This window comes from Idiomarina aminovorans, assembly GCF_023155095.1.
Taxonomy (GTDB): domain Bacteria; phylum Pseudomonadota; class Gammaproteobacteria; order Enterobacterales; family Alteromonadaceae; genus Idiomarina; species Idiomarina aminovorans.
Genome location: NZ_JAKNDA010000001.1, coordinates 572,391 through 630,061, shown reverse-complemented (window position 1 = coordinate 630,061; position 57,671 = coordinate 572,391). Strand labels below are relative to the sequence as shown.

General features: G+C 44.8%; 48 protein-coding genes, 1 tRNA gene and 1 pseudogene (2 of these 50 cut by a window edge). 32 read left to right on the top strand and 18 right to left on the bottom strand.

Features of this window, described 5'->3' with window-relative positions:
* From L8G48_RS03135 to L8G48_RS03105, 7 genes are all read left to right on the top strand, one after another.
* A protein-coding gene (locus tag L8G48_RS03135; protein ID WP_248263153.1) for a sodium-dependent transporter crosses the window boundary here: on the top strand, positions 1-1,014 show its 3' portion. The gene continues 372 nt to the left of window position 1, outside the view; the window shows 1,014 of its 1,386 coding nt (coding positions 373-1,386); its start codon lies off the left edge, out of view; it ends in the stop codon at positions 1,012-1,014.
* Between the two features lie 12 nt (positions 1,015-1,026).
* A complete protein-coding gene (gene nhaC, locus L8G48_RS03130; RefSeq protein ID WP_248263152.1) occupies positions 1,027-2,481 on the top strand; it encodes a Na+/H+ antiporter NhaC in 1,455 nt (484 codons plus the stop codon).
* Positions 2,482-2,511: 30 nt separating this feature from the next.
* Positions 2,512-5,103 (top strand): aminopeptidase N, encoded by a 2,592-nt coding sequence (pepN, locus tag L8G48_RS03125; RefSeq protein WP_248263151.1) that lies wholly within the window; start codon positions 2,512-2,514, stop codon positions 5,101-5,103.
* Between the two features lie 23 nt (positions 5,104-5,126).
* A complete protein-coding gene (locus tag L8G48_RS03120) occupies positions 5,127-5,369 on the top strand; it encodes a DUF2835 domain-containing protein (protein WP_248263150.1) in 243 nt (80 codons plus the stop codon).
* A gap of 181 nt (positions 5,370-5,550) precedes the next feature.
* On the top strand, positions 5,551-10,398 hold the full coding sequence (locus L8G48_RS03115) for an NAD-glutamate dehydrogenase (RefSeq protein WP_248263149.1): 4,848 nt from the start codon (positions 5,551-5,553) through the stop codon (positions 10,396-10,398).
* Complete coding sequence (pyrD, locus tag L8G48_RS03110; protein ID WP_248263148.1) at positions 10,398-11,402, top strand: quinone-dependent dihydroorotate dehydrogenase; 1,005 nt, start codon at positions 10,398-10,400, stop codon at positions 11,400-11,402. The genes L8G48_RS03115 and pyrD overlap by 1 nt, the downstream gene beginning before the upstream one ends.
* 64 nt (positions 11,403-11,466) lie before the next feature.
* Positions 11,467-12,021 carry a cell division protein ZapC domain-containing protein gene (locus tag L8G48_RS03105; protein WP_248263147.1) on the top strand — a complete coding sequence of 185 codons (555 nt, stop codon included), beginning with the start codon at positions 11,467-11,469 and terminating at the stop codon, positions 12,019-12,021.
* Between the two features lie 98 nt (positions 12,022-12,119).
* Here L8G48_RS03105 and L8G48_RS03100 read toward each other — a convergent pair.
* Positions 12,120-12,196, bottom strand: a tRNA-Met gene (locus L8G48_RS03100).
* 202 nt (positions 12,197-12,398) lie between these two features.
* On the opposite strand from L8G48_RS03100, the gene rlmKL reads away from it, so the two are divergent.
* From rlmKL to rmf, 5 genes are all read left to right on the top strand, one after another.
* On the top strand, positions 12,399-14,513 hold the full coding sequence (gene rlmKL / locus L8G48_RS03095; protein WP_248263146.1) for a bifunctional 23S rRNA (guanine(2069)-N(7))-methyltransferase RlmK/23S rRNA (guanine(2445)-N(2))-methyltransferase RlmL: 2,115 nt from the start codon (positions 12,399-12,401) through the stop codon (positions 14,511-14,513).
* 3 nt (positions 14,514-14,516) lie between these two features.
* On the top strand, positions 14,517-14,756 hold the full coding sequence (locus L8G48_RS03090; RefSeq protein WP_248263145.1) for a glutaredoxin family protein: 240 nt from the start codon (positions 14,517-14,519) through the stop codon (positions 14,754-14,756).
* Positions 14,753-16,699, top strand: coding sequence for an ATP-binding cassette ATPase Uup (uup, locus tag L8G48_RS03085; RefSeq protein WP_248263144.1), 1,947 nt, complete (start codon positions 14,753-14,755; stop codon positions 16,697-16,699). Before L8G48_RS03090 ends, uup begins: the two co-directional genes overlap by 4 nt.
* Positions 16,700-16,702: 3 nt before the next feature.
* Positions 16,703-18,448 (top strand): DUF3466 family protein, encoded by a 1,746-nt coding sequence (locus L8G48_RS03080; RefSeq protein WP_248263143.1) that lies wholly within the window; start codon positions 16,703-16,705, stop codon positions 18,446-18,448.
* A 176-nt stretch (positions 18,449-18,624) separates the two neighbouring features.
* On the top strand, positions 18,625-18,801 hold the full coding sequence (gene rmf, locus L8G48_RS03075; RefSeq protein WP_011234532.1) for a ribosome modulation factor: 177 nt from the start codon (positions 18,625-18,627) through the stop codon (positions 18,799-18,801).
* 67 nt (positions 18,802-18,868) lie between these two features.
* On the opposite strand, the gene fabA is transcribed toward rmf, so the two are convergent.
* The 5 genes from fabA to L8G48_RS03050 all read right to left on the bottom strand — a co-directional run bounded on the left by fabA (position 18,869) and on the right by L8G48_RS03050 (position 22,910).
* Positions 18,869-19,381: a 3-hydroxyacyl-[acyl-carrier-protein] dehydratase FabA gene (fabA, locus tag L8G48_RS03070; protein WP_248263142.1), complete on the bottom strand. Its 513-nt coding sequence runs from the start codon at positions 19,379-19,381 to the stop codon at positions 18,869-18,871.
* Between the two features lie 81 nt (positions 19,382-19,462).
* Entirely contained in the window at positions 19,463-21,379 is a 1,917-nt protein-coding gene (locus L8G48_RS03065; RefSeq protein WP_248263141.1) for an AAA family ATPase, read from the bottom strand.
* Between the two features lie 111 nt (positions 21,380-21,490).
* A complete protein-coding gene (locus L8G48_RS13580; RefSeq protein ID WP_443986704.1) occupies positions 21,491-21,712 on the bottom strand; it encodes a type II toxin-antitoxin system RelE/ParE family toxin in 222 nt (73 codons plus the stop codon).
* A 164-nt stretch (positions 21,713-21,876) separates the two neighbouring features.
* Positions 21,877-21,942 (bottom strand): hypothetical protein, encoded by a 66-nt coding sequence (locus L8G48_RS13575; RefSeq protein WP_443986707.1) that lies wholly within the window; start codon positions 21,940-21,942, stop codon positions 21,877-21,879.
* Between the two features lie 800 nt (positions 21,943-22,742).
* Entirely contained in the window at positions 22,743-22,910 is a 168-nt protein-coding gene (locus tag L8G48_RS03050; RefSeq protein ID WP_248263140.1) for a hypothetical protein, read from the bottom strand.
* A 975-nt stretch (positions 22,911-23,885) separates the two neighbouring features.
* Here L8G48_RS03050 and L8G48_RS03045 point away from each other — a divergent pair.
* Positions 23,886-24,043, top strand: a pseudogene (locus tag L8G48_RS03045) (FMN-dependent NADH-azoreductase); the annotation flags it as partial.
* A 14-nt stretch (positions 24,044-24,057) separates the two neighbouring features.
* Here L8G48_RS03045 and L8G48_RS03040 read toward each other — a convergent pair.
* Positions 24,058-24,249, bottom strand: coding sequence for a zinc ribbon domain-containing protein (locus tag L8G48_RS03040; RefSeq protein ID WP_248263139.1), 192 nt, complete (start codon positions 24,247-24,249; stop codon positions 24,058-24,060).
* A gap of 367 nt (positions 24,250-24,616) precedes the next feature.
* On the opposite strand from L8G48_RS03040, the gene L8G48_RS03035 reads away from it, so the two are divergent.
* The 11 genes from L8G48_RS03035 to ttcA all read left to right on the top strand — a co-directional run bounded on the left by L8G48_RS03035 (position 24,617) and on the right by ttcA (position 35,299).
* Positions 24,617-26,257: a methyl-accepting chemotaxis protein gene (locus L8G48_RS03035; protein ID WP_248263138.1), complete on the top strand. Its 1,641-nt coding sequence runs from the start codon at positions 24,617-24,619 to the stop codon at positions 26,255-26,257.
* 136 nt (positions 26,258-26,393) lie between these two features.
* Positions 26,394-27,830, top strand: a complete 1,437-nt coding sequence (gene ccoN / locus L8G48_RS03030) for a cytochrome-c oxidase, cbb3-type subunit I (RefSeq protein WP_248263137.1) — start codon at positions 26,394-26,396, stop codon at positions 27,828-27,830.
* A gap of 11 nt (positions 27,831-27,841) precedes the next feature.
* Complete coding sequence (ccoO, locus tag L8G48_RS03025) at positions 27,842-28,462, top strand: cytochrome-c oxidase, cbb3-type subunit II (protein ID WP_248263136.1); 621 nt, start codon at positions 27,842-27,844, stop codon at positions 28,460-28,462.
* Positions 28,462-28,647 carry a cbb3-type cytochrome oxidase subunit 3 gene (locus L8G48_RS03020; protein ID WP_248263135.1) on the top strand — a complete coding sequence of 62 codons (186 nt, stop codon included), beginning with the start codon at positions 28,462-28,464 and terminating at the stop codon, positions 28,645-28,647. Before ccoO ends, L8G48_RS03020 begins: the two co-directional genes overlap by 1 nt.
* On the top strand, positions 28,640-29,593 hold the full coding sequence (gene ccoP / locus L8G48_RS03015; protein ID WP_248263134.1) for a cytochrome-c oxidase, cbb3-type subunit III: 954 nt from the start codon (positions 28,640-28,642) through the stop codon (positions 29,591-29,593). The genes L8G48_RS03020 and ccoP overlap by 8 nt, the downstream gene beginning before the upstream one ends.
* A 51-nt stretch (positions 29,594-29,644) precedes the next feature.
* On the top strand, positions 29,645-30,142 hold the full coding sequence (locus tag L8G48_RS03010; RefSeq protein ID WP_248263133.1) for a FixH family protein: 498 nt from the start codon (positions 29,645-29,647) through the stop codon (positions 30,140-30,142).
* Between the two features lie 4 nt (positions 30,143-30,146).
* Entirely contained in the window at positions 30,147-32,525 is a 2,379-nt protein-coding gene (locus L8G48_RS03005) for a heavy metal translocating P-type ATPase (protein WP_248263132.1), read from the top strand.
* The gene (gene ccoS, locus L8G48_RS03000) at positions 32,522-32,698 is read left to right on the top strand and encodes a cbb3-type cytochrome oxidase assembly protein CcoS (protein WP_248263131.1); all 177 of its coding nucleotides are present in this window, start codon (positions 32,522-32,524) and stop codon (positions 32,696-32,698) included. Before L8G48_RS03005 ends, ccoS begins: the two co-directional genes overlap by 4 nt.
* A complete protein-coding gene (locus L8G48_RS02995) occupies positions 32,670-33,341 on the top strand; it encodes a sulfite exporter TauE/SafE family protein (protein WP_248263130.1) in 672 nt (223 codons plus the stop codon). Before ccoS ends, L8G48_RS02995 begins: the two co-directional genes overlap by 29 nt.
* A 65-nt stretch (positions 33,342-33,406) precedes the next feature.
* The gene (gene uspE / locus L8G48_RS02990; RefSeq protein ID WP_248263129.1) at positions 33,407-34,333 is read left to right on the top strand and encodes a universal stress protein UspE; all 927 of its coding nucleotides are present in this window, start codon (positions 33,407-33,409) and stop codon (positions 34,331-34,333) included.
* A gap of 66 nt (positions 34,334-34,399) precedes the next feature.
* The gene (ttcA, locus tag L8G48_RS02985) at positions 34,400-35,299 is read left to right on the top strand and encodes a tRNA 2-thiocytidine(32) synthetase TtcA (protein WP_248263128.1); all 900 of its coding nucleotides are present in this window, start codon (positions 34,400-34,402) and stop codon (positions 35,297-35,299) included.
* Positions 35,300-35,369: 70 nt separating this feature from the next.
* Here ttcA and L8G48_RS02980 read toward each other — a convergent pair whose 3' ends face one another.
* A complete protein-coding gene (locus tag L8G48_RS02980) occupies positions 35,370-36,215 on the bottom strand; it encodes a glucosaminidase domain-containing protein (RefSeq protein WP_248263127.1) in 846 nt (281 codons plus the stop codon).
* Positions 36,216-36,222: 7 nt separating this feature from the next.
* Positions 36,223-37,038: a DUF2189 domain-containing protein gene (locus L8G48_RS02975; RefSeq protein ID WP_248263126.1), complete on the bottom strand. Its 816-nt coding sequence runs from the start codon at positions 37,036-37,038 to the stop codon at positions 36,223-36,225.
* A 43-nt stretch (positions 37,039-37,081) separates the two neighbouring features.
* Between L8G48_RS02975 and L8G48_RS02970 the strand changes: the two genes are divergently transcribed.
* The 6 genes from L8G48_RS02970 to L8G48_RS02945 all read left to right on the top strand — a co-directional run bounded on the left by L8G48_RS02970 (position 37,082) and on the right by L8G48_RS02945 (position 43,190).
* Positions 37,082-37,657, top strand: a complete 576-nt coding sequence (locus L8G48_RS02970; RefSeq protein ID WP_248263125.1) for a pseudouridine synthase — start codon at positions 37,082-37,084, stop codon at positions 37,655-37,657.
* Between the two features lie 81 nt (positions 37,658-37,738).
* On the top strand, positions 37,739-38,854 hold the full coding sequence (gene mnmA / locus L8G48_RS02965) for a tRNA 2-thiouridine(34) synthase MnmA (RefSeq protein WP_248263124.1): 1,116 nt from the start codon (positions 37,739-37,741) through the stop codon (positions 38,852-38,854).
* Entirely contained in the window at positions 38,851-39,471 is a 621-nt protein-coding gene (gene hflD / locus L8G48_RS02960) for a high frequency lysogenization protein HflD (RefSeq protein ID WP_248263123.1), read from the top strand. Before mnmA ends, hflD begins: the two co-directional genes overlap by 4 nt.
* Before the next feature lie 39 nt (positions 39,472-39,510).
* Positions 39,511-40,881, top strand: a complete 1,371-nt coding sequence (purB, locus tag L8G48_RS02955; RefSeq protein WP_248263330.1) for an adenylosuccinate lyase — start codon at positions 39,511-39,513, stop codon at positions 40,879-40,881.
* Entirely contained in the window at positions 40,878-42,020 is a 1,143-nt protein-coding gene (locus L8G48_RS02950) for a cupin domain-containing protein (RefSeq protein WP_248263122.1), read from the top strand. Before purB ends, L8G48_RS02950 begins: the two co-directional genes overlap by 4 nt.
* 132 nt (positions 42,021-42,152) lie before the next feature.
* The gene (locus L8G48_RS02945; RefSeq protein WP_248263121.1) at positions 42,153-43,190 is read left to right on the top strand and encodes a Glu/Leu/Phe/Val dehydrogenase dimerization domain-containing protein; all 1,038 of its coding nucleotides are present in this window, start codon (positions 42,153-42,155) and stop codon (positions 43,188-43,190) included.
* A gap of 14 nt (positions 43,191-43,204) precedes the next feature.
* Here L8G48_RS02945 and ydiJ read toward each other — a convergent pair whose 3' ends face one another.
* Positions 43,205-46,234 carry a D-2-hydroxyglutarate dehydrogenase YdiJ gene (ydiJ, locus tag L8G48_RS02940; protein ID WP_248263120.1) on the bottom strand — a complete coding sequence of 1,010 codons (3,030 nt, stop codon included), beginning with the start codon at positions 46,232-46,234 and terminating at the stop codon, positions 43,205-43,207.
* Position 46,235: 1 nt separating this feature from the next.
* Positions 46,236-48,602 (bottom strand): phosphoenolpyruvate synthase, encoded by a 2,367-nt coding sequence (ppsA, locus tag L8G48_RS02935; RefSeq protein ID WP_248263119.1) that lies wholly within the window; start codon positions 48,600-48,602, stop codon positions 46,236-46,238.
* 107 nt (positions 48,603-48,709) lie between these two features.
* On the opposite strand from ppsA, the gene ppsR reads away from it, so the two are divergent.
* Positions 48,710-49,519, top strand: coding sequence for a posphoenolpyruvate synthetase regulatory kinase/phosphorylase PpsR (ppsR, locus tag L8G48_RS02930; protein ID WP_248263118.1), 810 nt, complete (start codon positions 48,710-48,712; stop codon positions 49,517-49,519).
* A 30-nt stretch (positions 49,520-49,549) separates the two neighbouring features.
* Here ppsR and L8G48_RS02925 read toward each other — a convergent pair whose 3' ends face one another.
* The 7 genes from L8G48_RS02925 to bioB form a co-directional block, all read right to left on the bottom strand.
* Positions 49,550-50,347, bottom strand: a complete 798-nt coding sequence (locus L8G48_RS02925) for a DUF1338 domain-containing protein (protein ID WP_248263117.1) — start codon at positions 50,345-50,347, stop codon at positions 49,550-49,552.
* Positions 50,348-50,387: 40 nt separating this feature from the next.
* Positions 50,388-51,746 (bottom strand): class II 3-deoxy-7-phosphoheptulonate synthase, encoded by a 1,359-nt coding sequence (locus tag L8G48_RS02920; RefSeq protein WP_248263116.1) that lies wholly within the window; start codon positions 51,744-51,746, stop codon positions 50,388-50,390.
* A 72-nt stretch (positions 51,747-51,818) separates the two neighbouring features.
* Positions 51,819-52,682 (bottom strand): protease HtpX, encoded by an 864-nt coding sequence (gene htpX, locus L8G48_RS02915; protein WP_248263115.1) that lies wholly within the window; start codon positions 52,680-52,682, stop codon positions 51,819-51,821.
* Positions 52,683-52,741: 59 nt separating this feature from the next.
* Positions 52,742-53,416 carry a dethiobiotin synthase gene (bioD, locus tag L8G48_RS02910; RefSeq protein ID WP_248263114.1) on the bottom strand — a complete coding sequence of 225 codons (675 nt, stop codon included), beginning with the start codon at positions 53,414-53,416 and terminating at the stop codon, positions 52,742-52,744.
* Positions 53,417-53,434: 18 nt separating this feature from the next.
* Positions 53,435-54,202, bottom strand: a complete 768-nt coding sequence (locus L8G48_RS02905) for a methyltransferase domain-containing protein (protein ID WP_248263113.1) — start codon at positions 54,200-54,202, stop codon at positions 53,435-53,437.
* Positions 54,202-55,263: an aminotransferase class I/II-fold pyridoxal phosphate-dependent enzyme gene (locus tag L8G48_RS02900; RefSeq protein ID WP_248263112.1), complete on the bottom strand. Its 1,062-nt coding sequence runs from the start codon at positions 55,261-55,263 to the stop codon at positions 54,202-54,204. The genes L8G48_RS02905 and L8G48_RS02900 overlap by 1 nt, the downstream gene beginning before the upstream one ends.
* A gap of 65 nt (positions 55,264-55,328) precedes the next feature.
* Complete coding sequence (gene bioB / locus L8G48_RS02895; RefSeq protein ID WP_248263111.1) at positions 55,329-56,366, bottom strand: biotin synthase BioB; 1,038 nt, start codon at positions 56,364-56,366, stop codon at positions 55,329-55,331.
* Between the two features lie 101 nt (positions 56,367-56,467).
* Here bioB and bioA point away from each other — a divergent pair, with 101 nt between their 5' ends.
* On the top strand, positions 56,468-57,671 hold the 5' portion of the coding sequence (gene bioA, locus L8G48_RS02890) for an adenosylmethionine--8-amino-7-oxononanoate transaminase (RefSeq protein ID WP_248263110.1). Its footprint extends 92 nt past the window's final position; only the first 1,204 of its 1,296 coding nucleotides appear in the window; its start codon is at positions 56,468-56,470; the stop codon falls past the right edge of the window.

The window sequence follows — 57,671 nt, the reverse complement described above, 5'->3', positions numbered from 1 at the left end:
AAGGCGGCGCAGGGAATCTTTACCCAGGCTTCAGCTGAGCAGATAGGGGAAACGTTTGGAGGGCTACTAGCATCCCCGGGCGAGCTGATGCTTTGGCACAGTTTGGTTATCGTTGCCACAGTGTTAGTTGTTGGTAATGGTGTAAAAAATGGCCTGGAAAGGTCGGTTCGGTTATTACTGCCTTGTATGATCGTTCTGTTGGTTGTTATTGCAATTTACTCCGGCAGTATCGGCGACTTCTCCGCTGCAATTGGTTTTATGTTTGAGCCCGATTTTAGCAAACTCACTGTTAACGGTGTGATGATAGCGTTAGGGCATTCATTTTTTACTTTAGGCCTGGCCTCCGGTGTCGTCATTATGTACGGCGCTTATTTGCCACGTGAAACATCAATAGTGCAAACTAGCTTGTGGATAGCCGTCATTGATACTTTTGTGGCTTTGCTTGCAGGGCTTGCGATATTCCCGTTAGTTTTTGGTTATGGGTTAACACCCAGTGAAGGCCCCGGGCTTATCTTTACTACGCTCCCCTTAGCCTTTAGCGAAATGCCAGCGGGTGGTTTTGTCGGAACCGTATTTTTCATTATGCTGGTTATTGCTGCCTTTACATCGGCCATTGCAATGATTGAATCATCAGTCGCTTTCGTGGCTGAGAAGTTTTCTTTAAGCCGCTGGCCGGCAACCATTATTTCCGCTGGCGTGTTATGGCTGTTAGGACAGTTAACGATTCATTCGTTTGCGGGATCTGGCTGGGCGCAGTTAGACGAGCAGTGGCTGGGTAAGCCAATTAACTCATTGTTTGATATTATAGATGTTTTAACATCAAGCCTGTTATTACCGCTGGGCGGTTTATTGTTAGCGGTATTAGCCGGCTGGGTGATGCGTTCTGAATTTACGAAAGACGAACTGGATACTAAAAAAGGCATTTTCGATGTCTGGTTACTCTGTGTTAAGTACATTTCTCCAGTCGCTATCATTATTATTTTTTTACAGCTAATTGGCTTTATAAAACTTTAGGTTGAATAATTAATGAGTCATAAAACAAAAGCACCCAGTTTATTACAAGCGCTCATTCCTTTACTTGCGCTGATTGCCATGCTGTCTTCATCCGTTTATTTGTTCGGTGAAGATTCTTCTTATGGACCTAACCAAATTGCCCTGTTGGTGGCAGCAGGCATTGCGGTCATTATCGGTTTCCGAAACGGCTTTAGCTGGCAGCAAATAGAGGAAGGCATCACTGAGGGAATTTCTGTTGCGCTCGGGGCGATGTTGATCATTCTCGCGGTTGGATCATTGATTGGCACCTGGCTATTGTCAGGTACAGTGCCCACATTGATTTACTATGGCCTTGAACTTCTCAATCCGAGTTTATTTTACGCTGCAAGCTGCGTTATTTGCGGAGTTGTTGCTCTCTCTATAGGCAGTTCATGGACAACCGCAGCAACTATTGGTGTGGCTTTGATGGGGGTTGCTTCGGGAATGGGGCTGGACCCCGGTATTGCAGCTGGAGCGATAGTTTCAGGTGCGTACTTTGGTGATAAAATGTCGCCGCTGTCTGATACCACAAATTTAGCTCCCGCGGTTGCCGGAACAGAGCTCTTTGCTCATATTCGTTATATGGGATACACGGCAGGGCCTGCATTTATCATCTCAATAGTCTTGTTTTTAATCTTAGGCCTTAATACGGACTCTAATGTGAGTTTAGAGCGCCTTAAACTCATGCAGGAACAACTGCAAGCAACGTTTAATATTGGCTGGGAAATGCTTGTACCTCTGGCTGTGTTACTGTATCTGGCTGCGACGCGCAAACCTGCGTTACCAACCGTATTTTTCGGGGCATTACTGGGCGGTGCCTGGGCGTTGATATTTCAACCGGAAATGGTCACTCAAATTGCCGGACAAGAGGGCTGGGTTCCGGCATTAAAAGTTGTGTGGTTAGCCTTGTCCGATGGTGTTGCTGTCAGCACTGGCAGCGCTAATCTGGACTCATTGCTGAGTGGTGGCGGTATGTCATCCATGCTCAATACTGTCTGGCTTATTTTAAGTGCCATGACCTTTGGCGCGATCATGGAAAAAATTGGCCTGTTAGAGCGTTTTATTCGCGGCATGCTGCAATTTGCTAAAAGCGTTGGCGCATTGGTTACTGGTACTATTTTTACCTGTTTTGGCGCTAACGTGCTTACTGCGGATCAATATATGGCTATTGTTCTGCCGGGGCGAATGTTTAAAGAAGAGTATGAACGCCGTAACCTGGACCCCAGAGTGCTTTCCCGTACGCTGGAAGACAGCGGAACCATTACTTCGGCGTTAATTCCATGGAATACCTGCGGGGCTTATATGTTTTCAGTGCTTGCGGTTAGTCCATTAGAATATGGTATCTATGCATTCTTTAATTATCTGACACCACTAATTGCTATTATTCTTGCCTATACTGGCTGGACGATATTGTATTTGAACCCTAAAGACAACGTCGCTAAAGCGTAATTAGTACAGAAAGAAACACAGAAGGAATTTATGACACAATTACCAAAGGCTAAATATCGTAAAGATTATCAGGCACCTGAGTTTACAATTACGGATGTGGATTTAACATTTAATCTGCATCCGACTGAAACCCGAGTGGTCAGCGTCTTAAAGGTAGTACGACAGGGCAATCATGAGAAGCCTTTGGTACTTGATGGTGAGCAACTAACCTTGCTGAGTATAAAAGTTGATGGCGTAAAGGTGCCCGAAGACTCGTATCAATGCGACGAGCAAAATCTGACCCTGGATACGTCTCTCGATACTTTTACACTGGAAATAGAAAACAGTGTAAACCCAACGGCAAACGAAGCGCTTGAAGGCCTCTACCTGGCGGAAGATACATTCTGTACTCAATGCGAAGCCGAAGGTTTTCGCAGAATAACCTATTACCTTGATCGTCCCGATGTTCTGGCTAAATTTACGACAACCGTTATTGCCGATTTAGATAAGTTTCCGTACGTGTTGTCAAACGGTAATAAGATTAAGCAGGCAGAGCTTGATAACGGTAAGCATTTAGCCACCTGGCAGGACCCGTTCCCTAAACCGTGTTACTTATTCGCGCTTGTTGCCGGTAATTTTGATGTATTGCGTGATAAGTTCACGACCCGTGAAGGGCGCAGCGTTGATTTGGAACTTTTTGTTGATAAAGGAAACCTGGATCGCGCCGATCACGCCATGTTATCGCTTAAAAATGCGATGAAGTGGGACGAAGAGCGTTTCGACTTGGTTTACGATCTTGATATTTACATGGTTGTAGCCGTCGACTTCTTCAACATGGGCGCTATGGAAAATAAGGGCCTCAATGTTTTCAACGCAAAATATGTATTAGCTAATCCTAAAACGGCAACCGATCAGGATTTTCTCAATGTTGAATCGGTTATTGGGCATGAGTATTTTCACAACTGGACTGGTAATCGGGTTACTTGCCGAGACTGGTTTCAACTGAGTTTAAAAGAAGGCTTAACAGTATTCCGTGATCAAGAATTCAGCTCAGATTTAGGGTCTCGCGCGGTTAACCGTATTCAGGATGTACGGGTTATTCGCAGCCATCAGTTTGCTGAAGACTCAGGGCCTATGGCACACCCAATCAGACCGGATAAAGTGGTTCAAATGAACAACTTTTACACGGTAACCGTTTATAACAAAGGCGCTGAAGTCATTCGTATGATTCATACCTTGCTGGGTGAAACTGGTTTCCAGAAAGGGATGAAACTGTATTTTGAACGCCACGACGGTAACGCGGTTACCTGCGAAGATTTTGTCAAGGCGATGGAAGACGCTAATGGGCAAGATTTTAGTGTTTTTCGTCATTGGTATTCGCAAGCCGGTACGCCTGTTGTGACAGTTGAAGAGTCGTACGATGCCAATGCAAAAGAATTGACGTTGAAACTAAAACAAGCAACAGCTTCAACGCCGGGGCAAGAGCAAAAAGTGCCGTTTCATATTCCGGTTAAATGGTCAGCTTACAGCGAAAAAGGCGAACGCTTGTCGTTAGGTAATAATGATGTTTTACATTTAAAAGAGTCTGAAGCCAGTTTTACGTTTGAAAATGTGGCAGAGAAGCCCATTTTATCGTTGTTTGACAACTTTTCAGCGCCGGTAAAAGTGAAACGGAATTTAACGGACGATGAACTCAGAGTTCTGCTGGCTCATAGCGAAGATGACTTCAGTCGTTGGGACGCTGCGCAGTCGTTATTTACACGCATTATAGAAAAAGCGATTAGCAATAACAGTGAAGCCGAATTGTCCGTAAAAACAATTCAAGCTTGCCAAAATCTGCTCCGTGCAAATACTGATCCGGCACTAAAAGCATTGGCATTAACTTTGCCAACAGCATCCACGATTGCCGACGGTTATAAGACTATTCCGGTTGAAGCCATTAATACTCAGTTAAAGTCGTTAAAGATACAACTGGCAGAGGCCTTAGAAAGTGATTTTACTGAGCTTCTGAATGCCTGTAGCTCAAACAAACCGTATCAGTTAAATGGCGATGATATTGCCCGGCGTCAGTTGAAGCAGATTTGCCTGAGTTACTTAGCTGAACTTGGTGATGCGACCGTTGGTAACCTGAAACAGCAATTTGAACAGGCCGATAATCTTACCGATCAGCTTGGTGCGTTACAGGCTAGTGTCTGGGCCAATAATTCAGTTGCCGAACCCTTGTTAAATTTGTTTGAGAAACAATGGCAGGGTGAAAAACTGGTCATGGATAAATGGTTTAGTACACAGGCGCTTGCAAATAGCGAACAAACGGTCGAGCGAGTCAAAAGCTTAATGACACACCCTGATTTTTCATTGAAAAACCCTAACCGTATTTATTCACTGCTGGCGGCATTCACTCAAAATCAGCCACAGTTTCACCGGGCCGATGGGGCAGGGTATGAGCTAATTGGGGCTATCATCCAACAGTTAAATGCCAGTAACCCCCAAGTTGCCTCGCGATTGCTTTCAGCCTTTGTCAGCTGGCGTCGGTACGATGAAAATCGCCAGCAACTTATGAAAAAACAGCTGGAGTCTTTACGTAACTTGCCCGATTTAGCCAGCGATTTATTTGAAAAAGTAGAAAGTTGTCTAACTGAATAATTATCTAAAGGTATAAAACAACGGTGATAATTGAGTATGTTTTTAACCTGGGCATGAGTTACCAGGAGTTCTGTGATGTTTATTACAGCAAAGGTTATCATCAAGTCGTCGTAACAACAGTTAACGGCACGCGGGTGGCATTGCCCGCGGGTCGTTTAATTCCTTTTATTGACAACCAGGGGATACACGGACGCTTTATTTTACAAGTCGATGAGCAACAAAAGTTTGTGGGGTTAAAGCGACTTGCACAGAGTCCATTCAGTTAAACTCAATACTTATCTTCTTTTACTCGTCACATCTGGTCTAAACACTTGCGTTTAGCGTGAATAAGCGTTGAAACCCTAGTCTAAATGTTCGACAATAACATCAATAATAGATTCTCTGGCCGTGGGCCGCATTTGGGCTTGCCTGCGACGTTTCACCAACAACCTCAAGGACTCTGTAATTATGTCGTTGGTCGATAGTCAATCTCCGGTTTTACTGGAAAAAGTCGTTGAATTGATAAATAAAAAAGTTTCCTCCCCTCAAGCGCATTTAGTAGCAGACTTTGCCAAGCGCTTATATCGTAATATTGCCAGTGATGACTTTACCAACCGCCACGACAGTGACATGTATGGTGCGGTTTTAGGTTTATGGCACAGTTTTAATGAATACAAGTCTGGCGATAAAGCCTTAATAAAGGTCTATAACCCTGAAGTTCCAACCGATGGCTGGGAGTCACCACATACCATTATTGAAATTATTCAAAGTGATATGCCATTTATGGTTGATTCTGTGCGTATGGCACTAGCTCGTCTGGGAATAACGTCGCACTTGCTTCTGCACATGCCGCTGAGCCATAGACGAGATAAAAAGGGTCAAGTTACAGAGTTACAAAAACCCGGCACTCGTAACGATGATAATTACGTTGATACGGTTTTTCTTATTGAGATAGACCGTCAAACCAGCAAAGAAGAAATTAAAGCTTTAAAAACCGAATTGGTTTCGGTGATGGAAGAGATAAGTCTTGCTGTAAATGACTGGCAACCGATGCGAAAGCGTTTGCAGACGGTTTCAGAACAACTGAATAATGATTATTACCCGGGCACCGAAAAAGAAAAAAAAGAAATTCAACATTTTTTGCAATGGTTGGCTAACGACAATTTTACGTTAACGGGGTATCGCTCTTATGAGTTAACGCCAGTAAAAGGCGATTATGAACTTAAGCAGGTTAAAGATTCCAGCCTTGGTTTACTGAAAAACTCCGTGAGTGAAAAAGGACGTTTAGTGTCGAGCTTACCGGAAGATGCCCGGGAAATTACTCATAATGACCGGTTATTGCTATTAACCAAAACCAATTCAAAGTCCCGAGTTCATCGCCCGGCCTATTCAGACTATATTGGCGTTAAACGTTTTGATGAAAACGGTGAAGTGATAGGCGAGGATCGTTTTATTGGTTTGTACTCGGCTAACTTTTATAATAACAGCACGCGAGATATCCCGCTGGTTAGCGAAAAAATATCGCGAGTGTTAGAAATTTCAGGCTTTGCCCCGCAGTCTCATGCAGCAAAAGCGTTACTGAATATTTTAGAGACATACCCTCGTGACGAGATTGTACAGGCAGAAGAAGGTGATTTACTGACTGTCGGTCTCGGCGTATTGCAAATGCAAGAACGTGATATGACGCGTGTTTTTTTACGCCGTGATATCTTCGGCCGCTTCATGTCGTGCATGGTTTACGTACCGAAAGAACGTTACAACACCTTGCTGCGTCAAAGAACTCAGAGTGTTCTGGCACGGACATTAAAAACAGACTATGACGTCGATTTTACCACTTATTTCTCAGAGTCTTCTTTGGCGCGAACACACTACACTGTTCGGTTGAGTGAAGATCATCAGGATGTGAACGTGAAAGAATTAGAACAGAATTTAATTGAAGCGGCCCGCACATGGGAAGACAACTTTGAGCGTATTTTGCAGTCTACATTTGGCGAAGCAAATTCTACTCGTTTAAATAAAAAATACTCGACGGCGTTTCCCCGAGCCTATAAAGAAGATGTATTACCCTCAGTTGCTATTTCAGATGTTAAGCAACTTGAGTCCTTAAATGATGAACATAAACTGGGTATGGTTTTATACCGTGCACAGGAAGAGAAAGACGATAGCAAACATTTACATCTGAAATTGTTCCATAAAAATGAGCCGATTCATCTGTCGGACGTATTACCAATGTTGGAAAACTTTGGTTTACGCGTTATTGGCGAAAGTCCTTATCAGATAAAAACAGCAGATGGCGATGTTTTCTGGGTTCTAGACTTTCATATGTTGCATACTGCCGGCTCACTTGATCTGGAAGAAAGCCGCGAGACATTCCAGCAAGCTTTTGCCTTAGTCTGGAATGGCAGGCTTGAAGATGATGGCTTTAACCGATTAGTGCTGGGCGCCGGTATGAACGGCCGCCAGGCAACTATTTTACGTATGTTAGCTAAGTACATGCGTCAAATAGGTACAACCTTTAGCCAAAGCTACATAGAAAGCACGTTCAGCAAGTACCCGTTATTGGCAAAATTGCTTGTAAAAATGTTTTACAGCAAATTTCAACCGCGCACTAAAGGTGTAGAGAAAAAAGTAGAAGCGCTTCATACTCGCATTAATACTGAGCTTGATAACGTCGCTAACCTTGACGACGACCGTATTATTCGGCGTTATGTTGAGTTGATTCATGCGGCTTTACGCACCAACTTTTTCCAACTGGATGAAGACGGTAACGATAAACCTTATATTTCGGTTAAGTTCTTACCAGAACGGATACCGGAAATGCCATTGCCTCTGCCTAAATTCGAGATTTTTGTCTATTCTCCTAAAGTAGAAGGTGTTCACCTACGCGGAGGTAAGGTTGCTCGTGGTGGTTTGCGTTGGTCAGATCGTCGGGAAGACTTCAGAACTGAAGTTCTGGGGCTGGTAAAAGCACAGCAAGTCAAAAATACCGTTATTGTCCCTGTTGGCGCAAAGGGTGGCTTTTTTTGTAAAGCATTGCCTGAAGACCGTGAGGGCAAGATGACAGAGGGTAAAGAGTGTTATAAAACCTTTATCCGTGCGTTATTAGATATTACCGACAATATTATTGAAGGTGAGGTTGTTCCGCCGAACAATGTTGTTCGCCACGACCAAGATGACTCTTACTTGGTTGTTGCCGCGGATAAAGGAACGGCGACTTTCTCGGATATCGCTAATGGTATTTCAGCGGAGTACAACTTCTGGCTGGGGGATGCTTTTGCTTCAGGCGGATCTGTTGGTTACGACCATAAAAAGATGGGTATTACCGCACGTGGCGCCTGGGAGTCAGTCAAACGCCACTTCCGTGAAATGGGTATCGATTGCCAGACCACGGATTTTACCTGTGTTGCTATTGGTGACATGGGGGGCGATGTTTTTGGTAATGGCATGCTGCTTTCTAAGCATACCCAATTGCAAGCGGCATTTAACCACTTACATATCTTCATTGACCCAGCTCCAAATGCTGCGAAGTCATGGGAAGAACGTGACCGATTATTTAAAATGCCGCGTTCGAGTTGGGACGACTATAATCGTGACTTGATTTCAAAAGGTGGTGGCATATTCTCGCGAAGCGCTAAAGCTATTGAGCTTACGCCTGAAATTAAGAAAATGCTGGGTACTCAGAAAAAGTCGATGACGCCGAATGAGCTTATTAAAGCTTGCTTAACGATGAACGTTGATCTTATTTGGAACGGTGGTATTGGTACTTATGTTAAAGGTAAGGCAGAAACCGACAGCGATGTTGGTGACCGTGCAAACGACACCTTGCGCGTAAACGGCCGTGACCTAAACGCTAAAATTATTGGCGAAGGTGGAAACCTGGGTTTTACTCAACTGGGGCGTATTGAATTTGCTCAGAAGGGCGGACGAGCTAACACAGATTTTGTCGATAATGTCGGCGGCGTTGATTGCTCGGATAACGAAGTTAATATCAAAATTTTGTTAAACGGCGTAGTTAATAGTGGCGACCTTACCAAAAAGCAACGCGATAAATTGCTTTATGACATGACGGATGACGTTTCAAAAATTGTCATTGAAGACTGTAATCGACAAACTCAGTCTATCTCTGTTACAGCTCTGCGTGGCCCGGATCAAATGAAAGAATACCAGCGCTTCATTCATCATCTTGAGCGTGAGCATGCGTTAAATCGTCAACTTGAATTTTTGCCAGATGATGATCAATTGATTGAACGTCAAGCGGCCAATCAAGGTTTGACTCGCCCAGAATTATCGACCATAACGGCTTATGGCAAAATGGTATTGAAAGAGCAATTGATTACGGACGAAATTACGAAAGACCCGTACCATATGCGTGAGCTGTTTGATTCTTTCCCGGAAGCCTTGCGCGAGCGCTTTTCCGACAGCATGATGTCACATCCGCTTAAAGGGCAAATTATTGCAACTAAGCTAGCCAATAATATTGTTAACGACATGGGGCCAAATTTTGTATTTCGCAAGCAAGAAGCAACCGGAGCAAGCGTTGCGGAAGTTGCTTCGGCTTATGTTGTAGCGCGCGAATGCTTCAAAGTTGAAGAACTTTGGGAGCAGATAGAAGCACTCAATAACAAAGTGCCGGCGGAAGTTCAGAATGATGTTTTATTCCAGCTTCGTCGCATGGTTCGCCGATCAACTCGTTGGTTATTACGCCATCGTAATCCGGCACTCAAAGGTATTCAGGAACATCTGGATTTCTACATGGGCGCATTTGATGACTTACGCAAAAACAGCCTTACGTACATGATTGAGGATGAAGCAAAAGTCATTGAAGAGACGATAGAGAAGTATAAAGAACACGGATTCCCGGCTAATCTTGCTAAACAAATTGCGAGCTTAAGTACTATCTTCTCTGCAATGGACTTGGCGGAAGTGGCAAATGAAACAGGGCAGTCGTTCAAAACAGTGGGAACTCTTTACTTCCGCTTAGGCGCAGAAATGAACTTACACTGGTTCTTAACGCAAATTAATAACCAACCGGTCGCTAATCACTGGCAAGCTTTGGCACGTGCGGCATTCCGCGAAGAGCTTGACTGGCAGCAACGTTCACTGACGCAGGTGGTTCTGCGCTCAACACCTGATGTGAGTGACCCCGGAAAGATGATCAGTGAATGGATAGAGCAGAACGAAATACTGCTTTCTCGTTGGCAACAAATGCTATCTGATTTCCGCACAACGAAAAGCCATGAATTTGCTAAGTTCTCTGTTGCTTTGCGCGAGTTGATGCTGCTAAGCCATAACTGCGCACCTAAAGTTATCAGTTAATGTACAAACTTATTCGTCCATGGCTGTTCAAGCAGGATCCCGAGAAGACGCATGATCAGATGTTCGGGATTTTGCGCAACTGGCATCGCACGCCTTTATCATTTTTTTGGAGACAAAACGTACCGAGTAAACCGGTTCGGGTTATGGGAATTGAGTTCCCTAATCCGGTCGGTTTAGCCGCCGGTCTGGATAAAAATGCGGAGTGTATCGATGCCTTTTCTCAAATGGGGTTTGGTTTTATAGAAGTTGGTACGGTAACGCCAGTAGCCCAGCCCGGTAATGACAAACCACGTTTATTTCGGCTAACTGAAGATGAAGCCATTATTAACCGCATGGGGTTCAATAACCATGGGGTTGATAAACTTCTGGAAAATATTAAGGCGTCGTCTTATAAGGGTGTATTAGGCATTAACATCGGTAAAAATAAGAATACGCCGGAAGAGCAGGCCATTGACGACTATCTAATTTGCCTGAAAAAGGTTTATCCTTATGCAGGCTATATTACGATAAATATTTCATCACCTAATACTCCAGGCCTACGAAATTTACAGCATGGTTCAAGCCTGGACGGATTACTCGCTAGCCTTAAAGAGGCACAGTTAGAGTTATCGGATCAGTACAGTTCCTATGTTCCGTTAGTTGTTAAAATTGCGCCGGATCTTGAAGCCGCTGAAGTTGAAACGATGGCTCAGTCGTTATTGAAGAACAAAATGGATGGTGTGATAGCAACCAATACCACTTTGTCCCGCGATGGTCTTCAAGACGGACAGGCTAGTGAAGCGGGGGGACTTAGCGGCAAACCCTTACAAGACAGAAGCACGAAAGTTATAGAGTTATTGTGTAAAAACCTGCAAAGAAAGATACCTATAATTGGTGTTGGCGGTATTGATTCAGCCGGATCCGCACAAGCTAAACTTGAGGCCGGAGCGAGTTTGGTGCAAGTTTATACGGGCTTTATCTATCAGGGGCCGGCATTGATTCGTTCAATTGTTAATCACTTGTAATAGCTAAGTGATTTTAGTACCTTATCGCGAAGCTTAAATTCTTCTAATAATAAAGGCGAGTAAAGTGGAATCGGAATCCCAGTGGTTATGGTTGTTCAACGCAGAAAACGGCAAGCTGAGCGTTAAGCTGAGTAGTGACCATGTGTTTGAAACACCTTATAAACCGAGTCAACTTGTCAACATCAACTTCAGCGAGCAACAGCTGGATATTGAAGATGCGACCATATTCCAAAAAATGACTGAAGTATTAGAGTCTTATCCTGCCGATAAAATACCTTGCAAACCAAGTAATGCAGCACTTAATGCTGCAGCCTGGAGTTGCTTTGGGCGACCCCAGATGCCACAAAGTTGGCATTTCCAAAAGTCAGATATCAATGAATGGAAAACAGAGCGGAGCTTGTGTGAATTAAACTCAGGTTTTGATCAGGGGCTATTTTTAATTCTTGATACTGATGAAGAGTTTGCAACCTGCATGCTGTTAAATGAGGGGATGCAGCTTTCAGCGATAAAATCGTTACGCCAGTACTACGTTATTAAAGTTACTTTGAATCGTTTACTTCCGGCCACAGTGGACTTAGCCATGTCAGCTCAGCCAAACTGGGGCCAGCAACTGGCCTAATTTTTCTATTAAGATCTATTAAGATTAGTATTTGATAGTAAATTTGTGTCTTAGTGTTTTTTTAAGGGAATTACTACTGAAGTCTTTTATGAGGACATTGGTTGCGGGGGCAGGATTTGAACCTACGACCTTCGGGTTATGAGCCCGACGAGCTACCAGACTGCTCCACCCCGCGTCCGAATGTGAGCGCATAGTATAGCGATAATTACGGTCGCGCAAGCTTTATTTAAATCACTCGCACAGTATTTATACAAAAACCGTTTAACTGCTGATTTATTAATCGCTTCTTTTGTAATTTCCTTATTTCTGCTGGAATTACAGACAGCCACTAAGCTCTCCGTTATAATTGTCCTCTTAATTTTTTAGGCGAAGTTTCTATGTATCGTTTTTTTATTGCGTGCTCCAAAGGCCTTGAAGGGCTTTTGTTCGATGAGTTGCAAGAATTTAATTTAAGTCACGTTAAGCAAACTCTGGCGGGTTGCTATATCGAGGCCGATTTGCAGCAAGCTTATACAGTGGCTATGTGGTCCAGAATGGCAAGCCGCATGCTGTTGCAACTGGGCGAGAAGGAAATCACCAGTCTGGATGAAATTAAACTGGCACTGACCCAGTTTTCCTGGAGTACAGTTTTTGATGCGAACAGAACTTTCGTGGTTGATTTCTCCGGTGGTAACGACGACATTCGCCATACCCAGTTTGGTGCTCAGTTAGTAAAAGACTGTATTGTTGATAATTTTCGCAATAACGGGTTTGAACGTCCAAGTATTGATAAGCAAGATCCCGACGTTCGCATTGCAGTGCGCGTGCACAAAGACAAGCTAACCTGGTCATTAGATTTTAGCGGCGAGGGTATGCACAAAAGGGGATACCGGCTGCAGCAAGGTGAAGCGCCATTACGAGAAACCTTAGCGGCTGCCATATTGGTCCGCGCAGGAATAGACACAGAATTACAGAAAAGTCAGCCGGTTGTTTTTGACCCCTTCTGTGGCTCGGGTACGTTAGTAATAGAAGCGGCCATGATGGCAATGGATCATGCGCCGGGTCTGAACCGGGCCCACTGGGGTTTTTTGTTTTGGCATGAACATTCCCCACAACTGTGGCATGAGGTATTAGAACAGGCTGAGCAGCGCTTTAAAGTGGGTAAAAACAACTTTAAAGGCCAGTTAAAAGGCTCTGACAACAATCCCCATTTGGTGGCTAAAGCTAAAGATAACGCCAAACGTGTATTATTACACGACGTTTTAGAGTTTGAGGTTGCAGATGCTACAAACTGCGACGCTCCGGCAGAAAGTGGTTTATTAGTCTGTAATCCACCGTACGGTGAGCGTTTGGGTGAAGCGGTCGAAACTTTACTGTTGTATCGCCGTTTTGGCCGGCAGCTAAAAGACACTTTCCATAATTGGCATATCGCCGTATTGGCAGGAGACGAGCAGTTACTGAAACGTCTGAAACTGCGTAGCCATAAGAAATACCCATTATTGAATGGCGCAATACCAGTTAATCTGGCACTTTATGACTTAACTAAAGAGCAACCTGACTTTGCAGAGAGTCAAGCTGACGACCTTGTTAACCGGGTAAAAAAGAATTACGAAAAAATAAGCAAGTGGGCAAGCAAAGAAGGGCTGGATTGTTGGCGAGTTTATGACGCTGACATCCCAGAATACAACGCCGCTATCGATATCTATCAGGATTACGTGGTTGTACAAGAGTACGCAGCCCCCAAAGACATCCCTGAAGGCATTGCAAACGATCGTTTGTGGTTCATGCTGGAATCGTTGAGTTCTGCTTTGCCGGTTTCAGAAGATAAAATCATTTTAAAACGCCGACAGCGCCAAAGCGGTAAACAGCAATATGAAAAACAGTCGCAGGAAAGCACGGTGTTAACGGTTAATGAATACGGCGCCAAGTTTGAAGTTAACTTAACCGACTACCTTGATACCGGCTTATTTATGGACCACAGGCTGGTGCGTAAAGAGTTGTTGGACAAGTGCGAAGAGCTGGATGTGCTTAACCTGTTTGCTTATACCTGTACCGCGTCAGTTCAGGCGGCCAAAGCAGGAGCCGCTCGTGTCGTTTCGGTTGATATGTCTAAGACCTACCTCAAGTGGGGCGAGCGTAACTTTGCTTTGAACCGCTTAAGAGGTGATTATGAGTTTATCCAGGCAGATTGTTTTAGCTGGATGCGTGAGCAACGGGGGAAACAACTGTTTGACGTTATTTTTCTTGATCCACCGACTTTCAGTAACTCAAAACGGATGAGCGGTACTCTGGATATCCAGCGCGATCACGTCGGCTTGATAAAAACCGCGACAGGAATGCTGAAAGAGGATGGTGTTATTCTGTTCTCTAATAACAGGAAAAAATTCAAAATAGACACGGAAAGGCTGGATAAAGCCGGACTTGAGGTCAATGACCAGACTCAGGCATCCATACCGGAGGACTTTAAACGTCATAAAGGCATTCATCACTATTTTATTATTTCACGGGTGTAATTAATGTCGGATTTTTATTTGCTAATAAAACCAAATTGTCCGCTTTGTACTCAAGCTATCCAATTACTGCACTCTCTGTCGCTTGATGAGCCCGTGGAACTTGGGGTAGTAGACATTGCCGAACAGCAGGAACTGCAAGATGAGTATGGCTGGCTAGTACCAGTATTTATTCGAGCAAAGGACGACGCTGAATTGCGTTGGCCTTTTGACGCTAATCAATTGCTGGAGTTTGTTGAGCAATGAGTTTATTACGTGTACAAAATGCACACTTGGCTTTTGGCGCAGATGCCATTTTAGATGGTGTTGACTTTACTATTGAAGCCGGTGAACGAGTCTGTTTAGTCGGCCGTAACGGCGCTGGTAAATCAACCTTTCTGAAAGCCATAGATAACGAAGTCGTGTTAGATTCCGGACAAATACAATGGGTTGGTAGTACGAAAGTAACCCGCTTGCCACAAGACCCTCCCAAGCAGTCGGAGCAACGAGTATTCGACTACGTTGCTGAAGCACTTGCTGAATCAGGCAAAGCATTGGCCCGTTATCACGAGCTGTCTGCCAGTCTTACCGACTCTCTCAGCAGCGCAACCCTTGATGAAATGGATAAGCTGCAGAATCAACTTGATGCCATTAATGGCTGGCAGGTTAACACTCGTATTGAACAGGTTTTGACTCAACTACAATTGCCCGCCGATGAAACTATGGCGGATTTGTCAGGGGGCTGGTTACGCCGGGTTGCTCTGGCACGCGCTTTAGTTGTTGACCCGGAGATACTCTTGTTAGACGAGCCGACTAACCATTTGGATATTGAAATGGTGCGTTGGTTAGAAGAACAAATTGTCAATTTTTCAGGAGCTGTTCTATTTATTAGCCATGACAGGGCATTTATCCGTCGTTTGGCAACACGGATTATCGATTTAGATCGGGGACACTTAACCAGCTACCCGGGTAGCTATGATACGTATTTACAGAAAAAGCAGGAAGCTTTGGAAGTTGAGGCAAGCCATAATGCCGAGTTTGATAAGAAACTTGCGGCTGAGGAAACCTGGGTTCGCCAGGGAATTAAAGCTCGTCGTACTCGTAACGAAGGCCGGGTGCGTGCGCTTCAGGACCTACGAAAGCAACGTCAGCAGCGACGCGAGCTTCAGGGTAAGGCAAACCTGTCTGTGAACGAGTCTTCGCGTTCCGGGAAAAAGGTCTTTGAAGGCGAGAACATGGCTTTACGCTTTGCTGAAAAGCCCATTATGAATAATCTTGATTTATTGCTGATGCGGGGCGACAAGGTAGCCTTTGTCGGTCCTAACGGTTGTGGTAAAAGTACGTTAATTAAAGTCATTCTTGGTATGCAGGATGTCGATAGCGGAAAAGTCGAGCTTGGAACTAACCTAAAAGTCGCTTATTTCGATCAACACCGGGCGCAGCTGGACCCAGAACAAACGGTTATGGATAATGTTGGTGACGGCAAACAAGATATCGAGTTTCAGGGCCGAAGCCGCCATATTTTGAGTTATTTGCAGGACTTCCTGTTTTCACCCAAACAGTCTCGAACACCAGTCAGAGCGTTGTCTGGCGGTGAAAGAAACAGGGCGTTACTTGCTAAAATATTGCTGAAGCCCAGTAATATTTTAGTGCTTGATGAGCCTACTAACGATCTGGATATCGAAACATTAGAATTGCTTGAACAAATTGTAGCCAATTACCAGGGGACCGTTTTACTGGTCAGTCACGATAGAGAGTTTGTCGACAATACTGCAACCAGCGTGCTTTACTTTGAAGGTGAGGGCGTTATTACTGAGATAATAGGCGGTTTTACCGAACTGAACCACTATTTAACGGCTAAAGCAGAAAATTCATTCCAAAGTAGCGGAACCAATTCGGCAGATAAAGAGTCTGACAGCCACAAAACTTCGCAAAACAAGCAGAAAACAACCGACAAAGGTTCAGACAAGCCAAGGAAGAAGTTATCCTATAAACGGCAACGCGAACTAGAACAGTTACCAAAAGTTATTGCTGAAAAAGAAGCAAAACTTGAAGAATTACAACAGTTAATGAATGAACCGGGGTTCTTCGAACAGCCATTAGAAAAAACTGAACCAGTAATGAGTCAAATTGCCGAAATTGAAGGACAGTTGATGCAAGATCTGGAACGTTGGGAAGAACTGGAAAACTTATCAGAACAGAGTAGTTAGTTAATGAAATCATTTACAATGAAGTCACTTACTGTAGCCGTTATTTCAACATTGTCTTTTGCTTCTGCAGCTGACACCTACAATGTTGAAACTATAGAAACGTTGAATAACTATCGAAGCAGTGTTCCGCAAAGCATTAATGCGGGTGGACAAATAGTTGGTGTGGCACGTTTTCCAGAGAATGTAGAAATTGATTTTTCTGAGGTTCCAGAACGGTTACTGACACAGATAGGTTTTGATCCAGAAGCAGATGAACAACTTACAATTGCTCAGTATGAGTTTATTGTTGAAAACCTTGGTAATTATGCAAATAGCAGCCTTCAGGCTCAGCGAATTGGGTTAAACCAGGCTTTCATTTATAACGGAGCCAGTAGCGAAGTTAACGCTGTATCAGCAACAGCCGGCCAACTGGAAAACAGCATCGATAGTTTTTTATATTCAATCAATAATGCAAACACAGCCGTAGGTGTAACCAGTGCGCCGTACGCGCTTATCGAGCATGAATATACCAATTCTGAAGATGAAACTGTCACTGAAGAATATTTTGTTTCTGAGTTTTTAACTCGCGGTATCTGGTTTAATAATGGTGAGTCTACTTTAGTCGAACCTGAGGCAACTGACTATTTGGGAGGCGAGAGTGCCATTTTCGATATTAATGATAGTGGACTTGCCGCCGGTTATGAAAGTTTTGCATTAAGCCCTGCAGCGATAACCCGAATAGAAGAAACCTGTGAAGACCCCGAGGTGGCTCGTCAATCTGAACCTCTGGAAGCTTGTGTCTGGGGTATCTGGAGAAATTTACAGAATGCCGATGCATCTAATCTTGCATCCTTTACCAACCGCCGGTCTCGTTTTAACCGTCCGCGCTCAGGTTATAATGCAGGCCGCTCTATTTATGACATTCGTGCAAAGTTATGGCAATTCGATGCCAACGGCGACATAATTAGTCAAGTTGAACTGCCAACTCTGGAAGAAAGAAAAAGCGACGATGACAACGACTTTTCCAGCTACGCTTACGCAATTAATAACAACAATATTGCCGTAGGACAAAGCTGGACGTACCACCCTGAACGCGGTGCGATCCGTATGCCGGCTATATTTAAAAATGAAGAAGCCTTGCCCGTGACTGAAGACCCTGTTTATTTATGGGGTGCCGCAACCGATATTAATGACTCCAATATTGCCGTTGGTCATCTTACTAAACGCCCTGTCGGAACATTGCGCAGTTACGGTTTTTATTACGATGTTGACGCGGGTGAACTGACTGTTCTTGATAGTTTCTTTAATGGCTCATCAACGGTGGTACGCAGTATTAATGATAACGGTGAGATGGTAGGAACCGCTGAGGTTGACCCGACACTGTCTCAGGTTCGTGCGCGTGCCGGTTTTTATTACAATATGAGTGCCGAAACCCCACAAATTATCAACCTGAACAACACCATTAGCTGCGACAGCGAATACAATATCGTTGATGCCAGCGATATCAACGAAAATGGTGAAATTATCGCCGCAGCGCTTAAAACTGACGAATATACCGACGAAGAAGGTGAAGCCCAGACTCGTGAAATTCTGGTCAATATCAAACTGGATCCTATTGAAGGTGAACTCAATAACTGTACCAATGATGAAGAGCCAGTTGAACGCAGCGGTGCAGCCGCAGGACTTGGTTCAATATTAGGTTTGAGTGCTCTGGGCTTGCTTATTACCGCAATACGCAGAAGGACCCTTCTTAAGACTAAAAAATCATAATAACTGCCCTATAAAAAAGTAGCACAGTTTCAATTCGTTAAAAAAAGTCAATGGATACTGTGCTACTTTTACAATTGAACTCTCCTGAAATAAGTCTATTAATAGTAATGAGGCAGAAAATATGAGCCTCAACTCTCTAAATAATAATCTGTGAATAACAGGCGAGGGATAGACTTATGAAAAGACAGAAGCGTGACCGCTTTGAAAGAGCACATACTCAAGGCTTTAAGGCTGGTTTGCATGGCCGCTCAAAAGATAACTGTCCTTATCAAACTCAAGATGATTTTCGATCCCATTGGTTGGGAGGTTGGCGAGATGCAATGGAGGCCAGAAATACCGGCTTATTCCGCTAGTTGTCATAAGTAGTAGAAAAATAATTGAAACGCCGATAGTAAAACATCGGCGTTTTTTTGTAGCTAGTTAAAAAGTAGAAGTATCAGTGAATAAACCTACTTTTAGATCTTTAGCCGTGTAAATTTCACGGCCGTCCACTTCTACACGACCATTACCAACGCCCATGAACAATCTGCGCTTAATGACTCGCGTCATATCAATGAAGTAGCTGACTTTTTTGTGTTCAGGCAGTATTTGTCCCGTAAATTTTACTTCACCAACGCCTAACGCGCGACCACGGCCAGGACCACCGGACCAGCCTAAATGGAAGCCAAGCAACTGCCACATAGCATCAAGACCCAAACAACCCGGCATAACCGGATCACCTTTAAAGTGGCAATCAAAAAACCAGAGGTCAGGGTGGATATCGAGCTCTGCGTGAATAAAGCCTTTACCGTCAGAACCACCATTTTCGTTAATTTCAATGATGCGATCCATCATCAACATATTAGGTGCCGGTAATTTACTGTTACCAGGACCAAACATTTCGCCACGACTACAAGCAAGAAGTTCTTCACGAGTAAAGCTCGACTGATTCATAAATACCCTAATTAATTGTTAAAAAACTAGGGCTTAGTCTAGCGTACAACTGTACGCTAAACAAATCCGACAAGTTTGTTTTTAACCAAAAATTCGGCGCCAAAAGCTACGAGGTTGCTCATTGTCTGTATTATCCAATGAGCGTTCCCGGACATTCTGAAAAAGAGTTTTAATCGGTGTCTCTGTTAATAATTCCAGTGCTTCCTCTACATGCTCCACGGTATACACGTGAAACCGCCCATTTTTAACCGCTTCAACAACTTCGTCGTTAAGATTTAATTGGTGTTTATTCGACTGCGGAATAATAACGCCTTGCTCACCATTTAAACCGCGATGTGCACAAAGCGCATAATAACCTTCAATTTTTTCATTAACCGCGCCAATAGACTGCACATTGCCGAATTGATCAACGGCTCCGGTAATTGCCAGGGATTGTTTAACCGGCTGCTCGGCAAGCGCTGATATCAGACAACAGAGCTCGCCAAGTGAAGCACTGTCGCCGTCGACTTCGTAATAAGATTGTTCAAATACAACAGTTGCCGACACCGACAAAGGCTCATGGCGCGCAAACTGATTCGCCAGGTAAGCGCTTAAAATCATGACGCCTTTAGTATGAATATTCCCGGACAGATCAGACTTTCGTTCAATATCAATAATGTCGCCATCACCATAATGAATGGTCGCCGTAATGCGCGCGGGTTCACCAAACTCACTGCCGCCCATGGTCACAACGGTTAACCCATTAAGCTGACCAATAGCCCGGCCATGCGTATCAATTCGGACTTGTTGCTCCAAAATGCTACGACGACTTAACTCGGCAAGGTTTCCTTCACGATCACGCTGTTGCTGTAGCGCTAAATCAATAGCTGCCTTATCGATTTTGGCGTGTTGATTCTGCAGTGCGCAGTCGTTGGCTTCACGAAGTAGTTGCAGTAACGGTATGGTATTCAATGTCAGCTCTTGCTGGTAATCGGTGTATCGAGCGCAAACTCGCAGTAAGGCCGAATAGCCATCCGTACTTAATGGCAACACATCGGCAAGTTGCCAAACATATTGTAAGTAATTGAAGTAGGGCGCTACCGGCTCATTCTGAGTGGCATAATGCCCGTGAAAGTCTGCCAGAAACGGAAAAAAGTTATCAAAGTCCTCGTCGTACTCGCGCAGTTGCGCGTACTCATTACGTGAACCCAGTAAAATAATTTTAATATTAATAGGTATCGATTCAGGCCGATAAAAGAAGGCGGTACCTGAGTCCGGTGCCTGGCGCGGCCATTCAAATTCACCGCCTTCGATAACATCTTTCAAGCGCTTCCAGAGTGTAATATTTTCGAGCAACTGAGCTACTTCAATAGCCAGAACACCGCCGTTTGCTTTATGCAAAAGGCCCGCCTCAATCAAATTCAGCTCTGAACTGACTGTTCCTTCTACCGATTGCACACCAATGTGGCCAAATAGCCGTTCTTCAGTCACGCGGTCGCAATAATAGTAAGGGGCAGGGTGCTGATGTCCAACCAAAACGGAAGCCAGGCTCTCACCCTGAATGTCTTCTGCCTTTTTATCCCGTATTTGCTGCATGTAGTCGCGCAGCTTGTGCGTATCAAACTGTTCAACTATCGCTATATAAGCTTCTTCACGCTGATCTAACGGCCGTTTTAAAAAGCCCCATATAGCTTTAATTGCAGCATCAGCAGTACCAGATGGCAAATTCACACACAGCGGACGTAAAGGAGCAGACGGGTTCGCCAGGTACAGCCAGTCGTACCAACAGGTAAATTCCCAACGATTATCTGCAAAATAGGCATCCAGAAGGTCGCGTTTTAAAAGCCCGCCTGAAAACAACGCATAACCATTTGAATACGTGCCGCGCTGGCGTAACGCGTTATTCAAGGCCGTAACCGCACGTTTTTGCCCAACTAAAGCATCTTCTTTAAGTTCCGCAGGCAGCTCTTTGAGCCATTCGCTGGTTTGTGGCTGCAATGCCAAATAATCTAGCTTCATTGAATTGTTCTTCTAGTAACTTGCAATAGAGGCATGATAACAGAAATGATGAATTGGGAGAGTTACGAATAACCGACTTCATTTTGATGTCGAACAGCGAGGATAATCGTTTCAATACCGTCGTAACGGTACAGTGCGACATAGCCGCTTCGACCAAAATCGATGAGCCATTCTCTGAACTCTACAGGCATGTCGTCGAGCGGACGGCCAATTGAGGCTCTGGCGAATACTTTTCACAGCCTGACGAGCAGCTATCGGGTCCTTGCTTCGCAAAAATTCATGCAAACGCTGTACATCCGCTAAAGCCGCGGGTGACCAGATTACGTGTGACACGTTGGCAACTCGGCATCGTCACCGGATTCAAGTTTAGAGAGCCATTCATCGGTTTCTTTCTGGGTCAGATGAAGGCCATTACGTTGATATTCATCCCAGGCATGAAGGGCATCCTGCTTGAACGTTTCCCGTTTTTCTTCACGCTCGACATAATCTTCAATCGCCTAACGCATGATCCAATGCGCAGAACGATGCCGAATATCAGCAAGATGCTGCACGCGCTTTTTCATATCGTCATTCAATTTTACCGATGTTGCCATTTCTGACTTCACTGAATATTAAAGGGTATTACCTTTTAATACTATAGCATAAATATTGCACTAGCCAGAAAATGCGGCGTAGTAGTAAATCTGTCGCTTTGGCGATTCTGTCGAGTTCTGAAAACTGTCATTTAGTCGTGGCAAACGATCGTTTGCCGTATTTTATTCAATTGTCGCGCCAAGCCTTTGCAAAACCTTAATAAAGTGAATCTGAGACTTAAATTATGCCGAAATACTTAATTGCGTATAATGTATACAAGTTTAAACTGGTATACCTATACAACTTTGTTTAGAGCTTCAATTTACCCGATAAAACCCTAGTTTTTTAATCTGATTTTTCTGTTAAATCCTGCGTGAAATTAAGTGTTTTTTATGAGAATTGGGTGCATACCCCTGTTTTTAAGGTTTTTCTTTTTAAAAACATGAGGTTAAAGTGAATTAGGGTGTGTTGTGTTTTCTCAATTTGAGAAAAAAGTGCAGTACTACTTGCACCTTTGCCCGTTGGGTTAATGTTTTTTTTATTTCACTCTCGCCTGTGGCGATCGTGAAATTGGTCTGGCAGGGCGGGCAGTTGTACAAAAGAGGATTCTTTCTGATTAGTCTCGGCCAGTTATGGCTTTTTATCACCGATCAAGTCAGCAGAGTCTAGCAATAGGGGCTTTGCCCCTATTTACCCCAATAAAAAAGCCACCAAAAGGCGGCTTAAGAGCGTCACAGCCAGCTGGCAAATGCCTATCTGTCTGCGCCGCTCATCTAGTAACAATCAAAAGTTAGGAGTCAAGCTCGGGTAAAGTTGACTTTAAAAGCAACTCGATTCGCTCAGAGGAGGCCTGCTGAGACATATCAGCCAACATAGAAATAAACTCTTGTCTAGTTTCACCGGAAAGCGATAAATATAAATCAACAGATTGGATAATTTTTTCATTGGAAATAGTCATATATCTACCTTTTAGTTTTTTGTCAAAAGCTCTTAAAAGAGTTGTAAGCCATTTAATTTAATAGCTATAGGAGACTTTAAATTGTGAGTACCGGATAGAATCTGAGTAGTTAGAAGGGCGGTTAGCATTCTCTAAAGACTGCTTGTCTGCTTCTCGAAGGTGCTTGTTTGATTTAAAAACCTCAGCATAACGGCGTGAGCTCCATTTGTAGATATTCAGAAACTCCACTTCAAAAGCATTAACTGAGCCCCAGGGGGTTAAAATATTAGTCCCATAGATGTACCAGCTAGCAAACGGTTCATAGTCTGGTAAGAACCCACGAGACATAGAATCAAGATACCTGAGTACAGGCATAGGCGCGGTACTCTGGTGGAGCCAGCGTTTAACAGTACGAACGTTAACACCAAAATGAGCAGCAGCAGCGCTGTAATTGAATCCAAATACATGGACAAAGGCCAAGTAAAAGTCACCCTTAAATTCCCTAAAGAGCATTGAGCACCTCCAGAGAATTTAAAGGTTGGACAAAATGTCCATTACGACGGAGGTTAAACGAGGTTTTTTTATGCATAAAAAAACTCCAAATTATTGGAGCAAACCGATAACTGAGTTAAAGTTACCGAGTCGCCCGCATCTGTTTAAAGTCGGAATGTGGCGACCAAGCCCTGAGAATTTGCCAGAATTTTCGGGGCTTTTTTTTGGTCATTTCACAGGTCTAAAAAACACCTGAATTTTGATATTACTTGATTGCGTATAATGTATATTATGTTAAATCATTACTATATATGTATAGATTTAGTACGAAGCACTTACTTTTTAAAGCTGCTGTTGCGCAAGCCGTAGAGGTTTCTCAGCAAGAAAATCTATAAAAACACGCATTGCCGGCAGTATTCAGCATCGGTGCGAATACGTCATATGCATGATTCCAATGAGCAGATGCCAGCCGGATGCGGATACGCTGGTTATCGGTGCGCCAATAAATACACCGAGCAAGGTCCTGAAGGTCTGGTCAGTAACAAAAAGTCTTATATAGCATCAGGCCGAGGAGGTATTTACTCTCTAAAGGCATGAATATGGGTGACGAGCCACGCCAGCAAGGTTTTAGAGAAGCAGCGCAAGAAATCGAAACAATATAGAATTAAAAGCCACCCTACTCGTCATCTCGGTGCGCTTTTATCTGCACGTCGTCCCCTAACTGCAGTATCTCTATTTCAATTGGCTGACAGCAGACTTGGCAATCGACAATCTGGTGCTGGTCAATATCGTTCAGCCAGTCTACTTCAAGATCGTTAATTGCCATGCAGTAAGGACATTCAAAGGTTTTCGGATCCGTTAAGCTCATTGCAAATACCTTAAAATTTAAAACCTGGTTACAAGAGTAATCAAATCTGCCGAACTTTGCTTGGTATATTAGCGATTCACAACACGGAAAATGGTAAAGCAGCCATGAGAATTGACTTTATCACTGAGTTTTATATTACCAAAAATCAATCCTTATTGATAATAAATTAATTAAGGTTTTAGTTTAAGGCGTTAACAAGGGCGAGCTAAGCCCCCCACTGCTTTATAGCGCTACGCTCGCATTAAAACAACGAGGAACAAATTAATAGACAAAATACAAATCTTTGCGCTAATTTTTATTGTAAATATTTTGAAAACTGCCGATAACTTATTACATCAGTTTATCGTCGGTTGATTGAGGAATGCCAATGAAGATAGTTCAGCAGTTAAGCATCACGCAGAGACTAGTCTCCTTAATGGGCATTGCCGCGTTAGGAACGGCTCTGATGGTGGCGTTTATGATGTTTATTCTGAACAACTTGCTGGTTGAAGAGGAAAAACGAAAACTCAATGCTGTACTTGATTCCGCTCATACCATAGTCAGTTATTATCATCAGGAATATCAGGACGGTAATCTCAGCGAAACTGAAGCTAAAGCCGAAGCTTATGCTCGTCTGGATGACATCAGATACGAAGGCGTAGAGTATATATTTACGCTAAACAGGAATGGTGTTCTGGTGCAACACCCATTTTCTAAGCAATTAGTTGGTAAAGATGTCACTAGCTATGAAGACCCACAAGGCACTCAACTGTTCCAAGAGATGATTGAAAAAGCACGCTCCCGGGAGCGCGCAACCGTAGAGTACATATGGCAAAAAGGCAGTGATGCCAATAACCTGGTTCCGAAGATTAGTAGAATTAGAGTGTTTAAACCCTGGAATCTTATTATGGGGACAGGCCAGTACACCGACAATATTACCAGCATGTTGTGGCAGGAATTCTTCAAATTAGCCGGGGTGGCCCTGCTACTAGCTGTACCTCTCCTTCTTGTGTTTGTTTTAATAATACGCAGTATTACCCGCCCACTAAAAACCATTAATAGTGCTATGTTTGATATTGCGCAAGGCGAAGGCGATTTAACTCGGCGACTGAATGACTCAGGCTCAGATGAATTGTCCAAACTGGCAACGTCGTTCAACACTTTTGTACACAAAATTGAGCAATTGGTGCAAAGCGTTCAGGAAAGTACTCAAAATGAGAGTGAAGCTGCGAGTCAGTTAACCGATTTATCAGCCACCAGTAGTCGTCAGAGTGACGAATTGACCTCTCAAACTAGCTCTATAGCCACGGCTATTACAGAACTCTCATCTTCGGCATCCGAAGTTGCTGATCATGCACGTCAGGCCGCAGATTCAGCAAATACAGCGGATGAAGAAGCTGGACATTCTGCAGTTATTGTACGCGAGTCAGTCAATAATATTGAGGCTCTGACCTCTGAGCTCGTCAAAGCCGGAGCAAAAGCCCGGCTATTGCAGGATGGTTCGGACAAAATTGGTAATATACTGGGTGTTATTGTTGCTATCGCCGAACAAACGAATTTACTCGCGCTAAATGCTGCAATTGAAGCCGCTAGAGCCGGAGATGCCGGACGTGGTTTTGCGGTTGTCGCAGACGAAGTCAGAACGTTAGCGACTCGAACCCAGCATTCAACTGATGAGATTTCTTCAATTGTTGAGAGTATTCAGGGAGCTATCAAAGATGTCAGCCAAATTATTAGCGATGTCGAGCAACGTTCAACATCGACCAACGAAGAAGCATTGAAGGCTGAGCGAGCCATCAGTCAAATCCAGGAGGCGGTCGTTAATATTTCCAGCATGAACACACAAATTGCTTCAGCGACTGACGAACAAAGCCGGGTAACGAGAGATCTCAATAAGAACATCACCGGCATCTCTGATCTATCTCATGCCAATCAGGAAGCAAATACGCGGGTATCGGAAGTGAGTCATGATCTTAGCAAAAACAGTGTTGATTTAAGTCAACTTGTGAGTCGGTTCAAGACAAAATAACCTTAATAAGGCAGGGGATAATCACAATATCCCCTGTACCTTTTTGCTCATAAGACGTAAAATGGACTCACTTTTACATGGATTGTGTCTGGTAAAAGTCTCCTTTTTCCTGATCTAATCACTGCGGATTTAAAAGATGAGTCAAACAATTCCAAAACAACCGATCGAATATAATATGAAGGTCGTTCGACAGTTTACTGTCATGACTATTATTTGGGGTATCGTCGGTATGGCATTAGGCGTATTGATAGCTGCTCAGCTAGTCTGGCCAGAACTAAACTTCAATACCCCCTGGTTAACCTACTCCCGCCTTCGCCCGTTGCACACAAATGCGGTTATTTTCGCATTCGGTACCAGCGCGCTTTTTGCGACCTCTTATTATGTTGTTCAGAAAACCTGTCAAGTTAGTCTGTTTTCCAACAAGTTGGCGACCTTTACTTTTTGGGGGTGGCAGGCCGTTATAGTGGCAGCGGTAATTACTCTGCCTATGGGTCTTAACAGCACGAAGGAATACGCTGAACTTGAATGGCCTATCGATATTTTAATTGCTGTCGTCTGGATCGCTTACTCAATCGTATTCTTCGGAACACTGGCTATTCGGAAAACATCGCATATTTATGTTGCTAACTGGTTCTTTGGCGCTTTTATCGTCGTTATAGCCATGCTTCATATTGTTAACAGCTTTGCGATACCGGTGTCTTTCACGAAGTCATACTCAATTTATTCCGGCGCAACCGATGCCATGGTCCAATGGTGGTACGGACACAATGCGGTAGGCTTCCTGCTGACTGCCGGGTTCCTGGGTATGATGTATTATTTTGTACCTAAGCAGGCTGAACGCCCTGTCTACTCTTATCGTTTATCTGTCGTCCATTTCTGGGCTCTTATTTCACTGTATATATGGGCCGGCCCTCATCACCTGCATTATACGGCTCTTCCGGACTGGACTCAGTCGGTGGGTATGGTGATGTCAGTAATTCTTTTCGTTCCTTCCTGGGGCGGCATGATCAACGGCATTATGACCTTGTCGGGTGCATGGCATAAGCTGCGTACTGACCCAATACTGCGCTTCCTGATTGTCTCGTTATCATTCTACGGCATGTCGACTTTCGAAGGCCCGATGATGGCAATCAAGTCAGTTAATGCACTTTCTCATTACACGGACTGGACCGTTGGTCACGTTCACTCAGGCGCTTTAGGCTGGGTTGCAATGATCACTATCGGCTCGATGTACTACCTGGTACCTCGCCTGTTTAATCAGAAAGAAATTCACAGTATTAAACTGGTGAACATCCACTTCTGGTTACACACTATCGGCGTTGTTTTTTACATCGTTTCAATGTGGATTTCAGGTGTTATGCAGGGGCTTATGTGGCGTGCTACAAACTCCGACGGAACCCTGACGTACAGTTTCGTCGAGAGTGTTCAGGCATCTTATCCGTTCTGGACAGGCCGCTTTATTGGAGGTGTGTTCATTGTGATTGGTATGCTGATTATGGCTTATAACTGTTATCAGACAATTCGTGCCGGCCGTCGTGAGACAGCTGCAGGCAACGTCGTGCAAACTGCCTGAGGGGGAGAATAATGAGTCGCTTTAAACACGAATTTGTTGAAAAGAACTTAGGCTGGTTGTCTATTCTTATGATTATCGCTGTTTCTATTGGTGGCCTTGTTGAAATTACACCACTGATATTTCAGAAACAAGTTAATGAACCTATAAAAGGCTTGGAGCCTTATAGTGCCCTTGAACTCGAAGGCCGGGACATTTATATACGCGAAGGTTGTAATAACTGCCACAGCCAAATGATTCGCCCTTTCCGTGCTGAGACAGAGCGCTACGGGCATTATTCACTAGCGGGCGAACACGTTTGGGAATTCCCTCACTTGTGGGGTTCTAAACGAACTGGACCTGATTTGGCGCGCGTAGGTGGACGTTATAGCGATGAATGGCATTACGTTCATTTGATGAACCCTCGTAATGTGGTTCCTGAATCGAATATGCCTGCTTTTTCATGGCTTGCTGAAAACAAGCTAACAGGTGAATACACCGCTAAGAAAATGGAAGTTATGCGTACACTGGGCGTTCCTTATAAAGATGAAGATATTGCCGGTGCAAAAGAAGCCGTTCAGGGAGAAACTGAAATGGATGCGCTTATTGCTTACTTGCAATCTCTTGGCACAGCATTACAGCGGGCTGATAAGTAATGGATTACGGAACCTGGCGCGGCGTGTTCAGCCTGATCATACTGGCAATCTTTATTGCCATTGTGGCCTGGTCGTTCAGCCGCCGTACAAAAAAGCAATTTGATGAAGCGGCTAATTCTATATTTGAAGAAGACGAATCATCAATAGATAACAGCGACAAACCGGAGTCGAAGAAAGATGAGTAGCTTCTGGAGTGCATGGATAATTGTTTTAACGCTAGCCACCTTAGTGGTATTGATTTGGCTATTGCGCTGGAATATGAAAAATTATACTCACATCGAAGAAGGTCAGGAAATGGACCACGAATTCGATGGGATAGTTGAGTTAAATAATCCCCTTCCTAAATGGTGGACGTATTTATTCTGGGCTTGCTTTGTGTGGGGCTTCTTATATTTAGCGCTGTACCCGGGGCTGGGTAATTTCAACGGGTTGCTTGACTGGAAGAGTTCAAACCAGGATATACGTTCTTTGGAAGAGTCTCGTCAGGCTATGAAGGAAGCGCACGAAAAAGGCATGATTGTTGAGTATGATCGTGCAATTCGTTCCGCAGAAGAAAAATATGGTCCTATCTTTGAAGCCTTTGCGCAGCAACCTGTGAACGAGTTGGCAAAAAATGAAGACGCTTTAGATGTTGGTCAACGTTTGTTCCTTCAAAACTGTGCGCAGTGCCACGGCTCTAATGCTATGGGTGGCCAGGGTTTTCCTAACTTAACGGACAATGACTGGCTTTATGGGGGCGAACCAGATGATATAAAAACGACGTTGCTTCAGGGCCGTCAGGGTAACATGCCAGCATTTAGCGGACAGTTTAGTGATAAACAGATTACTGAGCTTGCAAACTATGTTGCCAGTTTAAGTGGTCGCAAACGAGATGCTGACCTGGTTCAGGCCGGAAAAGCAAATTTTGCGGTTTGCAGTGCTTGTCATGGTCAGGATGGTAAAGGTAATCAACAACTAGGAGCTCCTAACCTAACTGATAATGTATGGTTATATGGCGGCTCAATTAATAAAATTGAAGAGACGTTAAAGCATGGTCGAAATGGTGTTATGCCAGCCTGGAAAAACATATTAGGGGAAGATAAAATTCACGTTATCTCCGCTTATGTCTACAGCTTGTCTAACGAAGAATAAAGCGTACTAAACAGCCCCGCTTCGGCGGGGTTTTTTGTAAGAGGTCTCATTATGAATCAACCCTGGTATAAGCAGTTCTGGCCATGGTTTCTTATCACCCTTCCGGTTACGGTCATGATTGTTTGTGGCGTTATCATTTATCTGTCTATATCGCAGGGCAGCTTTTCTATGGTTGTGGATGACTACTACAAACGCGGAAAGACCATTAACGCTATTATTGAACATGTTGAAGAAGCACAGCGTCGTGATATCTCTTTTGAGTTCACAGCAGACCAAGGCTTGTTTACTTTAAAGTATGCCTCAGGGCAACCTGATGAGTTATCCGCATTAAGAGTTTATTTTGTTCATACGACACAAGCGGGAAAAGACTTTTCGAGAATGTTGACAGTAGCTGCTGATGGTACCTATCGGGCTGACATTCCAGAGGAAATTAACGGTAAATGGACGATCACAGTAGAACCTTTTAATAAGGTCTGGAAAGTGAGTGAAAAATACCAATTGCCGAAGGCAGAATTAGCAAAACTTCGTCCGCTGTTATACGGAGTTTGAATCGATGGAATGTTTCCACTGCCTGCAACCGGTTCCTAAGGGTGTTGATCTCTCAGTTGAATTTAAAGGCTCAGAGAAACCGGTTTGTTGTGCCGGATGTCAGGCTGTAGCGCAAACCATTATTCAGCATCAATTACACGCTTATTACGAACACAGAGATACCGCTCAATTACAGGACTCCCCTGTCCTTCCCGATGAATTAAACGAGTTAGCACTGTACGACCATCCAGACTTACAAAAAGAGTTTGTCAGGCATGAGAATGAAAGTACGGAAGTTGCCACTTTAACCGTAGAAAACATTACCTGCGGAGCTTGTGGGTGGTTAATTGAACGCGAATTGGCACGTTTAGGAGGGATACAGAAAGCCGTCGTTAATGTCACCAGCCGTCGCTTACAGGTTACCTGGTCCCCGAAGCAGCTAAAACTGAGTGAAATTTTAAAAGCTTTAGCTGGCATTGGTTATAAAGCCTTGCCGTTTCAGCCAAATGAAGCTGAGCAGCAATATGCTCGTCAGCGGAAAAGCTATATTCGCCGGCTCGGTGTCGCTGGTATTGCAACCATGCAGGTTATGATGGTTGCCTTTGGCTTGTATTTTGGTGCAGCAAGTGATTTATCCCCGGATTTACAGCGCTTTTTATGGGGAGTGAGTTTGCTCTTCGCAACACCGGTCATTCTTTACAGTGCGCAACCCTTTTATGCCGGCGCCCTGCGCGCACTGCAAGCCTCGCGGTTGAATATGGACATACCGGTCAGTATTGCCTTGTTAGGTGCTTACAGTGCCAGCGTTTATGCCACGATTGCCAATACCGGTGAGGTTTATTTCGAATCAATATCCATGTTTACCTTCTTCTTGTTAACTGGCCGCTTTCTTGAGTTATTAGCCAAAGAACGCGCCTTAAAGTTTGCCACTAACAGACTGACTTTATTGCCAAAGTTAGCAACCCGGGAAACACTAGACGGCACCGAGTCTATTGCTATTAAGCAGTTAAATATTGGCGATATTATTCGTGTGAAAGCTGGCGAAACCGTGCCGGCAGACGGTGACTTATTGAATGAGCCGGCGCAGGTAGATGAAAGTCTGTTAACCGGCGAAAGCCTGCCCCGGGCGAAAAAGCCGGGGGATGCCGTTGTTGCCGGCAGCATTAACCAACATTCTCCGATACGAATAGAAGTGACAGCAACAGCGCAACAAACGGTCTTAGCCGGCATTATATCGATGCAGGATTCAGCACTGGCAGTTAAACCAAAAGCTCAGCAAGTTATCGATAAAATAGCCGGTTACTTTATTGCCGCTCTCTTACTTATTGCGGTTCTTACCTATTTTAGCTGGTGGTGGCTCCAGCCTGATCATGCGCTTTGGGTAACACTGGCAGTATTAGTTGCAACCTGTCCCTGTGCTCTCTCTCTTGCTGCACCTACGGCATTGACCGGCATTATTCACCGGCTTAACCGCGATGGTATTTTATTAAAAGGTTCCGATGTTCTTGAATCTGTAAAAGAATTAGACAAAGTGTGTCTTGATAAAACCGGCACTTTAACAGAAGGGAAATTCAGACTGGTAGAGCGAGAAGATTTTACCGACTCTGAAACAGTAAATAGGCTGGTCAGTGGACTGGAGTTATTTTCTGAGCACCCTCTTTCCGTTCCGTTAAGCCAGCTCTCTGAAAACCCCGCCCGGTTTCAAAACGTCAATAATGAAATGGGTCTGGGGCTGGAAGGCGAATTTAATGAGAAACATTACCGGGTTGGTAGTGAAACCTACATACAGCAATGGCATCCTGAGTTTAAATCACTTAACAAACACCAGGTAATTGTTGCCAGTGAAGAAGGCGTTTTAGCACAGTTCAGAGTTGAAGATAAGTTGCGCGAGGATGCCAGGGCCACTATTAACTGGTTAACAAAGAATGGTTACCAGCCTATTGTCTTAAGTGGTGACAGCCCGTCAAGAGTCCAGTCGCTAGCTCAGGAAGTTGGTATTTCGGAATATCATGGGTCGCTAAAACCTGAAGAAAAGCTCGCATTTGTTGCGAAACAACAAGAAGCCGGCAACACCGTCTGGATGATCGGCGATGGCATCAATGACAGTCCTGTTCTGGCTAAGGCAGATCTTTCTATGACATTTTCTCAGGCTTCTGATTTAGCTCAGACCGCCGCCGATGTCGTATTAATGTCTGAATCGCTAAACCAGGTTAAGACCGTTATAGAAAGTGCACTGAAAACTCGCAGAATCATGCAGCAAAACTTCGTTTGGGCATTAGTGTATAATATTTCCATATTGCCGGTTGCCGCTATGGGAATGATAGCTCCATGGGCAGCAGCGCTGGGTATGTCGCTAAGTTCGTTATTGGTCATTGGAAATTCACTAAGGTTGTATCGAAAATGAGTGTCATTTACGCATTAATACCAGTTGCAATTATCTTCGTCATTATTGCTGTTGCGATTTTCTTTTGGGCGGTTCGATCGGATCAGTTTGAAGACATTGAACGCCAGGGACTTAACATTCTGATGGATGATGACAAGAACAGTGATGATGACTCAGATAACTCAAAGCGCTGATCTGGTTACCGCACTGCTGATGGGACTGGCCGGTGCCGGGCATTGCTTAATGATGTGTGGTGGTATTGCCAGTGCCATGGGTATCAATACCCGGCCTCACCATGTCTGGCTTTATAATTTAGGCCGGGTCAGTTCCTATATGCTTATTGGTGCACTGGTTGGCGGCGCCATCGGACTTTTTGCCCCTGAAGGAGGCTACACTACCATCGTTCTGCGTTGGCTAGCGGTTGTGTTCTTACTATTACTCGGGCTCTATTTTACGGGTTGGTTTGCCGGATTAGTTTATCTGGAAAAGGCTGCCCGACCAGTTTGGAATAAAATACAACCTGTCGCTGCCAAGCTTCGAAATAAGCCCAATGGTTTTGCCGCTTTTTTTGCCGGCTCTTTGTGGGGATGGCTCCCCTGCGGTATGGTTTACAGCGCACTGAGTTGGGCCGCGTTAAGTGGCTCTGCAGGCAGTGGAGCAATAACGATGGCTGCTTTTGGTTTAGGTACCTTACCAGCAATGATAGCTGCGGGCCACTTTAGTCAATTTCTGCATCGCTTTTTACGGGCACAAGGGGTGCGAACCGCAATGGGAGTGTTACTTATCATTTATGCGTTGTGGAGTATGTTGACTCTAATCAAACCTTTTTTTCAATAAAGCCTGCAAAGCTCCTTGCTTTCGTCTAATCTGAACTATGAATATAGATTAATTACGAGGTACGTATGGATGCATTTCGTCATATCCTGGTTGTTATAGACGCTGCCGATGAACAGCATAAAGCGTTGAAACGCGCTTTGCACATGGCCAGACTCAGTGACGCCAGGTTAACTTTGTTTTTATCGATTTACGACTTTTCTTACGAAATGACAACCATGCTGTCCAGTGAAGAACGCGATATTATGCGGTCTAACCTTATTTCCGACAGAAAAGCCTGGCTAACAGATGTACTCAGTGAATTTGATACCGATTCAGTTCGCATCGATATTGATGTTGTCTGGCATAATCGGCCTTTTGAAGCGATCATAAAAGAAGCCATTAAGCACGGGCATGAACTTATTATTAAAGGAACCCAAGTCAGTGCCAGTTTTCAGAATTTAATTTTCACCCCTACCGACTGGCATTTACTAAGAAAAGCCCCCTGCCCGGTATTACTGGTTAAAGAACATGAATGGCCAAGCCACGGGCAAATTATTGCAGCTGTTCATACCGGTTCAGAAGAAGAGCATCATCAAAATTTGAATAAGCGCATCATTGTACATGCGCAATCAATGAGTAAAGTGTTGAATGCCAGTTTACATTTGGTTAATGCTTACCCCTCCGCACCTGTCAATGTTGCCGTAGAAATTCCAGAGTTTGATGTCAGTGAATACACCGATGTACTTGAACAACATCACGTGAGTCGTATAGCCGCCCTTGGTCGTGAGTACGGTATTGCAAAAAACTATCAATATCTGTCACAGGGCTTACCTGAACAGGTTATTCCTGAAGCGGCAAAACAGCTGGATGCTGAGTTAGTGGTATTGGGGACCATCGGCCGAACTGGGCTAAGTGCGGCGCTTCTGGGAAATACGGCGGAACATGTTCTTGATCAGCTCAATTGTGATGTGCTGGCTATAAAACCAGAAGACTTTGTGAGCCCCCTCGCGTGAGGCTGTTGCCTGAGGTATAATTTGGCTCCTAAAAACTTCCAGATAAAATAGGTTGCAGGAGCCATTATGGCCAGTGAAAACAAATACAGTTTCAGTAAACTACAGAAACGTATTCGCCGCGACGCGGGAAAAGCCATACAAGATTTCGGAATGATTGAGGATGGTGATCATATTATGGTTTGCCTGTCGGGTGGCAAAGACAGCTATACCCTGTTAGACACTCTGCTTTACCTGCAAAAAGTTGCTCCGGTTCACTTCTCTTTAATTGCCGTTAATCTGGATCAAAAGCAACCGGGTTTCCCAGAGCATGTATTACCCGCTTATTTAAATAAATTGGGTGTTGAATACAAAATTGTTGAAGAAGACACTTACAGCATCGTTAAAGATAAAATACCCGAAGGGAAAACAACATGTTCACTGTGCTCCCGGCTTAGACGCGGTATTTTGTACCGCACAGCGAAAGAGCTAAAGGCCACTAAAATTGCACTGGGTCATCATCGTGACGATATGATAGAAACACTTTTCTTAAACATGTTCCATGGCGGTAAGTTAAAATCAATGCCGCCTAAACTGGCTAGCGATAACGGTGAGCACGTTGTTATTCGTCCTTTAGCCTATGCCCGCGAAAAAGACATGGAGCACTATTCAGCCGCAATGGAGTTTCCAATAATTCCATGTAACTTGTGCGGTTCTCAGGAAAACCTGCAAAGAAAACAAATTAAACAGATGCTGAACCAATGGGACAAACAATTCCCCGGCAGAGTTGAAAGCTTATTCACCGCAATGCAAAACGTTGTTCCTTCACATTTAGCGGACACGACCTTATTTGATTTTAAGTCAGTGGCAGCAGACGGAGTTGCCGATGAGAGCGGTGATAAAGCCTTTGACACCGACAATTTCAGTCCAGACGTTTCGAACGCTGAGGTGCCATTAACCAGCGATATTCCAATCAAGCTGTTAGCATAAATTATCCACAAAAAAGGCTCTGATAAAGCGCCTTTTTTGTATTGATAGGATAGAAACTTTCACACTTTCATCAATCCGGTTTCGCCGTGTCCTGTGTATTCAATTCTTCGCTAACACGCTCAACAATCGGACGGTTTATACGAATCATTGCGCGCAGCTCGTCGATATATTCTTCGCCCCGCTCTGAATAACTGGATAATCCGGTAATCAAATCTCGTGCCCGTATATCAGCATTATCTAAGCGTTTTTGTTCACGTAATAAACGTAAATCAAGATAGGCACCATGCGTATTAATGTTACGCATATAGCTTTTTACTGAAGCATTAACTGAATTAAATTGTGCAACTTCGTGGCGACCGCCTTCAATTCGTCCTGTAGGGACCAGGCCGCAACCTTTGGAGTAACACCATTGACCAAACAGGTTTAAGCCCTTCCGCGAAAATCTTGACGTACCCCAGCCTGACTCATTAGCCGCCTGCACCAACACCATCATTTCCGGAATGATATCAATACGGCGCTTTAAAAGACCAAAGAGGTCTTCATCAATTGCAATATCATCTTCCAACCGATAGCTATTGATCCACTCTGCCAGCTGTTTTTTATCGGCAGCGCTGAGCTCATTGTTTTTAAAACGCTCGTATATTGCTTCAAGATAAGCCCTGTCATGCAGTATGCGTATGTTTTCCGCTTTAATTAAGGGTAATAAAAAGCGAAAAAACGCTTCTTTTTTTGCTGTTACGTCAGTCATTGACATAAAGTCGGGCAAATCCCGGTGTACTTCAACCTCCGGAATTGCCGGTAAGTGTGCTGTAACAGATTGGTCAGGCGCTTTTAACCCGGGTTCTTTAATAAACCAGGGTAAAAGCAGTGCTGCAATACTCAGTACAATAAATAATAAAACAGTGAATAATCGCATCTATTCCTCAAGCCGAAATGTTTTCAGACGAATTATCTTTTGGTTTCTCAATAACGGTTACGCCAATAATGTCTCGATAGACCACTCCAATGAGGTTATAAATCATTGGCAGCATCCAAATAAGACCTAATCCCAAAGGAATAATTGCGACAAGCAATAATCCGGCAATTATTAAAAATAAAAGGATGAATTTTGGCAACTTAAAATGAGTGATTTTTATTGAGTAAAATAAAGCATTTAACGGTCCGGTACCTCGCTCAACCACCAGAGGCATAGCAAACGTCAATATAACGGTAATATAAAGCGATACCAGAATCCCCAAATTTGGATGAAGCAGGCTAAATACCGTGCTAGCTATAACACTTAATAGAGTACTGATAACCGCGACGGTTATCAGTGGCACCATTGAGTTAAAGCCGTTAAAGACATCTGCCGTTCTGGTATTAATACCTATGCTATGTTTTATTCCCATGAGCATCAATCCACCGAGTAAAGGTGCGCTAATGACGGCCTGTAACATGCTGGAAAAAAATTGTATTTCCATTGAGTTTTCTATACGTTCAATAGAAAAAACATTCATTAGCACCAGTACCATAACCACATTGATACTCAGCAAAAGCAAAAAACCACCCAGTAACGAAACTAAGTTCGATTTGGTCAGATTAAACGATTGCTCTAACACTTGTCGTATCGATAACTGATAGTTGCCTTTCAGCGCTTCAGTCAGTGATCCGCCAATTATTACTTTGTTATCATCCACAGAAATTCCCACACTTTTTTGATCAGTAAGATAAACTAGCGCCCGATATACTAGAGTATCCATTGGCGCGATCCAATTTAAATCGACAGAACAATTTGAGGCAGGCATGAGATCACAGGCAAAACGACCGGCAAACCCTAAGCTAGTGTTACTGAACAAGCCTTATGGTGTGTTATCTCAATTTACCGGGGAAGAAGGCGATCAAACATTAAAGCACTATATTCCCCACAACGATGTCTACCCTGCGGGACGCCTGGACAAAGACAGCGAAGGCTTGCTGCTCTTAACCAATGATGGTGTGTATCAGGCTCGACTGGCCAACCCCAAATACAAAGTCTGGAAAACCTACTGGGTACAGGTTGAGGGTAATCCTGGCGAAGAACAATTAGAACAGTTAAGAACTGGCGTAGAATTAAATGATGGCATGACACGCCCTGCCGACGCTTTTGTTATGCCGGAGCCGATGAACTTATGGCCCAGGAATCCCCCCGTACGTGAGAGAAAAAGTGTGCCGGACACATGGCTCTGCATCAAAATTAGGGAGGGAAAGAACCGCCAAATTAGACGCATGACAGCTCACGTGGAACTCCCTACTTTGCGCCTTATCAGAGCGGCTGTTGGGCCATTTCAATTAAAAACCATGCAGCCCGGCGAGTGGCGAACAGAACCTCCGGTTTGGTAGCTTTCCTGAGCTACCCTAGCGCAGCCTAAAATGATAGAATGCGCAGCCAATTCAGGAGCTACAGTCAGTTAGGGTCAACCTATGTCAAATGCCAGAAAAAAAGTCATTGTCGGAATGTCCGGAGGCGTCGATTCTTCCGTTTCAGCTTACCTTCTTCAACAGCAGGGCTATCAGGTAGAAGGTCTGTTCATGAAGAACTGGGAAGAAGACGATACTGACGAATACTGTGCGGCATCTGACGATTTAGCCGACGCTGAAAAAGTGTGTGAAACACTCGGGATTGAACTGCATACCATTAATTTTGCGGCAGAATACTGGGACAATGTATTCGAGTACTTTCTGGAAGAATACAAGGCCGGACGTACACCAAACCCGGATATAATGTGCAACAAAGAGATCAAATTTAAAGCTTTTCTTGAGTTTGCCGCAGAAGCCTTAGAAGCCGATTACATTGCCACCGGGCATTACGTGCGTCGCCAACAACAGAATGGCAAGTGGCAGATGCTGCGTGGCTTAGACAGTAATAAAGATCAAAGCTACTTTTTGTATACCTTAAGCCATGAACACATTGGACAAACCCTCTTTCCGGTTGGAGAGCTGGAAAAACCAGAAGTGCGCCGAATTGCAGAAGCACAAGGACTGGTTACTGCAGATAAAAAAGACTCAACCGGTATCTGTTTTATTGGCGAACGCAAGTTTAAAGACTTTTTGCAGCAGTACCTTCCTGCTAAACCCGGCCCAATTGAGTCTGTTGATGGTGAAAGTTTAGGCGAACATGAAGGTTTGATGTACCACACACTCGGTCAGCGTAAAGGTCTACATATAGGCGGAATGGCCGATACTTCAGGTGAGCCTTGGTACGTTGTCGACAAAGACGTTGAGCGTAATGTGCTCATTGTGGCGCAGGGCAAAAATCATCCACGTTTGTATTCTCAAGGGCTTATTGCCGGACAATTACATTGGGTGAGTCGTAACACGCCAGCAGAGGCTTTCGACTGCACCGTTAAAACGCGCTATCGCCAGCAAGATATTTCCTGTCGGGTAACGCCGCTCGAAAACGGCGACTTCCAGGTTCAGTTTAAAGAGCCAGTTGCTGCAGTGACTCCCGGACAGTCAGCCGTATTTTATATCAATGATGTATGTTTGGGTGGCGGCATTATTGAGCAACGCAGTACCGATTTTGAGGTTAAGCTATGAACGAATGGCAGCAACGTGTTATTGCCTTAGCGGGCATGTCGTTAAGTGCTGTTGCCGTGCAAAAATTAGCACGTAGTGGTGAGCTCTACCCTGAATCCATTACCAATACCCTGATACATAGTCTCTTGCAGCAAAATCCGGATAACATCGAAGATATATACGGTGGTCTCGACAACATCCAACCCGGCATTCAGGCTTTTATTCGTCAGGCTGGCAATAATAAGAATAAAGATTTGGAAGTCACTCGTTATTTAGTGGGGTTGATCCATCTTTCCCGACGCTTGCTCAAACAACCTGACGCGCTTAACTTACTCGGCGAACGAATTACTCAGGTAAAGCGCCAGAAAGAAGAGTTTGAGTTTGAGGATTATCGGATACAGCAGAGTTTCGCGGGTATTTATCGCGAACTGATAAGTCCTTTAGGACAACCCATTCGAATTAACGGGAACCCGGAATTTTTGAAACGGGACTCGAATCAGCACCATATTAGAACGTTGTTGTTGGCCGGCATTCGTAGTGCTGTGCTGTGGCAGCAAGTTGGCGGCAAACGCCGTCATTTTGTTTTTTCACGAAAAAAAATGTTAGATACAGCGCAGCAGTTGCTGCATATCGCATAACGATTAATGATTTAATTAACCCCGGAGAGCCAGTTTATGTTGCCTTTTTCCTCACTGACAGCAGTATCACCTGTTGACGGACGATACGCCGCAAAAGCAGAAATGCTACGTCCTATTTTTAGCGAATACGGACTGATTAAGTTTCGAGTGACTGTTGAGGTTCGTTGGTTGCAATTATTAGCAGACGCCGACGGTATTAAAGAAGTCCCGGCACTGAGTGAAGAAGCAACACAGATACTGAATGCCATTGTTGAAAACTTCTCGGTAGAAGACGCGGAGCGTATAAAAACCATTGAGCGCACCACCAATCATGACGTAAAAGCGGTTGAATACTTCCTGAAAGAGCAAGTAGCAAATAACCAGGAATTGAACAACGTATCCGAGTTTATTCACTTTGCCTGTACTTCCGAGGACATTAACAACCTCTCCCACGGCTTAATGCTTAATACCGCAAGAGATGAAGTACTACTGCCAATGATGCAGAAATTGGTTGGCCGCGTGAAAGAACTGGCGAAAGAACATAAAGCGGTTCCGATGATGGCTCGTACTCATGGGCAGCCAGCAACCCCGACTACAATGGGTAAAGAGTTTGCGAATGTTGCGGTGCGTCTGCAACGTCAGCTGGAGCAGCTTAAGGCTGTGAATGTCATGGGTAAAATTAACGGTGCTGTCGGTAATTACAATGCACACCTGGCGGCCTACCCTAACGTTGACTGGCACCAAATTTCAGAGCAATTTGTAACCTCATTAGGCTTAAGCTGGAACGCGTACACCACGCAAATTGAGCCGCACGACTATGTTGCTGAATACTTTGATGCGTTAGCCCGTTTTAATACGGTATTAATCGACTTTGATCGCGACTTATGGGGCTACATTGCTCTGAATCACTTTAAGCAGCGTACCGTTGAAGGCGAAGTTGGCTCATCAACCATGCCGCATAAAGTTAACCCTATCGATTTTGAAAACTCCGAAGGTAACCTGGGCATTGCTAACGCGGTTATGCAGCACTTGGCTCAGAAACTGCCTATTTCCCGCTGGCAGCGTGATTTAACTGATTCTACCGTTTTACGTAATTTAGGCGTTGGTATTGCACACGCCGTTATCGCATTTCAGGCAACCTTAAAAGGTTTGAATAAACTGGAAGTGAATGAAGCGCGCTTAGCAGCTGAGCTCGATGAAAACTGGGAACTCATGGCCGAACCAGTGCAAACCGTCATGCGCCGCTACGGCGTTGAAAAGCCCTATGAAAAGCTTAAGACGTTAACTCGCGGTAAGCGCATTACCAGCGATGATTTGGCCAAATTCATTGACTCTTTAGACGTACCTGATGCCGCTAAAGACGAAATGAAAGCATTGACTCCGGCTAATTATATCGGCCGAGCAACACAGTTCGTTGATGAGCTCCTATGAAACTAGCCTTTGATAAACACGATTTTTTAGCGAACTATTGGCAGAAAAAGCCTTGTCTTATCCGGCAAGGCTTTACCAATTTCACAGACCCGGTCAGTCCTGAAATTTTAGCGGGGCTGGCAATGGAAGAAGGCGCCGACTCGCGGGTTATTCAATCAAATACAAACACAGAATCTGGCTGGTTGGTCACCCACGGTCCATTTGAAGATTACGAACAGTTCGGTGAAAGCCACTGGACTCTGTTGGTGCAGTCAGTCAATGAATGGCTGCCTGACGTAGGTGAACTCATAGCTCCTTTTCGCTTTCTTCCCGACTGGCGCATTGACGATATAATGGTCAGTTTTTCATGTGAAAACGGCGGTGTTGGTCCTCACCTGGATCAGTATGATGTTTTTATAATACAAGGGGCCGGTTCACGTCACTGGCGTGTTGGTGAGAGACAATCAATGCGGGAATGTCAGCCAGCGAACGACCTTTGCCAGGTAGAAGGCGAATTCAAAGCTGTCATAGATGAAAATCTGAACGCTGGCGATGTTTTATATATTCCGGCCGGCTGTCCTCATGATGGCATTGCCTTAGAACCATCACTTAATTATTCCGTTGGCTTTCGGGCTCCATCTAAAGCAGAACTTCTTTTGCAGTTAGGCGATATCGCGATGCAACAGGAGTCATTGCAGCAGCGCTATCAGGATCCAGAAATAGTGAGTGAAGACACCTCGTGGAAGATTGAAGAGAAGCAATTAATCGGCTTAAAAAGCTTTTTAAAAGAAGCTTTAACGGGTGACGAAATAAATGCCTTACTGGCAAGAATTATTTCGCAGTCAAAACGCCCTCTTCCAGAACCTGAATTGCCGACTACAGCACAACAAATTCCGGCTTTACTCGCACAAACCAATGCGTTTATTGAAAAAACGTCGGGCGCTCGTTTTCTTAAACTGAGCAATACTGAGTTTTATGGAAATGGCGAAGCTTTTGACGTATCCGCAGAAGCTCTGACGACAGCTGAGTGGCTGGCTCAACTGCAAGGTTCAAAACCAGCATCAGAGCTTGCATCGTTAGCTAAGTCAGGCCCGCAGGCTGAATTAGTGGCTGAGATGATAAACCAGGGAATTATCTACTTGTACATTGATCAATCATGAGTGGTTCTGTGTAAACAAGAGTTGATAAACGCCCGTTTGAATAACCAAATTTATTCAATCCACAAAGTAGCGCGAGCCCTATCTAAATGGTAATGTTCGCGCAATTTTTGAAGCAATGAGGAATTGATATTCATGTCTCTATACGAGCATCCCGAATTCGACCATCACGAGCAAGTTGTGTTTTGTCATGATCAAGAATCAGGCCTTAAAGCCATTATTGCCATTCATGATACAACGTTAGGTCCAAGCCTTGGCGGTACACGTTTGTGGGACTATTCGTCATCAGCTGAAGCTTTGACTGATGTATTGCGTTTGTCCCGCGGTATGACCTATAAAAGTGCTATTTCAGGTCTGCCTTTGGGCGGCGGTAAAGCGGTTATCATTGGTGACGCAAAAAAGATAAAAAGTGAAGAGCTTTTCCGTGCTTATGGTCGCTTTATCGACTCTTTAAGCGGTCGCTACATTAGCGCTGAAGATGTCAACATTCGTACCGAAGACATCGATATAGTTGCCAAAGAAACCAATTATGTTGCCGGTACCGGCGATAAAGCAGGTGACCCTTCGCCACATACTGCATTGGGTACCTATCTGGGTCTTAAAGCGGCGGCTAAAAACAAGTTAGGCAATGATGATCTTAAAGGTGTGAAAATCGCTGTTCAGGGTCTTGGTTCTGTTGGTTATGGTTTTGCTAAGTACTGCGCGGACGATGGTGCAGAACTGATTGTTACCGACATTAATGAGGAAGCCGTTGATAAAGCCGTTAAAGAGCTAGACGCTAAGGCTGTCGGTCTCGATGAAATCTACGGCGTTGATGCAGATGTTTACGCACCATGCGCCTTGGGTGCGACCATTAATGATGACACTTTAAAGCAACTTAAGGTGAAAATCATTGCCGGAAGCGCCAATAATCAATTAGCTAACCCCAGGCATGACCAGGCTGTGAAAGATATGGGTATTCTTTACGCACCAGACTACGTGATTAATGCCGGTGGTGTTATTCATGTGTGTTCAGAGGCCGCCAATATGAGCCTGGAAGAAAGTGAAAAACGTGTTCGTGGTATTTACGATACGCTGGATAAGCTTTTTGCTCGTGCAAACGATGAAGATCGCCCTACTGGTGCTGTTGCTGACCAAATGGCGCGTGAAATTATTGCCAAAGGTAAGCAGTAAAATAAAAGCCTGACTTAAGTCAGGCTCTGTAAGATTATCTCAAGCGGGTGTCTCACCCGCTTTTTTTCTATTCGCTTTATCTGCGACCGACATGAGAAACCAGTAGCAAGAACACCACTGCTGCCATATCGCTGTACCGCCTGCTGCCACCCCATTTCATAGAGGCCAAGGCTGTCATCCTGGTTTTGCTTTTCATGACCAAAGGTACCGGCCATACCACAGCAACCGACATTAACAATATCCAGCTTTAACCCTAATTTTTGGAACAGCGTTTGCCATTGTTGCGCGGACTCGGGCACAAAGCTTTGCTCTGTGCAATGCAGCAATAGCCCATAATGACTGGTACTGACAGGAATAGTTTCCCCAAAATCTAGAGTATTTAACCATTCAATTACGGTCATTACGTTAACTTCTGGCAGTTGGCCCTGGTTTGATTTTCGGTATTCATCTCTGAATATCAAAGCCGTTGAACTGTCAGGTCCAATTAACGGAATGCCGGCATCTGATAGTGGTTGTAGCTGCTCAGTCACTTTAACCGCAGTTTTGTCAAAGTCACTCAGAAAGCCTTTTACATGCTGCGCTTTGCCATGCCCAATAAAAGGCAACAAAATAGGCGTATAACCCAATTTTTCAATCAGTAAACCCAGCTTTAAAACAAAGTCAGCTTCGTAGTAAGTGGTGAAAGGATCTTGCGCTATAACGACTGCCTGTGCCTGCTCTTCACCGGTTAAATTTAGAATTTGTTCGGTTGTTAACTCACTAAGACCATTACGTCTCCAGGCTGTTTTCAAGTTTGGAGCAGAGAACAATGGCGTATCGACATAACCAACAATGTATTTAAGTAATAGCCGACTGGCAAAGTTATTGATCAGCAAATTACTGAGCATTGGAACTTTACTCGCAACAGGTGCGGTCTTTTCAATGCCCTTAACCAGATAGTCTTTTACTGGACGAGCGTATTTACTGTAATAATGATCGTAAAAACGGGCTCGAAATGTCGGTACATCGACATTAACCGGGCATTGATTGGTACAAGCTTTACACGCCAGACACTTATCCATAGACTGTTTTACTTCGTGACTGAAGTCGTCTTTTGCCGTAAATCGATTGAATTGACGCTTTAAAAAGCCTGCTGACTCAGGCTTTTTAGCGGCGTCGTAACCGGCGTTATAAGTTAAGCGTAACCATTCCCGCAATAGCCCGGCGCGGCCTTTAGGAGAATACCGGCGATCCTTTGTCACCTTGTAGGACGGACACATAGCAGACTTCGGGTCATAGTTAAAACACAAGCCGTTACCGTTACAATCCATGGCATTTTTGTAACTGTCCCGAGTCTCTACAGGAATTTGTCGATCAAAAAAACCTCGTTTTACTGAGTCAACAGAAACTAACTGCGCGTCGGTATTCAACGGTGTGCAAATTTTTCCCGGATTTAACTGATTACAGGGGTCAAAGGTAGCTTTAATTTTTTGCAGTTCGGTATAAAGCTGCTGACCAAAAAAGGATGGAACGTATTCCGAACGATACCCTTTTCCATGCTCACCCCACATTAAACCGCCATATTTTTGCGTTAGCTCTGCTACTTTATCGCTAATTTGCCTTAACAACACTTCATCATCGGGTTCACACATATCTAACGCCGGGCGAACATGCAAAACACCAGCGTCGGCGTGGCCAAACATACCGTAATTAAGGCCGTTAGCATCGAGTAACGCCCTAAATTCGCTAATAAATTCCGCCAGTTTTTCCGGGGGAACGGCTGTGTCTTCAGCAAAGGCAACAGGTTTACGACGCCCTTTTGTGGCACCGAGTAGTCCCACTGACTTTTTCCGCATGGCATAAATCAATTGTATGCTGGGCAGATCATCACAAACCTGATAACCAATAACGCCTTTGTTGTCTTTGCTTTTAATCAGTTTATCCAGACGCTCAGTCAGGGCGTTAACTTTACCGTCAATTTCGTTCTGATCCAGGCCGGTAAATTCAACCATGTTAATACCGTCCATGCGTTGACCTTCGACATCTGAAAGTAACGGCTGAACGGATTTCCAGATAATGTCTTCGCGCGCGAGATTTAAAACAGTACTGTCAACCGTTTCAACTGATGTAGCCCTGGCATCAACAAGAAACGGAGAGTTTTCTAAAGCCGCCTGAAAGTTGGAGTATTTAACGTTAACCAACACCCGGTGTTTGGGAATGGGCGTAATATTTAGCCGGGCTTCACTAACAAAACCCAAAGTCCCTTCTGACCCGGCAATAATTCGTGAGACATCGATACTTTGCTGTTTAGCGCTATAAGCGTGTTTTAAATCATAGCCAGTTAAGAAACGGTTCAGTGGTGGAAACTTATCACGAATTTTTTCCACCTCACCAACGCAGGTATCGATAACTTGCCGATATACCCGTGCAATGTGAGTGTCCTGACCTGCAATAGTTTCAGCCTGCTCGAGTGACACCGGTAAGCTATCCATTACAGAACCGTCAAGCAGTACCGTTTTTAACCCCAGAATATGATCGCTGGTCTTACCGTAGACAAGTGAGCCCTGACCGGAGGCATCCGTATTAATCATGCCGCCAAGTGTCGCGCGATTGCTGGTAGAAAGGTCTGGTGAAAAAAAGTAACCATGGGGTCGTAAAATGTCATTAAGCTGATCTTTAACCACACCCGCCTGAACCCGAACCCAGCCCTCTTTGGGGTTAACTTCAAGTACTTTGTTCATGTGGCGGCTAATATCAATCACAATGCCGGACGTTAACGACTGACCGTTTGTACCAGTGCCGCCACCGCGGGGCGAGAACTGTACACTACGGTTACTCTCCTGTCCGGCCAGCTGCATCAACAGCACAAGGTCAGCATGATGCAGTGGGTACAAAACCGCCTGCGGCAGATTCTGATAAACGCTGTTATCCGTGGCCGCAATTAAGCGACCCGAATAACTGACATCAATTTCACCAGCAAAGCCCGACTCTTTTATCTGCTCAATAAAGTTTCGGTAGTCTTCTGGCAAAGCCTTTTCTGCAGCAACCTTGGGTAATACCGTCATTTTACAGGTGGTCCGCCAAATACATCCAGGTTTCAATAACAGTATCCGGGTTCAGTGACACAGAATCAATTCCCTGATCAACCAACCAGGCTGCAAAATCAGGGTGATCGGAAGGCCCTTGCCCACAAATACCAACATATTTTCCGCGTTTTTTGGCGGTTTGAATAGCCATTGCTAATAGCTGCTTCACAGCTTCGTTGCGCTCATCAAATAAATGGGCAATAACCCCCGAATCTCTGTCTAAACCTAAAGTTAACTGGGTTAGGTCATTGGAACCAATAGAAAAGCCATCGAAGATATCGAGGAACTCATCAGCTAACAGAGCATTAGAGGGCAGCTCACACATCATAATAACCCGTAAACCATTCTCTCCCTGAACCAGCCCTTGTTCCGCCAGTAGTTCGATAACCTTGCGGCCCTCTTCAAGCGTTCTGACAAAGGGGATCATGATTTCGATATTGCTCAGGCCCATATCGTTACGAACGCGTTTAATAGCTTCGCACTCTAATGCGAAACAGTCGCGAAATTCTTCTGAGATATAACGAGAGGCGCCGCGGAAACCCAGCATGGGATTCTCTTCACCGGGTTCGTACTGCTTACCGCCGATAAGGTTTGCGTACTCGTTAGATTTAAAGTCAGACATACGCACAATCACTCGCTCTGGTGAGAATGCCGCCGCTAAGGTTGAGACACCTTCAGCTAAACGAGCGACATAATACTCTCGCGGGCTACTATACCCTGCCATCATGTTGCCAATGGTCTCTTTCAACTCATCGCTTTGCTGGTCATAATTCAACAACGCCTTCGGGTGAACGCCTATCATTCGGTTAATAATAAACTCAAGTCGCGCAAGACCTATACCCGCATGCGGAAGGCCGGCGAAGTCAAAAGCGCGATCGGGGTTGCCTACGTTCATCATAATTTTCAGTGGTAAATCCGGCATAGCGTCAATTTGTGACTCGGTAATATCGAAGTCCAGTTCACCCTGATAGATATAGCCAGTGTCACCTTCGGCACAGGAAACAGTGACCGCCTGACCATTGCTTATTTGGTCGGTTGCATCACTGCAACCAACAACGGCTGGTATGCCCAGTTCACGCGCGATAATAGCCGCATGGCAGGTACGTCCGCCACGGTTAGTCACAATGGCAGCAGCCCGTTTCATAATAGGCTCCCAGTCAGGGTCAGTCATATCGGTAACCAATACGTCCCCTGGCTGCACTTTATCCATTTCGCTAATGTCATTCAGTACACGAGCCACACCACGGCCAATGCGCTGGCCAATAGCGCGTCCGGTGCAGACAACATCGCCTTTTGCTTTTAACGCAAAACGTTCTATTGCCTGACCTCTTTGATTTGACTGCACGGTTTCAGGACGTGCCTGAACAATGTAAAGCTTGCCGTCGATACCATCTTTCGCCCACTCGATATCCATTGGGCGACCATAATGCTCTTCAATGATCAAAGCTTGTTTGGCTAAGGTTTCAACTTCTTCGTCGGTCACTGAAAAGGTTAAGCTTTTAGATGACTCGATATCCTCAATTAAGGTTTGTTTTCCGTGCTCTTTATTGTCAGAGAAAATCATCTGAATTTTTTTGCTGCCCAAAGTTCGGCGAAGCACTGACGGACGCCCGGCTTTTAACGTTGGTTTATGGACATAAAATTCATCGGGATTAACCGCCCCCTGAACCACCATTTCACCCAGACCGAAAGACGATGTAATGAAGACCACGTCTTCAAAACCGGATTCTGTATCGATGCTGAACATGACACCCGACGAGGCAATATCGCTACGTACCATACGCTGAATTCCGGCTGACAATGCGACACCGCGATGGTCATAGCCCTGGTGAACCCGATACGAGATAGCACGGTCATTAAATAATGAAGCGAAAACGTGTTTAATGGCTTCCATAACACTGCCTAGGCCACGAACGTTGAGGAAGGTTTCCTGCTGTCCGGCAAAAGAAGCGTCGGGCATATCTTCTGCCGTTGCTGAACTGCGCACAGCGAAACTGAATTCATCATTGTTTTCGCTAAGCTCGGCAAAGGCGTTTTTAATGGCGTTTTCAAATTCAGGCTGAAATGGTGTGTCGACAATCCATTGGCGAATCTGCTTACCCGCTTTAGCTAAAGCCTGAACATCATCAACGTCAAGAGTGTCGAGAAAATCGTGAATACGATCGTTTAACCCGCTTTGCTCCAGAAACTGGTTATAGGCATCGGCTGTGGTTGCGAATCCGCCGGGAACTTCGACCCCTGCTCCGGATAAGTTACTGATCATTTCACCCAGTGAGGCATTTTTACCACCGACTCGGCTAACGTCCTGCATTCCCAGATGTTGGTACCAAACTACGTATTCTTGCACGTCACAATCCTTAATTGATTTTTTCGGCATTGAAGTGACTTCTATTTTACACCTTGCAGCCCAACAAGTTAATATCGAACCTACAATCGCTTAAAAAGAGATTTCCTGTGCGCTACGCATTCTACATTTCTGATGGTACTGCATTAACCGCTGAGGCCTTTGGTCATGCGCTTTTATCCATGTTCCCAGTGACTTTTGAGCACAAAACATTGCCTTTTATAGACAGTCCCGAAAAAGCTAATGACGTCTGTAAAATCATAAAAAAAGCAGTTTCTGAAAGCGGCGAACCGCCGTTAATCTTCCATACCTTCGTGAATGAGAAGCTCAAAGCAAAGATTACCGACTGTGGTGGCATATGTTATGACTTTTTAGACCATTTTGTTGCTCCGGTAGAAAAAGAGCTGGGAGTAAAAGCTGAACCTAAAACGCACCGGACTCATGGTGTGCACAAAAATTACAATTTCAGAATAGATGCGATTAACTATGCGTTAGATAACGACGACGGAAAACGCTTAAATCAACTCGATAAAGCCGATTTGATCTTAATTGGTGTATCACGCACCGGAAAAACCCCGACCAGTCTGTATCTTGCCATGCAATACGGCATTAAAGTTGCTAACTATCCACTGACGGATGACGATGATTTTGAACGATTGCAATTACCTGAAGAGTTAAAGCTGCATCGTCATAAGCTGTTTGGCTTGACTCTGTCGTCACAGCGCTTACATGGAATACGGAGTCAACGGCGTGAAGGTAGTCAGTACGCCTCTATGGCGCAGTGTCGATTTGAACTGGCGGAAGTAGAAAAGCTCTACAGCCGGGAAGCCGTTCCCTTTATAAACTCAACACACTATTCAGTAGAAGAAATTGCAGCAAAAATTCTGGCTCAAACAAATTTAAAGCGGCATCGCTATTAATGCCGCTTTATGGTTCGTGCAGGCTAGAATTTATTGAGCATTAGTACTTTCAAAAATTTTATCGGCAGACGCGGCGACAAAGCCTGTATAAAGCTTGCCACTCTCAATCTCATAACGCTTAGCAAACTCATAAAAACAGCTGGGAATTTCAACCGTCTGATCAGAGAATTCAACCGGATGACGATCAGCCATGGTTGATGACTGCTCCAGATAAACTTCCGGAGAGCCTTTAATTTCACCACCTGAAGCATTGAGTTTAAAACCATTGTCTTTCAGTTTTTGGTTCACTTGCTCCAGAGAATCATAGCCTGGCAACTGGTTTACACTAACGGTAAAGTGGTTAGCACAGTAGCCGAATGCCGCCATCCAGGCCGCGTACTCACTTTCTTCCAATAACGCCTGATAATCAGCATGGCTGACTTTCCAGTGTGTACCCGAGTATAGGAAGTCTGACTTTCGAGTATCTTCTTCTGACACCTGAGCCACCATATCTTTGACTTTCTGCTGTAGTTCATCAGAAAATTCAGCAGTCATCAATTCGCTAATGAATACCTTTGGAAGCTCAGGATTTTCATGTTCAAAATGCTTTGCACGCAGCTTTTTAGCTTCAAAATGATAATCACCACCCTCTTTATAACCCAAATCTAAAACGTGCTGAGCTAAGACTTCTAAACCAACCGGACTGATATCAAAGGTACGAAACGCCACATGATCATTAACGATCGGGTGCCCTTCGCCTAATATTTGATGAACCTTCTTGGCTGACGGAGTACGTGATAAATAATCTTGCCACAAGTTTTCAAATAACACTTCTACCTGTTGCGACATATAAAAATATACCTCTTTAATATCCGGTTATAGGAGACTATCAACCCGCGCCGTTGCGGGCTGCTTTTAATGATTCTGCGACCAGAAAAGCTAATTCTAGCACTTGATCAGCGTTCAGTCGCGGATCGCACTGAGTACGATAACGACTGGATAAATCCGCTTCGCTGATACGGTAGGCACCGCCAGTACATTCTGTAACATCTTCACCCGTCATTTCCAGATGGATACCTCCCGGATAAGTGCCTTCCGCTTGATGAATCGCAAAGAAATGTCTTAATTCTTTATGTATGGCGTCAAAGTTACGAGTCTTTAAGCCATTATCCGCTTTAATGGTATTGCCATGCATCGGGTCGCTCGACCAGACAACGTTACGGCCTTCCTGTTTAACGCGACGCACCAGCTCCGGTAGCTTATTCGCAAGGTTATCAGCACCCATACGGGTAATAAGCGTTAAACGCCCGGGCTCATTATCAGGGTTCAACGCATCAATTAGTTGAATAAGTTCGTCACCCGACATAGTAGGACCAACTTTTACCCCTATGGGGTTATGAATACCTCGCATAAATTCAACGTGCGCATGATCCAGTTTGCGAGTGCGCTCCCCTATCCAGACCATATGCGCCGAGCAGTTGTATGGAAGCCCGGTTAAGGTATCGGTGCGAGTTAATGCTTGCTCGTAAGGCAGCAACAAGGCCTCATGAGAGGTAAATAACGACGTTTCATGTATGGTTGCATTGTTATCGGCATTAATACCCAGCACTTCCATAAAGCGCAAAGCTGACTGTATTTCTTCAGCAATTTTCTGGTAACGTTCTTTTGAGGGGTTTGAGGCTATAAAACTAAGATTCCACTTATGCACTTTGTGCAGATTTGCCAGGCCGCCTTGTGCAAACGCCCGTAGTAGGTTTAAGGTGGCTGCCGAATGATGATAAGCCTTAAGCATACGCTCCGGATCGGGCTGACGAGCCGTGTCAATGAATTCAGCGCCATTAATAATATCACCGCGATAGCTCGGCAAACTTAAATCACCAATGGTTTCAAAGTCGCTTGAGCGCGGCTTGGCGTATTGGCCTGCCATACGAGCCACTTTGGTTACCGGACAGGAACCGGCAAACGTCATAACGATGGCCATCTGCAGAATGACCTTAAAGGTGTCGCGGATTTTAGGCGCATTAAAATCATTAAAAGATTCTGCGCAGTCACCGCCCTGTAGAAGAAAACCTTCTCCTTCGCAGACACTTTTCAATTGGTTTCTCAGCGCCCGTATTTCTTCAGCAAAAACCAGCGGCGGAAACTGACTCAGTTGTTGTTCTACTGCATGCAATTGCGACGGATCTGAATACTTCGGCTGTTGTTCAATTGGCTTATCGCGCCAACTGCGCGCACTCCACTGGGCCATAACTAAAATTTATCCGTTTTATCGTTGACTAAGAATTAAGAATGTACCGCTGTATCCCTTGAAAAGCAACGACTAACGCCGTTGCTCAAGAGCATGAATGCGCTCTTCCAGAGGCGGATGACTCATAAACAATTTAGATATTGTTGAGCGCTTGCCGCTAATGCCAAATGCCAGCATCGTACCGTCCAGCTGTGACTCTTTGCCTTGTTGCAAACGGCGTAAAGCGGCAATCATCTTTTGTTTACCAACCAACTCGGCCGACCCTGCATCTGCACGGAATTCTCTTTGGCGCGAAAACCACATGACAATGGTGCTGGCTAAAACACCAAATACAACTTCCAACAGCATAACGACACCATAATAGGCAAAGCCACCACCTCGCTGGCTATTTCCGCCACGCATTAACGCGCTGGCAATAATTCGCGCAAAAAACATCACGAACGTATTAATTACGCCCTGAATTAATGTCAGCGTAACCATATCGCCGTTAGCAATATGGCTCATCTCATGTGCCAGAACCGCTTCGACTTCGTCGCCATCCATGTTCTGCAATAGCCCGGTGCTTACCGCAACCAAAGAAGCCTTTTTACTGCGGCCGGTCGCAAAAGCATTGGGTTCAGGCGACTGATAAACCGCTACCTGAGGCATCGGCAGCCCGGCTTTCTGCGACTGTTGCTGGACCGTACGCAGTAACCACCGTTCAGATTGGTTCTGTGGTTTTTCTATTACCCGCGCGCCGGTTGAACGCAATGCCATCCAACGCGATATCCAAAGTGATACAAAAGCACCGCCAAAACCAAACAACGCACAAAAAACAAATAGCCCAACAGAGCCTTGTGCGTCAATACCCGTTGCTGCAATTACAATATTAAAGACCACACTAACAACCAGCAAAATGGCCAGGTTAGTGGCTAAAAACAGCAGAATTCTTTTCATTGCTTCCACTCCGGGGGAGACTGAGTCTGATAAATTATGTGGGGTTAATTTGTCGAGTTTCAATCTTGCCCGTTAAAATAAATCGTCAAATCTTTTTCTGACCACTCTGGTACGTAAGGTAGATAAGCAAGTTCCCGGGTACCGAGTAATTCGCGTAACGAGCTTAGGTTCTCTTGTTGTCTTGGCATGGGCTCTGATTCGGTCTGTACCGCTATCCACCCAACAACATCACAACCTTCGTGCAGTATTGACTCAAGACTGAGTAACGCATGATTCAGACAACCCAGTTTTAATCCGACAACCAGAATCACCTTAGCATCGACAGCCTTTACAACCGCGGGCATGCGCAAACCCGGCGCCAAAGGTAATTGCCAGCCTCCGGCGCCTTCAATCACCAGGTTGTCTAACGGTTGTTGGCCAAACCATTCCACCGCAGCCACTAACGTTTCTTTATCTATAACAACATCGTTATCTGCAGCGGCTATATGGGGCGCAATAGCCGCTGCAAAAGTATAAGGATTGACTCTGCTATAATCGAAAGTCGTATTACTGTGACGCATTAAATTCAATGCATCATCGTTAACGAGTTTGCCGTCTTGCCAGTAACATCCAGAAGCAACCGGTTTCATAACTGCGGTTTTTTGGTGGTGCTTAACTAAGTTTTGAACAAAAGCACAGGCAGCAACAGTTTTTCCCGCATCAGTGTCTGTTCCAGCAATAAAATAAGTGTTCATGTTAACCTAATATCAATCTTACTTAATTAATTTAAAATTAAGAACCGACCATTCAAGCGGCAGTCCCCGTGGTGCACGGTAGCTCTCAAAAGCATTTTCTAACTGATGTAGCCGATTTCGGGTCATCAAACCGGCATTATCGGTTCGCCTCACATAGTTAGCACCAACGCCCTTAATACTTCCTATAAGTTCAAGCGTATTGGCAAAATACTGAGTATGGTTTTCCAGTTTAACCTCAGTAGAATGCCAGTTAAACGAACCCACTTCGCGTTGCACCCTTTCGGCCGAATAAAAGGTCTGTGTATGCTGTAAATCATCGACTGTATTCCAGCTTTTAATAAATGAGTTAAAGGTCCCCTCGACAACCGTATTAACGGTTACAACACCACCTGGCTTTATAACACGGTAAGCTTCACTCATCGCCTTTGTTAAATTATCAACCCATTGCATTGACAAGTTAGCGAAAAGCCAGTCAATTGATTGATCAGCAACAGGCAGAGATTCCCATTCACCATTAAGCCATGCCTGCTCCGGGTATTCGTTCATTGCTCTTGTCAGCATCGCCGGGGCAATATCAATACCCATGTAGTGTTTTGCCCGCGGCAATAAATGCGCGGTTGTCGATGCAGGGCCACAACCTATATCCAGCACACGGGTCGCTTCGCCCGGACCAAGATCCAATAGCGTGTTAGCAGTCAGACGTTGAATATCCGCGTGTTGACGATAGTTTTTTGCGGCTTTATTGAATTGCCGGGCAACGGCCTGCTGAAAGTTCATCGGTTTCATTAATTCTCGTTAACCCTGTCCACCACCTGCCAAAAATTTTCAAGGGTGGCCAGCGACATTTCTGAGGTTAAACTAAAGCGGATACGGGAGCTGCCCACCGGCACTGTCGGAGGGCGAATGACACTGCATAAGTAACCGTTCGCCTGTAATTGCGTTGACATTTTCAGCGCGGCATCATCTGAATCAAATAACCAAGTTTGTATCGCTGTATTTGAATCTATGGTTTTTAAATTACGATGCTTCATTTGCTCACGGAAATACTGAATTCTGGCGCACAGCCGGGCCCGACGCTCATCACCCTCTGCACTGCGCACAATCTCTATTGCGGCTTTTATCGCCGCAGCCTGAGCCGGCGGCATTGATGTTGAATAAATATAGTCGCGACAAAATTGAATCAAACTTTCAATCTCATCATCACCACCACAGGCAAATGCCCCACCAACTCCTAAAGCTTTGCCAAAAGTCCCCGTAATAATGTCGGCAACTGCCGAATCGACAGTTAATGTCCCTCTTCCTTCAACACCATACGCGCCCAGCCCGTGCGCATCATCAAGCATAATATTGATGCCCTGCTGTCGTTTTAAAGCGATCAACTGACCTAAGTCACAGCTGTCACCGTCCATGCTGAAAACGCCTTCAGTAATCAGCCAGTCGCCCGGCTGAGCTTGACAAACCATAGGCTCCGGCTGGTTGTGCAGGTACCGCTTAAAGCGCTTTTCACTGTGTTGCATACCGTCAATTATCGAGGCGTGAACCAGCTTATCTGCGAACAGCTTTTCCTGCTTACCTGGCAAAGTTGTCAGGACACCGTGGTTAGCAGCAAAACCAGAAGTAAACAGCAAAGCTCTGGGTTTTCCTAACCAGTCTGCGAGCAGTTCTTCAAGCTCCTGATGAACCGCACTGTAACCGCTGAGCAGAGGCGAGCCTGTGCTGCCCACACCCCAGATATTGATAGCCTGCTTAAAAGCTTGTTTTATCTTTGAGTGCTGGCTTAAGCCAAGGTAATCGTTGGTGCTAAAATTAAGCGCCCAGTTAGCCCCCATGCTACGAACTTTTCGCACACGAAAAAGTGAAGACTCCTTTCGGTCTTTCAGTCGACACAGGTATCCCGGCACCGTTTGCTCCATTAAGAGGCGTCGTAATATCGTACAGGATTTTCTCGTTCCCGGATGGCGTCTTCTATCACTGCGGTGTGAACCTCGTCATCATAGCCGTCAAGCTGTTCAGGCGTTATTCCAAGACGTTCAAACAGACGCAGATCTGCATCGGCTCCGGGGTTTGCCGTGGTCAGTAGCTTCTCACCATAGAAAATTGAATTTGCGCCGGCTAAAAAGCATAACGCCTGCATTTCATCGTTCATGTCTTCACGACCGGCCGACAAACGCACATGTGAAGCCGGCATCAAAATGCGGGCAACGGCGACCGTTCTTACAAACTCAAAATTGTCCATGTCTTCTATCTTAGCAAAAGGCGTTCCTTCTACTTTTACCAACATATTAATTGGCACACTTTCCGGATGTTTCGGCAAGTTCGCCAATTGCACTAATAAAGAAGCGCGATCAGTCACACTCTCTCCCATACCGACAATGCCACCCGCACAAACTTTCATACCGGCATCACGAACATTACTCAACGTATTAAGGCGATCCTGATAAGTTCGGGTAGAAATAACATCCCCGTAAAATTCCGGCGAGGTATCCAGGTTATGGTTGTAATAATCAAGCCCGGCCTGCTGCAGCATTTTCGCCTGTTCATTACTCAGCATACCAAGCGTCATACAGCTTTCCAGGCCTAATGCTTTAACCCCTTGTATCATTTCGATAACGTAAGGCATATCGCGATCTTTCGGGTTACGCCATGCCGCGCCCATACAAAAACGGCTAGCGCCCTTTTCTTTAGCGGCCTGAGCTTCTGCCAGTACACTTTCTACTGCCATTAAACGCTCGCGATCAAGCCCGGTATGATAATGCGCGCTTTGTGGACAATATTTGCAATCTTCAGGGCAGGCGCCAGTTTTTATCGATAACAAAGTACTGATTTGAACTTCGTTCGGGTTAAAGTGCTGACGATGCACCGTTTGTGCTTCGAACACTAAATCATTTAATGGCTTTTGTAACAGCTCCTGAACCTCTTTAGTGGTCCAGTCATTGCGAACTTGTGACATGGTAAATCTCATATACTTGGTAAATTATGGTCGACTAGAATAATTCAGCTCGATACACTGTCAACAGACTTTGCATTCTATACTTTACAATAGATTAATTTATGACCATAAGCGACAGTGAATTTGACCGCCAGCATATTTGGCACCCCTACACTTCTATGTTGAATCCATTACCCGCTTATAAAGTAGAGTCGGCAAAAGGTTGCACGCTCACGCTTGAAAACGGAGAGCAGGTTGTTGACGGGATGTCTTCCTGGTGGGCCGTCATTCACGGATACCGTAACTCCCGTTTAGATGCCGCAGCGCACAATCAAATCGACAAAATGAGTCATGTCATGTTTGGTGGGATAACCCATCAACCGGCAATTGATCTTGCAAAACGCCTGATTGATTTGACGCCTGCTGCGCTGGAGCGCGTATTCATTGCTGATTCAGGTTCGGTCAGTGTAGAAGTGGCCATTAAAATGGCATTACAGTTCTGGTTAGCTCAAGAACGTCCGGAAAAACATCGTTTGTTGACGATAAAAGGCGGGTACCACGGTGATACCTTTAAAGCGATGTCGGTTTGCGACCCTGTAAACGGTATGCACCACTTATTTAATAAGGCCATTAATACGCAAATTTTTGCTGACGCGCCGACATTAACTCCTGACGACGAATGGACAGAGGACGCCGGCCAACAGCTTAAGTTATGGTTTGAGCAATTCCATACTGAGTTAGCGGCGGTTATTCTTGAACCCATCGTTCAAGGTGCCGGCGGTATGCGGTTTTATCATCCTGAGTATCTGAAGCTAATACGTAAGCTTTGTAACGATTACGACGTTTTATTAATAGCAGACGAAATTGCGACCGGCTTTGGCCGAACCGGCAAGCTATTCGCTTGTGAGCACGCAGATATTACTCCGGATATCCTATGCGTAGGTAAAGCTCTTACCGGCGGTTACATGACGTTAGCAGCGACGCTAACCACTAAGAAGGTAGCAGAAACAATTGGCCAGGGCCCTGGTGGCGGCGCCTTGATGCATGGCCCCACTTTTATGGGAAATCCTTTAGCCTGCGCGGTTGCTGCTGAGTCTCTCGCCATTATTGCTGAGAATAACTGGCAGCAACAAGTTACCGGAATAGAGGCACAATTAGAGAAAGAGTTGCTGCCACTCGGAAACTATAAGTCCGTTAAACACGCACGCGTTTTGGGAGCTATCGGAGTACTGGAAATGCAGCAACCAATTAATGTTGGCTCAGCCCAAAAGCGCTTTATTGAACTGGGCGCATGGATACGACCATTTGGCCGCCTGCTTTATATTA

Excerpts from the sequence above, each read along its gene's own strand:
- L8G48_RS03035 (WP_248263138.1), top strand. The coding sequence starts at position 24,617 with ATGAAGATAGTTCAGCAGTTAAGCATCACGCAGAGACTAGTCTCCTTA.
- L8G48_RS02945 (WP_248263121.1), top strand. The coding sequence starts at position 42,153 with ATGTCTCTATACGAGCATCCCGAATTCGACCATCACGAGCAAGTTGTG.
- L8G48_RS02975 (WP_248263126.1), bottom strand. The coding sequence starts at position 37,038 with ATGGATACTCTAGTATATCGGGCGCTAGTTTATCTTACTGATCAAAAA.
- bioB (WP_248263111.1), bottom strand. The coding sequence starts at position 56,366 with ATGTCACAAGTTCGCAATGACTGGACCACTAAAGAGGTTCAGGAGCTG.
- htpX (WP_248263115.1), bottom strand. The coding sequence starts at position 52,682 with ATGAAAAGAATTCTGCTGTTTTTAGCCACTAACCTGGCCATTTTGCTG.
- L8G48_RS03010 (WP_248263133.1), top strand. The coding sequence starts at position 29,645 with ATGAATCAACCCTGGTATAAGCAGTTCTGGCCATGGTTTCTTATCACC.
- L8G48_RS02905 (WP_248263113.1), bottom strand. The coding sequence starts at position 54,202 with ATGAAACCGATGAACTTTCAGCAGGCCGTTGCCCGGCAATTCAATAAA.
- bioD (WP_248263114.1), bottom strand. The coding sequence starts at position 53,416 with ATGAACACTTATTTTATTGCTGGAACAGACACTGATGCGGGAAAAACT.
- L8G48_RS03080 (WP_248263143.1), top strand. The coding sequence starts at position 16,703 with ATGAAATCATTTACAATGAAGTCACTTACTGTAGCCGTTATTTCAACA.
- L8G48_RS02970 (WP_248263125.1), top strand. The coding sequence starts at position 37,082 with ATGAGATCACAGGCAAAACGACCGGCAAACCCTAAGCTAGTGTTACTG.
- L8G48_RS03005 (WP_248263132.1), top strand. The coding sequence starts at position 30,147 with ATGGAATGTTTCCACTGCCTGCAACCGGTTCCTAAGGGTGTTGATCTC.
- uspE (WP_248263129.1), top strand. The coding sequence starts at position 33,407 with ATGGATGCATTTCGTCATATCCTGGTTGTTATAGACGCTGCCGATGAA.
- L8G48_RS02995 (WP_248263130.1), top strand. The coding sequence starts at position 32,670 with ATGATGACTCAGATAACTCAAAGCGCTGATCTGGTTACCGCACTGCTG.
- L8G48_RS03115 (WP_248263149.1), top strand. The coding sequence starts at position 5,551 with ATGTCGTTGGTCGATAGTCAATCTCCGGTTTTACTGGAAAAAGTCGTT.
- L8G48_RS02925 (WP_248263117.1), bottom strand. The coding sequence starts at position 50,347 with ATGTCGCAACAGGTAGAAGTGTTATTTGAAAACTTGTGGCAAGATTAT.
- ccoP (WP_248263134.1), top strand. The coding sequence starts at position 28,640 with ATGAGTAGCTTCTGGAGTGCATGGATAATTGTTTTAACGCTAGCCACC.
- ccoS (WP_248263131.1), top strand. The coding sequence starts at position 32,522 with ATGAGTGTCATTTACGCATTAATACCAGTTGCAATTATCTTCGTCATT.
- L8G48_RS03020 (WP_248263135.1), top strand. The coding sequence starts at position 28,462 with ATGGATTACGGAACCTGGCGCGGCGTGTTCAGCCTGATCATACTGGCA.
- L8G48_RS03050 (WP_248263140.1), bottom strand. The coding sequence starts at position 22,910 with ATGACTATTTCCAATGAAAAAATTATCCAATCTGTTGATTTATATTTA.
- L8G48_RS02920 (WP_248263116.1), bottom strand. The coding sequence starts at position 51,746 with ATGGCCCAGTGGAGTGCGCGCAGTTGGCGCGATAAGCCAATTGAACAA.
- ccoO (WP_248263136.1), top strand. The coding sequence starts at position 27,842 with ATGAGTCGCTTTAAACACGAATTTGTTGAAAAGAACTTAGGCTGGTTG.
- hflD (WP_248263123.1), top strand. The coding sequence starts at position 38,851 with ATGAACGAATGGCAGCAACGTGTTATTGCCTTAGCGGGCATGTCGTTA.
- uup (WP_248263144.1), top strand. The coding sequence starts at position 14,753 with ATGAGTTTATTACGTGTACAAAATGCACACTTGGCTTTTGGCGCAGAT.
- L8G48_RS03040 (WP_248263139.1), bottom strand. The coding sequence starts at position 24,249 with ATGAGCTTAACGGATCCGAAAACCTTTGAATGTCCTTACTGCATGGCA.
- L8G48_RS03090 (WP_248263145.1), top strand. The coding sequence starts at position 14,517 with ATGTCGGATTTTTATTTGCTAATAAAACCAAATTGTCCGCTTTGTACT.
- ttcA (WP_248263128.1), top strand. The coding sequence starts at position 34,400 with ATGGCCAGTGAAAACAAATACAGTTTCAGTAAACTACAGAAACGTATT.
- rmf (WP_011234532.1), top strand. The coding sequence starts at position 18,625 with ATGAAAAGACAGAAGCGTGACCGCTTTGAAAGAGCACATACTCAAGGC.
- L8G48_RS02950 (WP_248263122.1), top strand. The coding sequence starts at position 40,878 with ATGAAACTAGCCTTTGATAAACACGATTTTTTAGCGAACTATTGGCAG.
- L8G48_RS03065 (WP_248263141.1), bottom strand. The coding sequence starts at position 21,379 with ATGAAGCTAGATTATTTGGCATTGCAGCCACAAACCAGCGAATGGCTC.
- nhaC (WP_248263152.1), top strand. The coding sequence starts at position 1,027 with ATGAGTCATAAAACAAAAGCACCCAGTTTATTACAAGCGCTCATTCCT.
- ydiJ (WP_248263120.1), bottom strand. The coding sequence starts at position 46,234 with ATGACGGTATTACCCAAGGTTGCTGCAGAAAAGGCTTTGCCAGAAGAC.
- pyrD (WP_248263148.1), top strand. The coding sequence starts at position 10,398 with ATGTACAAACTTATTCGTCCATGGCTGTTCAAGCAGGATCCCGAGAAG.
- pepN (WP_248263151.1), top strand. The coding sequence starts at position 2,512 with ATGACACAATTACCAAAGGCTAAATATCGTAAAGATTATCAGGCACCT.
- fabA (WP_248263142.1), bottom strand. The coding sequence starts at position 19,381 with ATGAATCAGTCGAGCTTTACTCGTGAAGAACTTCTTGCTTGTAGTCGT.
- rlmKL (WP_248263146.1), top strand. The coding sequence starts at position 12,399 with ATGTATCGTTTTTTTATTGCGTGCTCCAAAGGCCTTGAAGGGCTTTTG.
- mnmA (WP_248263124.1), top strand. The coding sequence starts at position 37,739 with ATGTCAAATGCCAGAAAAAAAGTCATTGTCGGAATGTCCGGAGGCGTC.
- L8G48_RS02980 (WP_248263127.1), bottom strand. The coding sequence starts at position 36,215 with ATGCGATTATTCACTGTTTTATTATTTATTGTACTGAGTATTGCAGCA.
- ccoN (WP_248263137.1), top strand. The coding sequence starts at position 26,394 with ATGAGTCAAACAATTCCAAAACAACCGATCGAATATAATATGAAGGTC.